59 protein-coding genes (2 of these 59 running past the window's edge) are annotated in these 57,117 nt (G+C 50.8%); 27 read left to right on the top strand and 32 right to left on the bottom strand.

Annotated elements, in window-relative coordinates:
* Both nth and gloA read left to right on the top strand, forming a co-directional pair.
* Positions 1-563, top strand: partial view of an endonuclease III gene (gene nth, locus AGRI_RS04145; RefSeq protein WP_008983749.1) — the 3' portion only. The gene continues 70 nt to the left of window position 1, outside the view; 563 of the gene's 633 nt are visible here — the last part of the coding sequence; the start codon falls outside the window, past its left edge; it ends in the stop codon at positions 561-563.
* 9 nt (positions 564-572) lie between these two features.
* A complete protein-coding gene (gene gloA, locus AGRI_RS04150) occupies positions 573-974 on the top strand; it encodes a lactoylglutathione lyase (RefSeq protein ID WP_008608213.1) in 402 nt (133 codons plus the stop codon).
* A gap of 15 nt (positions 975-989) precedes the next feature.
* On the opposite strand, the gene AGRI_RS04155 is transcribed toward gloA, so the two are convergent.
* The 6 genes from AGRI_RS04155 to AGRI_RS04180 form a co-directional block, all read right to left on the bottom strand.
* Positions 990-1,859, bottom strand: a complete 870-nt coding sequence (locus tag AGRI_RS04155) for a substrate-binding periplasmic protein (RefSeq protein WP_008983750.1) — start codon at positions 1,857-1,859, stop codon at positions 990-992.
* A 68-nt stretch (positions 1,860-1,927) separates the two neighbouring features.
* Entirely contained in the window at positions 1,928-2,815 is an 888-nt protein-coding gene (locus AGRI_RS04160; protein ID WP_008983751.1) for an aspartoacylase, read from the bottom strand.
* A gap of 141 nt (positions 2,816-2,956) precedes the next feature.
* Positions 2,957-3,163 (bottom strand): bacterioferritin-associated ferredoxin, encoded by a 207-nt coding sequence (locus AGRI_RS04165; RefSeq protein WP_008983752.1) that lies wholly within the window; start codon positions 3,161-3,163, stop codon positions 2,957-2,959.
* 94 nt (positions 3,164-3,257) lie between these two features.
* Complete coding sequence (locus tag AGRI_RS04170) at positions 3,258-4,460, bottom strand: ABC transporter permease (protein WP_008983753.1); 1,203 nt, start codon at positions 4,458-4,460, stop codon at positions 3,258-3,260.
* The gene (locus AGRI_RS04175) at positions 4,460-5,260 is read right to left on the bottom strand and encodes an ABC transporter ATP-binding protein (protein ID WP_008608206.1); all 801 of its coding nucleotides are present in this window, start codon (positions 5,258-5,260) and stop codon (positions 4,460-4,462) included. The genes AGRI_RS04170 and AGRI_RS04175 overlap by 1 nt, the downstream gene beginning before the upstream one ends.
* A gap of 12 nt (positions 5,261-5,272) precedes the next feature.
* Positions 5,273-6,091 (bottom strand): DUF3025 domain-containing protein, encoded by an 819-nt coding sequence (locus AGRI_RS04180; protein WP_008983754.1) that lies wholly within the window; start codon positions 6,089-6,091, stop codon positions 5,273-5,275.
* Positions 6,092-6,244: 153 nt separating this feature from the next.
* Here AGRI_RS04180 and asnB point away from each other — a divergent pair, with 153 nt between their 5' ends.
* Both asnB and AGRI_RS04190 read left to right on the top strand, forming a co-directional pair.
* Complete coding sequence (asnB, locus tag AGRI_RS04185; protein WP_008983755.1) at positions 6,245-7,909, top strand: asparagine synthase B; 1,665 nt, start codon at positions 6,245-6,247, stop codon at positions 7,907-7,909.
* A 408-nt stretch (positions 7,910-8,317) separates the two neighbouring features.
* On the top strand, positions 8,318-9,469 hold the full coding sequence (locus AGRI_RS04190) for a hypothetical protein (protein WP_008983756.1): 1,152 nt from the start codon (positions 8,318-8,320) through the stop codon (positions 9,467-9,469).
* On the opposite strand, the gene secF is transcribed toward AGRI_RS04190, so the two are convergent.
* Positions 9,466-10,407: a protein translocase subunit SecF gene (gene secF, locus AGRI_RS04195; RefSeq protein ID WP_008983757.1), complete on the bottom strand. Its 942-nt coding sequence runs from the start codon at positions 10,405-10,407 to the stop codon at positions 9,466-9,468. The genes AGRI_RS04190 and secF overlap by 4 nt on opposite strands.
* Positions 10,408-10,486: 79 nt before the next feature.
* Positions 10,487-10,789: a hypothetical protein gene (locus AGRI_RS04200; protein ID WP_008983758.1), complete on the bottom strand. Its 303-nt coding sequence runs from the start codon at positions 10,787-10,789 to the stop codon at positions 10,487-10,489.
* 216 nt (positions 10,790-11,005) lie between these two features.
* Here AGRI_RS04200 and atcJ point away from each other — a divergent pair, with 216 nt between their 5' ends.
* From atcJ to AGRI_RS04225, 5 genes are all read left to right on the top strand, one after another.
* Positions 11,006-11,290: a cold adaptation protein ActJcold adaptation protein ActJ gene (gene atcJ, locus AGRI_RS04205; RefSeq protein WP_008983759.1), complete on the top strand. Its 285-nt coding sequence runs from the start codon at positions 11,006-11,008 to the stop codon at positions 11,288-11,290.
* 6 nt (positions 11,291-11,296) lie between these two features.
* Entirely contained in the window at positions 11,297-11,881 is a 585-nt protein-coding gene (atcA, locus tag AGRI_RS04210; RefSeq protein ID WP_008983760.1) for a cold adaptation protein AtcA, read from the top strand.
* Between the two features lie 2 nt (positions 11,882-11,883).
* Positions 11,884-12,648, top strand: coding sequence for a cold adaptation protein AtcB (gene atcB / locus AGRI_RS04215; RefSeq protein WP_008983761.1), 765 nt, complete (start codon positions 11,884-11,886; stop codon positions 12,646-12,648).
* 11 nt (positions 12,649-12,659) lie between these two features.
* A complete protein-coding gene (gene atcC / locus AGRI_RS04220; protein WP_008983762.1) occupies positions 12,660-13,556 on the top strand; it encodes a cold adaptation protein AtcC in 897 nt (298 codons plus the stop codon).
* Positions 13,557-13,635: 79 nt separating this feature from the next.
* Positions 13,636-14,487 carry a PA4780 family RIO1-like protein kinase gene (locus AGRI_RS04225; protein ID WP_008983763.1) on the top strand — a complete coding sequence of 284 codons (852 nt, stop codon included), beginning with the start codon at positions 13,636-13,638 and terminating at the stop codon, positions 14,485-14,487.
* Positions 14,488-14,499: 12 nt separating this feature from the next.
* On the opposite strand, the gene AGRI_RS04230 is transcribed toward AGRI_RS04225, so the two are convergent.
* From AGRI_RS04230 to AGRI_RS04240, 3 genes are read right to left on the bottom strand one after another with little or no spacing between them, the layout of a single operon-like run.
* Positions 14,500-14,799: a hypothetical protein gene (locus AGRI_RS04230; RefSeq protein WP_008983764.1), complete on the bottom strand. Its 300-nt coding sequence runs from the start codon at positions 14,797-14,799 to the stop codon at positions 14,500-14,502.
* 20 nt (positions 14,800-14,819) lie between these two features.
* On the bottom strand, positions 14,820-15,989 hold the full coding sequence (locus AGRI_RS04235) for a vWA domain-containing protein (RefSeq protein WP_008983765.1): 1,170 nt from the start codon (positions 15,987-15,989) through the stop codon (positions 14,820-14,822).
* Entirely contained in the window at positions 15,990-16,835 is an 846-nt protein-coding gene (locus AGRI_RS04240) for an AAA family ATPase (RefSeq protein WP_008983766.1), read from the bottom strand.
* Between the two features lie 112 nt (positions 16,836-16,947).
* Between AGRI_RS04240 and cysK the strand changes: the two genes are divergently transcribed.
* Positions 16,948-17,919, top strand: coding sequence for a cysteine synthase A (gene cysK, locus AGRI_RS04245; RefSeq protein WP_008983767.1), 972 nt, complete (start codon positions 16,948-16,950; stop codon positions 17,917-17,919).
* A gap of 104 nt (positions 17,920-18,023) precedes the next feature.
* Positions 18,024-18,470, top strand: a complete 447-nt coding sequence (locus AGRI_RS04250) for a hypothetical protein (RefSeq protein WP_008983768.1) — start codon at positions 18,024-18,026, stop codon at positions 18,468-18,470.
* A 17-nt stretch (positions 18,471-18,487) separates the two neighbouring features.
* Here AGRI_RS04250 and AGRI_RS04255 read toward each other — a convergent pair whose 3' ends face one another.
* Positions 18,488-19,222 carry an enoyl-CoA hydratase gene (locus tag AGRI_RS04255; protein ID WP_008983769.1) on the bottom strand — a complete coding sequence of 245 codons (735 nt, stop codon included), beginning with the start codon at positions 19,220-19,222 and terminating at the stop codon, positions 18,488-18,490.
* A 4-nt stretch (positions 19,223-19,226) separates the two neighbouring features.
* Positions 19,227-20,966 (bottom strand): gamma-glutamyltransferase, encoded by a 1,740-nt coding sequence (gene ggt / locus AGRI_RS04260; protein ID WP_008983770.1) that lies wholly within the window; start codon positions 20,964-20,966, stop codon positions 19,227-19,229.
* Positions 20,967-21,035: 69 nt separating this feature from the next.
* Here ggt and rrtA point away from each other — a divergent pair, with 69 nt between their 5' ends.
* Positions 21,036-21,614: a rhombosortase gene (rrtA, locus tag AGRI_RS04265; RefSeq protein WP_008983771.1), complete on the top strand. Its 579-nt coding sequence runs from the start codon at positions 21,036-21,038 to the stop codon at positions 21,612-21,614.
* Here the strand turns inward: rrtA and AGRI_RS04270 are convergent.
* The 5 genes from AGRI_RS04270 to AGRI_RS04290 are packed head-to-tail and all read right to left on the bottom strand — an operon-like array spanning position 21,601 to position 26,281.
* Positions 21,601-22,290 carry a YdcF family protein gene (locus AGRI_RS04270; protein ID WP_008983772.1) on the bottom strand — a complete coding sequence of 230 codons (690 nt, stop codon included), beginning with the start codon at positions 22,288-22,290 and terminating at the stop codon, positions 21,601-21,603. The genes rrtA and AGRI_RS04270 overlap by 14 nt on opposite strands.
* A complete protein-coding gene (locus tag AGRI_RS04275) occupies positions 22,290-23,525 on the bottom strand; it encodes an O-antigen ligase family protein (RefSeq protein WP_237713021.1) in 1,236 nt (411 codons plus the stop codon). Before AGRI_RS04275 ends, AGRI_RS04270 begins: the two co-directional genes overlap by 1 nt.
* Positions 23,526-23,584: 59 nt before the next feature.
* On the bottom strand, positions 23,585-24,478 hold the full coding sequence (locus AGRI_RS04280; protein ID WP_008983774.1) for a glycosyltransferase: 894 nt from the start codon (positions 24,476-24,478) through the stop codon (positions 23,585-23,587).
* A gap of 10 nt (positions 24,479-24,488) precedes the next feature.
* Positions 24,489-25,226 (bottom strand): WecB/TagA/CpsF family glycosyltransferase, encoded by a 738-nt coding sequence (locus tag AGRI_RS04285; RefSeq protein WP_008983775.1) that lies wholly within the window; start codon positions 25,224-25,226, stop codon positions 24,489-24,491.
* Positions 25,223-26,281 (bottom strand): glycosyltransferase family 4 protein, encoded by a 1,059-nt coding sequence (locus AGRI_RS04290; protein ID WP_237713023.1) that lies wholly within the window; start codon positions 26,279-26,281, stop codon positions 25,223-25,225. Before AGRI_RS04290 ends, AGRI_RS04285 begins: the two co-directional genes overlap by 4 nt.
* Positions 26,282-26,442: 161 nt before the next feature.
* Here AGRI_RS04290 and wecA point away from each other — a divergent pair, with 161 nt between their 5' ends.
* From wecA to AGRI_RS04305, 3 genes are read left to right on the top strand one after another with little or no spacing between them, the layout of a single operon-like run.
* Positions 26,443-27,504, top strand: a complete 1,062-nt coding sequence (gene wecA / locus AGRI_RS04295) for a UDP-N-acetylglucosamine--undecaprenyl-phosphate N-acetylglucosaminephosphotransferase (RefSeq protein ID WP_008983777.1) — start codon at positions 26,443-26,445, stop codon at positions 27,502-27,504.
* Positions 27,501-28,808, top strand: coding sequence for a flippase (locus AGRI_RS04300; RefSeq protein ID WP_008983778.1), 1,308 nt, complete (start codon positions 27,501-27,503; stop codon positions 28,806-28,808). The genes wecA and AGRI_RS04300 overlap by 4 nt, the downstream gene beginning before the upstream one ends.
* Positions 28,809-28,821: 13 nt before the next feature.
* Entirely contained in the window at positions 28,822-29,979 is a 1,158-nt protein-coding gene (locus tag AGRI_RS04305) for a polysaccharide pyruvyl transferase family protein (protein WP_008983779.1), read from the top strand.
* 97 nt (positions 29,980-30,076) lie between these two features.
* Here the strand turns inward: AGRI_RS04305 and AGRI_RS04310 are convergent, their stop codons facing one another.
* From AGRI_RS04310 to AGRI_RS04355, 10 genes are all read right to left on the bottom strand, one after another.
* Positions 30,077-30,373 (bottom strand): DUF6482 family protein, encoded by a 297-nt coding sequence (locus AGRI_RS04310; RefSeq protein ID WP_008951806.1) that lies wholly within the window; start codon positions 30,371-30,373, stop codon positions 30,077-30,079.
* 98 nt (positions 30,374-30,471) lie between these two features.
* Positions 30,472-30,897: a nuclear transport factor 2 family protein gene (locus AGRI_RS04315; protein ID WP_008983780.1), complete on the bottom strand. Its 426-nt coding sequence runs from the start codon at positions 30,895-30,897 to the stop codon at positions 30,472-30,474.
* An 18-nt stretch (positions 30,898-30,915) separates the two neighbouring features.
* Complete coding sequence (locus AGRI_RS04320; protein WP_008983781.1) at positions 30,916-31,215, bottom strand: type II toxin-antitoxin system RelE/ParE family toxin; 300 nt, start codon at positions 31,213-31,215, stop codon at positions 30,916-30,918.
* Entirely contained in the window at positions 31,208-31,444 is a 237-nt protein-coding gene (locus AGRI_RS04325) for a ribbon-helix-helix domain-containing protein (protein ID WP_008983782.1), read from the bottom strand. Before AGRI_RS04325 ends, AGRI_RS04320 begins: the two co-directional genes overlap by 8 nt.
* 134 nt (positions 31,445-31,578) lie before the next feature.
* Entirely contained in the window at positions 31,579-32,337 is a 759-nt protein-coding gene (locus AGRI_RS04330; protein WP_008983783.1) for an SDR family oxidoreductase, read from the bottom strand.
* A gap of 311 nt (positions 32,338-32,648) precedes the next feature.
* A complete protein-coding gene (gene mmsB, locus AGRI_RS04335) occupies positions 32,649-33,542 on the bottom strand; it encodes a 3-hydroxyisobutyrate dehydrogenase (RefSeq protein WP_008983784.1) in 894 nt (297 codons plus the stop codon).
* Between the two features lie 50 nt (positions 33,543-33,592).
* Entirely contained in the window at positions 33,593-34,738 is a 1,146-nt protein-coding gene (locus tag AGRI_RS04340) for an enoyl-CoA hydratase/isomerase family protein (protein ID WP_008983785.1), read from the bottom strand.
* A 126-nt stretch (positions 34,739-34,864) separates the two neighbouring features.
* Positions 34,865-36,022: an acyl-CoA dehydrogenase family protein gene (locus AGRI_RS04345; RefSeq protein WP_008983786.1), complete on the bottom strand. Its 1,158-nt coding sequence runs from the start codon at positions 36,020-36,022 to the stop codon at positions 34,865-34,867.
* A gap of 134 nt (positions 36,023-36,156) precedes the next feature.
* Positions 36,157-37,653, bottom strand: coding sequence for a CoA-acylating methylmalonate-semialdehyde dehydrogenase (locus AGRI_RS04350; protein ID WP_008983787.1), 1,497 nt, complete (start codon positions 37,651-37,653; stop codon positions 36,157-36,159).
* A 185-nt stretch (positions 37,654-37,838) separates the two neighbouring features.
* Positions 37,839-39,023, bottom strand: a complete 1,185-nt coding sequence (locus AGRI_RS04355; RefSeq protein WP_008983788.1) for a thiolase family protein — start codon at positions 39,021-39,023, stop codon at positions 37,839-37,841.
* A gap of 262 nt (positions 39,024-39,285) precedes the next feature.
* On the opposite strand from AGRI_RS04355, the gene AGRI_RS04360 reads away from it, so the two are divergent.
* From AGRI_RS04360 to AGRI_RS04410, 9 genes are all read left to right on the top strand, one after another.
* The gene (locus AGRI_RS04360; RefSeq protein ID WP_008983789.1) at positions 39,286-39,699 is read left to right on the top strand and encodes a MerR family transcriptional regulator; all 414 of its coding nucleotides are present in this window, start codon (positions 39,286-39,288) and stop codon (positions 39,697-39,699) included.
* A gap of 1 nt (position 39,700) precedes the next feature.
* On the top strand, positions 39,701-40,870 hold the full coding sequence (locus tag AGRI_RS04365; RefSeq protein ID WP_008608134.1) for an isovaleryl-CoA dehydrogenase: 1,170 nt from the start codon (positions 39,701-39,703) through the stop codon (positions 40,868-40,870).
* A 1-nt stretch (position 40,871) separates the two neighbouring features.
* A complete protein-coding gene (locus AGRI_RS04370; protein WP_008983790.1) occupies positions 40,872-42,479 on the top strand; it encodes a carboxyl transferase domain-containing protein in 1,608 nt (535 codons plus the stop codon).
* 581 nt (positions 42,480-43,060) lie between these two features.
* Positions 43,061-43,852, top strand: coding sequence for an enoyl-CoA hydratase/isomerase family protein (locus AGRI_RS04385; protein WP_008983791.1), 792 nt, complete (start codon positions 43,061-43,063; stop codon positions 43,850-43,852).
* A gap of 83 nt (positions 43,853-43,935) precedes the next feature.
* On the top strand, positions 43,936-45,918 hold the full coding sequence (locus tag AGRI_RS04390) for an acetyl/propionyl/methylcrotonyl-CoA carboxylase subunit alpha (RefSeq protein WP_008983792.1): 1,983 nt from the start codon (positions 43,936-43,938) through the stop codon (positions 45,916-45,918).
* Entirely contained in the window at positions 45,915-46,826 is a 912-nt protein-coding gene (locus AGRI_RS04395) for a hydroxymethylglutaryl-CoA lyase (RefSeq protein ID WP_008983793.1), read from the top strand. Before AGRI_RS04390 ends, AGRI_RS04395 begins: the two co-directional genes overlap by 4 nt.
* An 855-nt stretch (positions 46,827-47,681) precedes the next feature.
* The gene (locus AGRI_RS04400) at positions 47,682-48,383 is read left to right on the top strand and encodes a CoA transferase subunit A (protein WP_008983794.1); all 702 of its coding nucleotides are present in this window, start codon (positions 47,682-47,684) and stop codon (positions 48,381-48,383) included.
* 10 nt (positions 48,384-48,393) lie between these two features.
* The gene (locus AGRI_RS04405; protein ID WP_008983795.1) at positions 48,394-49,053 is read left to right on the top strand and encodes a CoA transferase subunit B; all 660 of its coding nucleotides are present in this window, start codon (positions 48,394-48,396) and stop codon (positions 49,051-49,053) included.
* A gap of 146 nt (positions 49,054-49,199) precedes the next feature.
* Positions 49,200-50,711, top strand: a complete 1,512-nt coding sequence (locus AGRI_RS04410) for a leucyl aminopeptidase (RefSeq protein ID WP_008983796.1) — start codon at positions 49,200-49,202, stop codon at positions 50,709-50,711.
* A gap of 131 nt (positions 50,712-50,842) precedes the next feature.
* Here the strand turns inward: AGRI_RS04410 and AGRI_RS04415 are convergent, their stop codons facing one another.
* The gene (locus AGRI_RS04415) at positions 50,843-51,724 is read right to left on the bottom strand and encodes an NAD(P)-dependent oxidoreductase (RefSeq protein WP_008983797.1); all 882 of its coding nucleotides are present in this window, start codon (positions 51,722-51,724) and stop codon (positions 50,843-50,845) included.
* A gap of 80 nt (positions 51,725-51,804) precedes the next feature.
* Between AGRI_RS04415 and AGRI_RS04420 the strand changes: the two genes are divergently transcribed.
* Both AGRI_RS04420 and AGRI_RS04425 read left to right on the top strand, forming a co-directional pair.
* Positions 51,805-52,284 (top strand): glutathione peroxidase, encoded by a 480-nt coding sequence (locus AGRI_RS04420; RefSeq protein ID WP_008983798.1) that lies wholly within the window; start codon positions 51,805-51,807, stop codon positions 52,282-52,284.
* A 70-nt stretch (positions 52,285-52,354) separates the two neighbouring features.
* On the top strand, positions 52,355-53,335 hold the full coding sequence (locus AGRI_RS04425) for a 2-hydroxyacid dehydrogenase (protein WP_008983799.1): 981 nt from the start codon (positions 52,355-52,357) through the stop codon (positions 53,333-53,335).
* Between the two features lie 65 nt (positions 53,336-53,400).
* Here the strand turns inward: AGRI_RS04425 and AGRI_RS04430 are convergent, their stop codons facing one another.
* Both AGRI_RS04430 and AGRI_RS04435 read right to left on the bottom strand, forming a co-directional pair.
* Entirely contained in the window at positions 53,401-53,793 is a 393-nt protein-coding gene (locus AGRI_RS04430) for a DUF2750 domain-containing protein (protein ID WP_008983800.1), read from the bottom strand.
* Between the two features lie 111 nt (positions 53,794-53,904).
* Positions 53,905-54,327 (bottom strand): YqaA family protein, encoded by a 423-nt coding sequence (locus AGRI_RS04435; RefSeq protein WP_008983801.1) that lies wholly within the window; start codon positions 54,325-54,327, stop codon positions 53,905-53,907.
* A gap of 166 nt (positions 54,328-54,493) precedes the next feature.
* On the opposite strand from AGRI_RS04435, the gene AGRI_RS04440 reads away from it, so the two are divergent.
* Positions 54,494-56,038, top strand: a complete 1,545-nt coding sequence (locus AGRI_RS04440) for a methyl-accepting chemotaxis protein (protein ID WP_008983802.1) — start codon at positions 54,494-54,496, stop codon at positions 56,036-56,038.
* A gap of 29 nt (positions 56,039-56,067) precedes the next feature.
* On the opposite strand, the gene AGRI_RS04445 is transcribed toward AGRI_RS04440, so the two are convergent.
* On the bottom strand, positions 56,068-57,117 hold the 3' end of the coding sequence (locus AGRI_RS04445) for an error-prone DNA polymerase (RefSeq protein WP_008983803.1). The gene runs 2,064 nt beyond the window's last position; only the last 1,050 of its 3,114 coding nucleotides appear in the window; its start codon lies off the right edge, out of view — the gene reads right to left on this strand; its stop codon occupies positions 56,068-56,070.

The following is a 57,117-nucleotide window of genomic DNA, read 5'->3' on the forward strand; positions in this document are numbered from 1 at the left end:
TGGAATACAGCTCACCTTTTGAGTTATTGATCGCCGTCTTGCTGTCGGCGCAAGCGACGGACGTGGGTGTGAATAAAGCTACCCGTAAGCTATTTCCGGTGGCGCGTACGCCTGCAGCCATGCTGGCACTGGGGGTTGACGGCGTTAAAGATTATATTAAAACCATTGGCTTGTTTAATACCAAAGCTGAAAATGTCATCAAAACCTGTCGCATTCTGGTAGAACAGCATAACGGTGAGGTGCCGGAAAATCGCGAAGCGCTGGAAGCCCTGCCCGGTGTCGGCCGCAAAACGGCTAATGTGGTACTGAATACCGCCTTTCGCTGGCCGACGATAGCGGTCGATACCCATATCTTTCGGGTATCTAACCGTACCAAACTGGCGCCGGGTAAGAATGTCGATGAGGTGGAACAAAAACTGCTAAAAGTGGTACCGGCCGAGTTTAAACTGGATGTCCACCATTGGTTAATTCTGCATGGCCGTTACACCTGTGTCGCCCGTAAACCTAAGTGCGGCTCATGCCTGATTGAAGACCTTTGCGAGTTCAAAACGAAAACCGAATAGGAGTAGATAATGCGCATTCTGCATACGATGTTACGGGTTGGTAACCTGGAAAAATCCATCGCCTTTTATACCGAAGTATTGGGAATGAAATTGCTGCGGCAATCGGAAAACCCGGAATATAAATATACGCTGGCCTTCGTCGGTTATGGTGATGAGAGCAGTAACGCTGTACTGGAACTGACTTATAACTGGGGTGTAGACAGTTATGATTTAGGCTCAGCCTTTGGCCATATTGCGCTGGAGGTGGAAAACGTGTACGACGCCTGCGACAAAATCCGCGCCAAGGGCGGCGTCATCAGCCGGGAACCCGGGCCAGTTAAAGGTGGTACGACCGAGATTGCTTTTGTCCGGGATCCGGATAATTATGCGATTGAGTTAATTCAGAAAAAAGCCAGTTACCAGCAACTGTAAACTTAGCAGCCGCGCTTATGGCTCCTGGCCAGGCGCGGCCTCTATTGACGGAGCACGCTCTGCCCCGGTTTGCTGTATTGCAATTCTGCGTTGCGCCGCGCGCTCTAAACGCTGAATCAATTCATCTGAAAAAGTGTCCTGATACAACTTGCGCACCGTACCATCATTGAACATTAGATCGAGTTGTTGCTGCCATAGCGCAATTTCAGCGTCCGAAAAATCCAAAGAAAATGCCAGATAAAGCGATACTTCGCTAATCGGCTGTAATGGCACCAGATTCAGCCCGGCCTGCGTAAAACGTGGTCCATGGCGCAGCACGTTAAGTGGGGTCAGCTCAGCCCGCCCCAGGCGTAACATTTGCACACAATCGCCGGCTCGTGACATTAGAACCAGATTTTGGCCTTCGTTAAAGCCCATGCTTTCTAAAGCTTGTTGATAAGAAGCACCGCGATAACCACAAGCAACATAGCGTTGGCTGAGTTCAGCGGCGCTGATACTTAAACCAGCGAGCTCAGCCGGGCCATAAAGCTGCATATCGAAAAATTTAACCGGCCCCACCCATTTGAACAAGGCTTCGCGCTCCGGATTACGCACCGTTTCAAACAACACCGATCTTGGGGTTTGTTGCGCTCGCTGTATCGCTCGCGCCCAGGGCATTAAAAAATACGCTCCCTGTTGCTGCATCCTGCGACTGAGCTCCTGTACCAGCTCAACCATGACACCGGCCGGTACGCCCTGCTCGTTCAGGTAAGTGCCGGGCATACTGTGCTCTGTGATAAAGACCACCGTATTGTGACACTGCTCTTGCTTGCACTTTTCAGCAGCCGACACAGCAAAACCTGACAACAACAACGCCAGTAACAACACCCGGTAACGCAATGACATCTGAGTTAACTTCCTGTTATGGTTATTTCAGCTTTTGACTGCCAAGCATGGCTTACAGCCAAACATCCTTACAATTCAATCAGGACTTTCTCATTTAATGACATAGCCAGATTATTATCATAATAAGCGGCTTCATTGATAAAAGTCGGATACACCACCGTCTCTCCCTGATAGGGAACGACGGTACCGTCAAATAAGGTAAACAATGGGTCTCCCGGATGGATCGGCTGATAATCCCGATCCTGCACATTTTTATGTACCATGCCAATACGCTCACCACGTTCGTTCATCGGCAACTTGATACTATGCAAATAACGGAAAGCTTCGGTTTGTTTTGGTAAGGCCGGCAACGCATCCTTATTATAGAGCTCGACAAAATCCAAAATATGCTGCGTCATTCGGTGCATTAGCTCCAGCACATCTTGTCGTAATACCGACTGTGGCTGTGGTCCAACTTCTACCAGCACACCATAGCGACCCAAGGTACACATCAGCGCATGATCTTCAGCAGCAAAATGATCTTCATCACGCGAGATAATGGCTTCCGGCATTTTCATTTTGACGTAGGCAGCCAGCTTATTATAAAAGGGGCCGGCTTGCGTCAGGATTAGGCAGGCGCCCATATTGCTGGTGGTATTATGCAGGTCAATCAGCAGATCAATGCGGGCATTGCCTTTTGGCCCCAGTTGCGCATTCAGCACCTTGGCACGGCTTTGTTCGTAATTACTCAGGTCAGGATTCGCCAGATCGACGGTTTTAAATTGACGATTTAAATCACTGTGCAGGTAGCGTTTGTTGGCGTAGTGCGCTTCCGGGTTAGCCCAAACGGTTTCGGTAGTAAAGCTACTGCGAGTAATTTGCTCAGGTTGTTGCTGATACTGCTTTACCAGGTAAATGCCAGAGAATTCGTTCCCATGCACGCCGCCAACAATGGCAACCTGTTTGATCTGATCCATTTCCCAACTCCTAACTGTCAAAGTGCCGCCGGCCAGCAAAATGCCAAAACGATAAACCCTGATAAAAATCAGGGCTTATTATGGCGTTGTTTGGTTGTAATGAAAATAAGCAAAAGGTGGGGATTGCAGATTAATTCATACTTACGCAGCTGGCTTGGCCAGACTGTCGATTAATTGTTGCTGTTTTATCAGCTCATTATGCAGGATCTGCTGCGCCTGACAGACGCATTTGCCACATTGACTACCGACACCTAACTCTGCTTTTAACTCACGCATCGTTTCGGCACCGCCGGCAATAGCTTGCTTAATGGCTTTATCCGTTACCGCTTTGCAAATACAAACAAACATGGCGCAGCCTCTTCTCAGAAAACTGCGCCATCATAATATTATTGCGAATCGTTATCAATAGCTTTTTGATGCTGATTGACAAAAAGAGCCCTGCTTAACGAAACAGCACTTTTTCTTGCTGGAACCAGTGCACACAGAAGGCAATCAGTGCTGCCGCTAGAGCGACAGTCGCCCCGAAAATCAGCGCAATCATGGTGCCGTCTGCTGTACCTTTAATCAATTCCTTAATTGCCAGTGCGACATTCATTACCGGAATTAACGCCGTTTTCCCGGTCAACTCAACTCCCGGCATCATCGCTGCCGCCAGTGGCACAAACATCAGAATCGACAACGGGCTCATATAGTTTTGTGCTTCTTTAAAGGTTTTGGCGTAAATCGAAATCGCCAGCAGCAAGGAGGCAAAAATGGCTGAAGTTGGCACAATCATCAGGAAAATTAATAACAACTCAACCGTAGCAATGGCGCCCATCGCTTCCTGCACTACGGCAAAACCGGCAAAAGATCCGATAATGGCTCCCCAGATCCCAAAGCTGGCCACGGTGATCAGTGCCCCCGCTAAACCTGTGGTAAGCACGGTTAAAAACTTACCCAATACAATCGCTGAACGGCTTACCGGGCAAATCAACAAGGTTTCCAGCGTACCGCGCTCTTTTTCACCGGCGCCCATATCAATGGCCGGATAAGATGCACCCAGCAAACACAATGGAATCAGGATGTAAGCAATCAAGGCGCCAAACTTTTCACCAATATTTTCGCGTTTATCGGCCGTATCAACTTTTTGTACTGACACCGGTTTTAAAATAGCGGTCAGTTTTACCGGATCGACCCCCAGTGCTGATAAAGACTGGCGTTGTAACTGGCCGGTATAATTTTCCAGTAACTCATTAAAGTAACGTGACATAAAATCCAGCTGACTGGACTGATTATAAATCAGCTGCCACTGGCTTTGCTCAACACTCTGCTGCTTAGCCTGAAAATCGTCCGGGATCACTATCGCCACCGCGAACTCACCGGCACGAATTGCGGCCGTCAGCTCCTCCGGCGTCGTTAACGTCGACTCAACGCGGGTAAAGTTCTTGTGATAGAACAGGGCTTCAGCGAATTCAGGTGCCTGCTCTGCATTAACAATCACATACTTATGTTGCTCCTGCGCAGCTTTGGCTGTGGTAGAGGATAAGACCAGCCCCATAATGCCGAAAATCACCGGAAAGATAAAAATCGGTAGCAAAATAACAAAGATCAGCGTTTTACGATCGCGCATCAGCTCAGTGAGTTCTTTTAAATAAACCTGCCACATCAGGCTGCTCCTTGCTCATTGGATTGTTGTTTTAACACAGCTAAAAAGGCGTCACGCAAATCACCGGTCGGTGCCAGGGCTTTAAACTCCGCCAGATCACCGGAAAACGCACTGATCCCTTTATCAATCACTACCACCCGGTCACATAAGCTGGCCACTTCATCCAGATGGTGCGTAGAGAAAATCACCGGGGTACCGACCTGTTTTAAGCCTTTAATAAAATCCAGTACCGTCTGTACCGTCATAATATCCAGGCCGGTGGTGGGTTCGTCCAGGATCACCACCTTCGGCGAGTGCACCACCGCGCGGGCAATAGCAGTTTTTTGTTTCATACCGGTCGACATATTGTCGGCACGACGGCTGGCGAAGTCATGCATATTCAGCATGGTGAACAGCTCATCAATCCGTTGCTTTAAAGCGGCCTCCTTCATGCCGTGCAGTCGGCCGAAATAGGCAATATTTTCATAGGCACTCAGCTTACCGTACAGGCCGGTATCAGCCGATAAAAAACCAATTTGTTTGCGCGCTTTAACCGGCTCGCGCAGCACATCGACACCGTTAATCAGTACCGAGCCGGCATCCGGCTTCAATGCCGTAGAGAGCATGCGCAAGGTGGTGGTTTTACCGGCACCATTGGGGCCTAATAAACCCAATACTTCGCCCTGCCCGCAATGAAAACTAACATCACGCACCGAGCGAAATTCTTTATCGGCATAGCGCACATCCTGTTTTTCGGTATCAGAAAGTTTGCTGCCTTTACCAAGAGCAAATGCCTTGGCCAGATTTTTTATTTCAATCATCTGCCTGTCCTGTTATGGCCTTCTACGTGGACGAAAATAATCCGTATTTGCATAAAACTCCGCCTGTTGATTTGCGGCGTACCAACCCGGTACCCCCAGCAAGGGTAGCGGTGTTAGCTGCAGATTATCAAGCAGTAAGTGATTGTTAGCAATTTGCAGCAGCAGCTTTTCATCGAGAAAAGTGTAAGCATCTGTTAAAGACCACTGGCTAAAGCCCGTTGGCACCTCGATAAATAGTGCTTTGGCAGTTAAACCGATAAAAGGCACTGTTGCCATTTCATAAATGGCATGGCCAAAAATCAGCGGCCGCACCCCCTGCCACCAGTCAGCCCGCTGCAGCCAAAAGCTTTGTTGCCACTGGTGATCGCGCAGTAAGCCGGCATGTGCCACCGCTGAGGGTTCCAGACAAAGCACCACACCACACTCATCAAATAACGTCAGCTTATTGCGCAGCGGCGTGCGTTGTTTCTGGCCATACTGGGCGATCTCCGCGATATGCATTTGGTTTAACAGCGCCTTACTGCGGGGCAACAAACACCAAATCAGCGCCCCAAAAAAGTCATGCCAGTTTGCTGCCCGGGTCGGGATTTGCCGGGTGGCGAAAATAAAATCTTCATAGTAACGGCCATCCTGCTCCAATAGCGCATTTTCAACAAAGCTAAAGTCGGTGTTACTCCGCCAGTGGTTAAGCTGAGCCGGTTCGGGCCACTGACTCTGGTTTTGCAGAGGAAAACGCGCCACCAAATCAGTAAAAATGGGATTGGCCGTTAGTAAGGCGGCAGACCAGTCGGCAGGTGGGGTAAAACGGCTTTTTGATGAATTTTTCAGCATTGTTGACTTTCAGTAATCGGAGCAGTGATAAATTTCGCCCAGCAGCCCAAAAAGCACTTGCAATTTTAAGCGGGCATGGCACAGTCAGAGGGTACGTATAGACGTACATACTGCCAAACTATGTGTTATTTAATTTGATTATCAGAGGTTATCATGTGTTCGATATTTGGGGTGCTTGACATCAGAACCGATGTTAAAGCATTGCGCCAGCAGGCGCTGCAGTTATCTAAGTTATTACGTCATCGTGGCCCGGATTGGTCCGGGATCTGGAATAACGACAATGCCATTCTGGTGCACGAGCGCCTGGCCATCGTAGATACTGAAAATGGTGCCCAACCCCTCATTAATGATAATCGAAATCACATTCTGGCAGTGAATGGTGAGATCTACAATCACAAACAACTGGAAAAAAATCTGGCCACGCCCTATCCGTTTAAAACCAAGTCGGATTGTGAGGTCATTCTACCGCTGTACTTAGAGCACGGCGCTGAGTTTATCGACAGCCTGCATGGTATGTTTGCCTTTGTGCTGTATGACGCTGAACAAGACCGCTACCTGATTGCCCGTGATCATATCGGTATTATTCCGCTGTACTATGGCTATGACGAGCATGGTCAGTTGTTTGTGGCGTCAGAATTAAAGGCGCTGGTACCGGTCTGCAAGCAAATTAAAGAATTCCCACCAGGTCATTACTTTGACAGTAAAATTGGCGAGCTGCGTAAATACTATCAGCGCGACTGGATGCAGTTTGACGCGGTAAAAGATAACCCGGCCAGCGAGGCGGAGTTAAAAGCCGCGCTGGAACACAGTGTTAAAACCCACCTGATGTCAGACGTGCCCTATGGCGTGCTGTTATCCGGTGGTCTGGATTCGTCACTGATCTCGGCCATTGCCCAGCAATTTGCCAAGCGCCGGGTGGAAGATGATGATCAAAGCGAAGCCTGGTGGCCACGGCTGCACTCTTTTGCTGTTGGCTTGCCCGGCTCACCGGATCTGGCGGCTGCACAAAAGGTCGCGGACGCCATCGGTACTGTGCATCACACCATCCATTTTAGTGTACAGGAAGCCTTAGATGCGCTGCGTGATGTGATTTATCATTTAGAAACCTATGACGTTACCACCATCCGCGCTTCTACCCCGATGTATCTGATGGCACGCAAAATCAAAGCCATGGGCATTAAGATGGTGTTATCGGGCGAAGGCTCGGACGAAATCTTCGGCGGCTATCTGTATTTCCATAAGGCGCCCAACGCCAAAGAGTTCCACGAAGAGACGCTGCGTAAGCTCGAGCGCTTACATATGTTCGACTGTAACCGCGCCAACAAAGCGATGTCAGCCTGGGGTATTGAAGCCCGGGTGCCCTTCCTGGATAAGGAATTTATGGACGTGGCGATGCGTTTAAACCCGCAAGCGAAGATGTGCGGTGGCGGTAAGATGGAAAAGCATATCCTGCGTCAGGCCTTTGATGGTTTACTACCGAATGAGATCCTGTGGCGTCAGAAAGAGCAATTCTCGGATGGCGTTGGCTATAACTGGATCGACAGCCTGAAAGCCCATGCTGCGAAAGAGATCAGTGATCAGCAAATGGCGACCGCCAGCTTCCGCTTCCCGGTCAATACGCCGGATAGCAAAGAAGCCTATTACTATCGGGTGATCTTTGAAGAGCACTTCCCGCATGCTGGCGCCATTGCCTGTGTACCGGGCGGTAAATCCGTCGCCTGCTCGACGCCGGAAGCGCTGGCCTGGGATGCCAAAATGGCCGAGCTGACGGATCCGTCTGGTCGTGCCGTGCGCGATGTGCACGCTCAGGGTTATTAACCGCACAGCCAAGCGTAGATCAAGCCAAGCACCAACAATCTAAACCCGGTCCGCCGGGTTTTTTGTTGTCAATAGAGCACCATATAGTTTAAAAAATGCGTACCAGAATGCCTGAAAAAACCTCAATCAAGGCGTGATTGCGAAGGAATAGTGGCGCTCTTTCGAGCAATCAGAACGCAGAGTGAGGTTTTTTCAGGCATTCCCGAAGGGCGAGGCCATAAAACGCGCATGCTGCGTTAAGTTTTCTCGATTTAGGCCCACTAAACCTTCAAAAACTTGCCTTGCCCGCGCGCTTTTTGGCTCTCGCTGGTGTCGATTTTTTAAACTATATGGTGCTCTGGCACAGCAAAACTTGAATTGTCATCCGACACTGGCAGAATACGCCTTTTATTTCCGGACTATTCGCTAATGAAACCTGCTGTTACGTCTTTACTTTTCGCCGCTGGCTGCACTCTCAACCTTGCTGGCAACCTTGCTGGCAGCCATGCTGTCGCGGCAGATACGCCTGCGCTATGGTTAACCGAACAGCATCTCGCTGGCCAATGGCTCACCGATGGCAATGGGCAGACGATCCCAGACCCACAAAGCTCAGGGTTAACCTACCGCCATGGTGAACTGGTACATATTGGCGATAATAGCGCGACCCCAGCACTAAGAAACAAGCTGCTGCGGATCAACCCGGCAACCGGGCAGCTGGTCGCGCCCCCGCTCGCCATTAGCGTCAACCCGGCGCTAAAACAGAGCTGCTTTGCCGAGCTGTTAGCCGGCGATCCAGACTGGGAATCCCTGACCTGGGATCGTCTGGACGACAGCACGCTAATCAGCGTCACCGAAGACTCAAGCAAATTTCACTTAACCGCAGATTGCGCCCGGCGCTTCGGCGTTACCCATTCCACCGCCTATCCGACCTTACTGGTAAAAATCCGAACCGATAAAGCCTTAAGCTTTGCCGAAATCGTGGCAGTGCGGCCAGTACAGTTCCCGGCAGCAGCTCAGGTTGGTAACTTCCCAAATGATGGCATTGAAGGCCTGGCGTTTGACAATCAGCGTAACCTGTATCTGGCGCTGGAGCAGAATCAGGCCAATGCGCCGATGCTCTTTGTCACGCCCTATAGCGACGATTTCTGGCTCAGCGATGATTTTGTTAAGATTACTGACCTCAAGTTGCCGCTGCCGGTACCGGATGCCAAAGATCACCCGATCAATGGTCTGGACTTTCTGCCGGCCAGAAAAGAGGGGCATCCCGGCTATCTGCTGGCTGCGGCACGCAATGATGATCAGCTCTGGGTGCTGGATTTAAGCCGGCAGCAACCGGCAAAGGTGGTTCCACTGCGCTTTTACGCGCCTACCCGTCCAGACACCAGTTGCCCGCCCTATGAGCCGCTGGCTAATACCTCGATCGAGGGTGTTGCCGTGGTAGGTGATCAGGTGGCGCTCGTCAATGATCCATGGCAGCGGCATTATCCGGAGAATATTCAATGTCCGGATAATGCTGCGGCGTTTCGGCAATTCTCACCGCTAATCTTCAAGCTGGCTATTGACCCACGCTGGTTTAATTAGACTAAAGGCTCACCTTCTTCCGTTTCAACCGGCTTCGGTGGCATCAAGTCTTCACGACTCAGCCCCAGTAACACTGCCACCGAGCTGGCAACATAAACGGAAGAGTAGGTTCCCACAGCAATACCAAACAGCAGTGCAGTGGCAAAGCCATGGATTAAAGCACCGCCTTTAAAATACAGTACAAATAGCACTAGCATAGTGGTCGCCGAGGTGATCACGGTGCGGTTTAGGGTGGAGGTAATGGCCTGATTGACCGTTTCTAATACGCTTTCATCCCGCAGCTTACGGAACATTTCCCGTACCCGGTCAAACACCACAATCGTATCGTTAATCGAGTAACCAATTAACGCCAGAATGGCTGCCAGTACCGTTAAATCAAATTCAATTTGCAGCAGTGAAAACAAGCCCAGCGTTAAAATCACATCATGTGCCAGCGCCAGTACCGCACCCAAGGATAAACGCCATTCAAAACGAAAACCAACGTAAACCAGGATCCCCAGTAAGGCAACCAGTACTGCCAGCCCACCATCCTGTTTTAGTTCTTCACCGACGCTCGGGCCGACAAACTCAACCCGACTCAGCGTCATCGCGACATCACTTTGTGCCTGCAATAGCTGAAACACTTGCTCGCCAAGCTGCTGCTGCACAGCGCTGGCGCCTGAAGGTAAGCGCACCAGCACATCGTTACTGCTGCCAAAAAACTGCACCACCGCTTCGGCATAGCCGGCCTGTGTCAGATGTTGACGCAATAAGTCCAGATTAGCCGCCTGGGCAAAACTTAATTCCAGCACGGTGCCGCCGGTAAAATCCAGACCCCAGTTAATCCCCCGGGTAAGTAACAGCACAATAGACAACAGTACCAATAACGAGGAAAGCCCGACGGCAAACCAGCGAAAACGCATAAAATTTAAAGAGGTATCAAACTTAAATAGCTGCATAACAGCTCCATAACAATAAACCATAGCTAACGCGGATCAGTGACTGACCCAGCAACAAAAACAGCAAGCGATAACAGGTTTATTGTTGTGGTGGTGCGCGGGCACTAAAGCTGGGATGGAATGGGGTCTGATAAAAGTAAAAAACCGTAGCATTAAGCAGCTGGGAACCAGTTACAGCGATAGCTAACGGGCTGATACTGGCAGTATCATCATTGTCGTCAGCGGCGGTAGCACGCTCATTTAAGCTGTAAACTTTTGCGGTGACGGCCGTTATCTGATGATCAGCAAGTGGCGCCAGCCGTAAATCTTGCACGGCAAAGCCTTGTGGCGTGCACAACAAGCTTAAATACAACAGGATGGCAAAACCGCTAAACCAGCGCATACATCTCCGCAACAGACAGGGTTCCCGGCAGGGAATCCACTTGTTAATGATGACGGTGCCCGGCAAAATTAACAAGAGGCAGTGATAAAAAAACTGTCGCTATGCCCCGCCCCTGGCAATCTGCTATGATCTGCGCTTTAGCTTTGCAGCTAAGTTTGCTGCAAAAAAGTTGCGATACGGCGCTAACCGTCTTTGGCGGTCTGAGGATTAACAGCTATGCAAAATCACTTTCGGGTACTGGGAATAAAATCCAATGCCAGTGAGGATGAAATTAAAAAGGCCTACCGACGCTTAGCCAATAAGTATCACCCGGACAAGCTACATGGCCAGACCGAAGAGGAACAGGCACAAGCCGCGATGCAATTGCAGCGCGTCAAAACAGCTTATGAGGTGCTGTCTGATCCCAAGCAGCGCAGTGCTTTTTTAAAAGATTTCAATAACGTTATCGTTTCTGATCCTACTGCCGCGATGCGTGAGCTGTGGGATGAATATTATGGGTGAAGCCAGATGGCAAAAAAGTTAAATCTGTCACATATCCGCCAGTTACAAACTGATGCTAAAGAAAATATCGAATCTTACAGCGATCCGGAAAACCCGAAAGCGCTGGAACAGTTCACCAGTAAAATGAAAGCGGTACTGTTAGCTGATCCGGCAATGCTGGAATCCGTGCCTGAATACCTGCCACTGGCCCTGGCCGGCCGGGTACAATTTCCGGCTGCAGCCAAAACGCAATGGCGACAATGGCTGGCCAGCGGCAAAATGCCGTCATGGGATGAGTTTAAAGTTTCAATTGCGTTTAATAATGCCGATCTGCCTTTAGTCAAAGCGGTCAGAGCCCACTCTGAAAGCTTATTGATTGAAGCCTGTGCTGCATTATTTTTACTGGCTGAAGATAAGCCGCTGCCCGCCGCCAAACGTAAAGCCAAACAAGATGCTGACGACGATAGCTACGAAGCAGATGAGCAGGCAGCGGACGAAGATGAAGACTATACCGCCGACGATTATGATGGCTACGCTGCCGAGGATGACGACAGCGACGAAGAAGGCTATGACGATCAATATGATGAAATCCGCTTTAAGCACGAGGGCTAATAATGAGTACTGAGCTGATTAAAATCGCGGCTGACGAAATCCGGCAACTGGCGTTGGTCGAGCCAAAACAAGCGAGCGAGCGCTTTGAGATCATTGCCAACACCATGAGTGATGCGCAGCTGTCCGAAGTCATCGAACAAATTGACATCGTCACTCTGACCCAGATCAACAGTCAGCACGATCTGTCTTTTCCATCGATTATTTCTGAGCTGATGACGCCGGAGAAGATCCGTGACATCGTTTGTCAGCAACCGCTGTACTGGGAAGAAAAGATCAAAAACAATGCCGAAGAGCTGAAACAACATACCTTCGATTTTTTGACTTATCTGATCCGTACGCAGGAAACCGAAGAGAAACAGGCTGAAATACTGGAGTGTATCGCCGAAGATCCGGCTGGTTTATTCTATCTGTCGATCCCTTTTATCGAAATTTACCGTGGTGAAATTCTCGAATACGAGAACTATTGGGAAGACAAACTGTACGAAGATGAAGAACATCTGGAAGAAGCAGAAGCCTACACCGAACGGCAATTGGCAGAAGACGCCCATAACATTGGATATGACGACCCTAAAAGTCTGCTGGCACTGATCCGGCAATTAACCCCGAAAGTTGAAACCTCGATTAAAGCCCTGATCCGCGATGAAAAATCAGGCTGGGAAAGCATTATCAGCAAGTTTGCCACTGAGCTGGTGATGCAGGCAAAAGAGAAAAACAAAGTCGAAGATGAATTTGCCGAAGTGGACGATATGTTCAGCTTTCTGGATTAAGGGATAGCGCCATGCAGTTAGTGGTTCGTGAAGCGTCAGCCGGTCCATTTTTAAGTCAGGTACTGCAACAAGCACTGTCGGAGCAACAACTCAGCGCCTTGCAATTGCAACAAATAAAAAGCAAAGCGGTGCTGATGAGCCTGAAATTTGCCGATAAATTTTACAATAAATATAAGATGCATTTATTGGAGCAAGCGGCTTATGACGTGATTGGTATTACCAGTCTCGGCTTACGGGCTCTGTCAGACGGTGATCAGCAGCAAGCATTGCAGGCACTGCTGAGTCAGGAAGGTATCGTTAAACCTTTTCAGAAAGGCTGGTCCATGCTGTCGGCGGTAAGCCGTAAAACGCCAGGCAAAAACTCCTTGTATGGCGAGGTCGATGAGCAGCTGTTGCAGCAAGTCTCCTCCCCTCCGGATGCCGAAGACTGGCCGGGCTGGCATGCTTATCAGCAAGCACTGACCGAACACCACCGGCATCAGGCGATGCAACTGCTGCGGCAACAGTTTTACCAAAAACAAGTGTTTGATGAATTTGAACACTTTAGTCTGGAAGAAGTGCTGGCCGAAGTGGTGTTATACCGGGCGATCTGCAGTGGCGATAAAGTCCGCCAGGATCTGAAAAAGCGCTTGCGGCAGATCAACCTGGCCGAGCATTGGTTTAGCGAAACCTATCTGCTATTGCAGACCGAGGCGGTTTTAAGCGAGCTGCCAGCGGAAAACGCTGCAGCGATCCGTGCCGATCTGGGACAGCACTTTATTCCTGCCTTGTTGCGCACCTTGCAGTTTTGCCGTGATTATCAAAGTCTGCAGCAGACTGACGCTACTCCGGAAAAGCTGGATGCCTTCGAGCACAAACATGGCCTGCAGAGCCCGTTGCTCGGCTGGCCACATTATCTCGAACTCTGAACAACTGGTCAGACCGCACTCCGGTACCGGTCTGACCAGTGTTATTAACTACTATTAGTGACGACGCTAAGGCCACACTATGAAAACCCCACCACGCTTACAACCACTACTTGATGAGGGACTAATCGATGACGTGCTGTATGCGTTAATGAGTGGCAAAGAAGCCTCGGTGTATGTGGTGCGCTGTGGTGAGCGTATCTGTTGTGCCAAAGTTTATAAAGACGCGGCACAGCGTAGTTTTAAAAAAGCGGCGCAATATCAGGAAGGTCGCAAAGAGCGCAGCTCGCGCCGCGCCAGAGCAATGGAAAAAGGCTCAGGCTATGGCCGTCAACAAGCCGAAGCCAGTTGGCAATCGGCTGAAGTTGATGCCCTGTTTAAATTAGCCGCTGCCGGTGTAAGAGTGCCAACACCTTATGGTTGCTATGATGGCGTGCTGTTAATGGAGCTGGTGCGGGATGCAGATGGCGATGTGGCGCCACGCTTAAATGATATCAGCTTAAGCGCGGAACAAGCACGGCGCGATCACCAGACAATGATGCAGGCTATCTTGCGGATGCTGGCAGCCGGTCTGGTGCATGGCGACTTGTCAGAATTTAACGTGTTGCAGGACCCGACTGGCCCGGTAATTATCGACTTACCGCAGGCGGTGGATGCCGCAGCCAATAATAATGCGCGCTGGATGTTAACACGCGATGTCGATAATATTACCGCCTACTACGCCCGCTTCGCGCCTGAGCTTGCCGCCACCCGTTATGCTGATGAGCTGTGGGACTTATTTGAATCCGGGAATCTGGATCCGAACCAGACGTTGACCGGCGTCTTTAGCAAAACTGCCGCTGCCGTTGACCTGGATGCGGTGTTACAAGAGATCCAGGCTGCCAGTGACGAAGCCGCAGCAAGGCGTGAGCGCCAGCAACATCCATCGGACTGAGCGATAAAAAGCTTAGCTTTTATGAATACCATAGCGTTTGAGATACCACAGCGCCAACGGCGTTTCCAGAATTAGATAGGTTACCAGCGTAAACCAGAACCAATTGCTGTTGCCAAACACCAAATCAAACTGCTGGCCACTGCCCCAAAATTTACTGCCAACAATCAGTAACGCCAAAGCCGTGGTTAACACGTCAAACAGCGCCACTTTACGCAGATCAGCTCCTGCCACCCGCGGATAAAACCAAAAGTAGGCGCTGCAGACCAGCACCAGATTTAAAAGAATTACCGCAAGTTCAGCAGTCACCATCATGTCCTGTTCTGTTTGCTACCTTAGCCAAGCACCTTAATCGCCGCACTTAATCCATCCAGCGTTAACGAAAACATCCGCTGCTGCATAATCTCGCGGATAATACTGATCGAATGATAATGCCGCCACCACTCAGCCGGCTGCGGATTAAGCCAGACGGCTTTTGGGTATTGCGCCAGCAAGCGCTCAAGCCACACCCGACCCGGCTCCTGATTCCAGTGTTCAACACTGCCACCGGGATAATCAATTTCGTAAGGTCCCATGGTCGCATCGCCGACAAAAATCAGCTTGTAGTCACTGCCATAGGTATGAATAAGATCTAACACGCTGATTTGCTCAGTATGCCGGCGCTGGTTATTGCGCCAGACGCCTTCATAAACACAGTTATGAAAGTAAAAAAACTCCAGATGTTTAAACTCGCTGCGCACCGCGGCAAACAGTTGTTGGCACAACGCGATATAGTCATCCATCGAGCCACCAACATCAAACAGCATCAGCACTTTCACCGCATTATGCCGCTCTGGCACAAAGCGCAGATCCAGATACCCCGCCTGCTCTGATGTCGCCTGAATCGTACCCTTTAAATCCAGCTCGGTTGCTGCACCGCTGCGGGCAAACCGCCGTAACTGCCTGAGCGCCAGTTTGATACTGCGGTTATTCAGCTCACTACTGCTGTCTAAATCTTTAAACTCACGTTTATCCCAAACCTTGACGGCGCGGCGGGCACCACTACCTTGCTGACCTATCCGCACCCCTTCCGGGTTAAAACCATAGGCACCAAAAGGCGAGGTACCGCCGGTACCAATCCATTTATTGCCACCAGCATGGCGTTTTTGCTGCTCTGCCAGCCGCTCACGTAACTGCTTTAGCAGCGCTTCCAAACTCCCCATACCTTGCAAGGCGGCTTTATCCTCTGCCGACAGTTGCCGGATAAGATCCGGAATTAACCAGTCATCCGGGATCTGACTGGCCAAATCGACGGCGGCAACGCCCTCAAAATACTCGGCAAAAGCCCGGTCAAACTTATCGTATTGGCTTTCATCTTTTACCAGCGTAAGTCTGGCCAGCTGATAAAAGGCGTCGGTATCGGCAAACACCAGTTGCTGCTGCAGCGCATTAAGCAAGTCCAGCAGTTCCGTGATACTGGTTTTCACCCCCTGCCGACGTAGTGTAAAAAAGAAATCGACCAGCATCTAGCGCCCTTGTCGCTTAGCTAAGAACGCCAGTTTTTCAACCAGCTGCACATCCTGCTCGTTTTTGAGTAAGGCTCCGAACATCGGCATCAAGCCACCTTGTTGCTGTTTTTGCTGTAATACTTCGGCGGGGATTTGCTCTGCCAGCAACAGCTTTAACCAATCCAGTAATTCTGAGGTCGAAGGCTTTTTCTTCAGCCCCGGCAGCTCGCGCAGCTCAAAAAATACCTCCAGGGCGGTACTGAGTAGCTGTTGGCGGATTTGCGGGAAATGCACCGCGACAATCTGGCGTAACGTGTCGGCATCCGGAAAGCGGATATAGTGAAAAAAACAGCGGCGTAAAAACGCATCCGGCAGCTCTTTTTCGTTGTTCGAGGTAATCAGTACAATCGGCCGCTGCGCCGCGCTAACCTGCTGCCCGGTTTCATGCACATAAAAGCTCATCCGGTCCAGCTCGTGTAACAAGTCATTCGGAAATTCGATATCAGCTTTGTCAATTTCATCAATTAACAACACTGGCCGCCGCTCGGCACTAAATGCCTGCCACAGCTTGCCGGGTTTAATATAGTTGGCAATATCATGCACCTTGTCGCTACCCAACTGACTATCCCGTAACCGCGACACCGCATCATACTCGTACAAGCCATGTTGTGCCTTGGTAGTTGACTTGATATGCCATTGAATCAAATCGGTACCGAGGCTCTGCGCCAGCTCTTCTGCCAACCGGGTTTTACCGGTACCGGGCTCGCCTTTTAACAGTAGCGGTTTTTCCAGTGTGATAGCGGCATTCACCGCCAGCGCCAGCTCAGCGGAAACGATATAGTTTTCAGTACTGTGAAATGACATAACTTCCTCGGGTTAAAGTGCAATCTGCTATAACTTATAGCCAAATGCTTCTTCAGTTTTTTATTAAGATGCGTATGCTTATAACCAATATCTTCTGATTCTGGAGTTTTTTATGGCTAATGTATACGCTGATAACACATTGTCGATCGGGCGCACCCCGCTGGTCAAATTAAACCGGGTGGTTAAAGGCGCTAATGTTTACGCCAAAATTGAAGCCCGTAACCCGAGTTTCAGCGTTAAGTGCCGCCTCGGTGCAGCGCTGATTTGGGACGCCGAAAAGCGCGGGATCTTAACGCCGGAGAAAGAGTTGGTGGAGCCAACGTCCGGCAACACCGGTATTGCACTGGCCTTCGTTGCTGCCAGCCGCGGTTATAAACTCACCCTGACTATGCCTGCGACCATGAGCCTGGAGCGCCGCAAGCTGTTAAAAGCACTGGGGGCTAATCTGGTGCTGACCGAAGGCCCGAAAGGCATGAAAGGCGCTATTGAGAAAGCCAAAGAAATTCAGGCTTCTAACCCAGATAAATACCTGATCCTCGGCCAGTTTGATAACCCGGCGAACCCACAGATCCACTTTGAAACCACCGGCCCGGAAATCTGGAATGATTTGGATGGTCAGGTTGATGTGTTTGTGGCTGGTGTGGGCACGGGTGGCACTATCACTGGGGTTAGCCGTTTCTTTAAACAGGAAAAACAGCATCCGTTGCTTAGTGTTGCTGTTGAACCGGTGGAGTCACCGGTGATTACCCAGGCCAAAGCGGGCCAAGAATTGAAACCTGGCCCGCACAAAATTCAGGGCATCGGTGCCGGCTTTATTCCGTCAGTACTGGAGCTGGATTTGATTGATCGGGTTGAGCAAGTCAGTAGCGATGATGCTATTGCTATGGCGCACCGCTTGATGAAAGAAGAAGGGATTTTAGCCGGTATTTCCTCAGGTGCTGCGGTGGTTGCTGCCGCCCGTCTGGCGGAATTACCCGAATATGCCGGTAAAAATATCGTGGTGATCCTGGCCAGCGCTGCCGAACGTTATTTAACGAGTCCGCTGTTTGCTAATGTTTTTAGCGAGCAAGAGCTATCGGCTTAACGCTGATTTCAGGTTAGGGGCCGCTTTTTGCGGCCCTTTTTCTTTACAGAACTGACAAAAGCACGCATTATTCCAGACAGCATCATCAATAAGACGGTAGTGTTATGCGTAATTATCTGGTTTTTATCGGCGTGCTGGCTTTATTGCTGGTTGGCTGCGAACGTAACCCGCAAGTTAATGCTCAGCTCGGGACGCCAGAGTACATCGCCGGTGAGTTTTTTCATGCGATATACAATGAAAAAGATCTGACTAAAGCAAAAGGCATGGCCACGGCGGATTATGCCAGTTTACTCAGCAGCTATGGCTCAGCGCGTCAGGCCGGCCGCACTTTGTTTAATATGAATTTTGATAACGTACAGATCAACGTCAATCGTAGTGGCCGTAATTTGCGCGAGCAATATCAAGATGACGCCACTATTCAGCTGATTTTGGACGGCGAGTTTGATGGTAAACGGATCCAGGAAGTGCGTACCGTGGTGCTGGTGCGCCAACGCGGCAAATGGCTGGTAAATGAGGTGCAGGCCGATAAATTTAGCACCTCAATCCGTTAGTCTATCGTCAACACGCCCTACTTACGACTAAAAAACGCCTGCAGTCGTTGCTGACAGGCGTCGCTGTGCAGTAGCTTACCAAAATCATTCAACTCTGCAGCTATTACCTGCTCAATCTGCGGTTGCTGCGCTTTCAGCAAAGCCTTACTGCGCAGCACCGCCTCCACTGGCAAAGCCGCCAGCGTTTTCGCTTTACTGGCAGCATACGCCAGTAAGTCCGATGCCGGCACCACTTCATTTACCAAACCAAAGGCGGCAGCTTGTTCACTACTAAAGGCTTCACCGAGCAATAAATATTGCGCGGCACGCTGATAACCGGCAATTTGTGGCAGCAACAAACTGGACGCCGCTTCCGGACAAAGACCAAGCTGAGTAAAAGGCAGCTGCAGCCGACAACCCGGCGCGGCATAAACCAAATCACAATGTAGCAGCACCGTGGTACCAATGCCGATGGCCAAGCCCGCTACCGCGGCTAACAGTGGTTTTGGAAAAGCCGCAACAGTGTACAAAAACTCCACCACCGGATGTTCGCGGTTAAGCTCGCCGGCACTAAGAAAATCCTGCAAATCATTACCACTGCTAAAGCACTGTTCATTGCCCTGTAACAACACTACCCGTACCGTAGGATCCGCCACCGCCTGCTGTAAAGCTGCCGATAGTTGGCGATACATGGCAAGGTTAAGCGCATTTTTCTTGTCTAAACGTTGCATACTCAGGGTCAAAACCCCTTCGGCTAACTGCTGCTGAATCATTCTGCTAGAACCCCGCTACCTTACCTTCGCGCCGCGGATCGGCGGCACCTGCTAACTGATCTGCCATCACTTCAATCGCATGCAAACCACTGTTTAAATCCTGTAACCGTACGTCATAGCCCAACTGCTGCAGTGCCGGCGCTAACTCAACCAGATCAGTGCCGGCCTCAAGCGCCAGATAGTCATTACGATGGGTAAAACGTGGCAGACTTATCGCCTGTTGCACATCCAGTTGCCAATCTAAAACCGCCACCAAACTTTGCGCCACATAGTTAATAATGCGGCTACCACCGGGTGAACCTATCACCAGTTTTAACTGATTATCAGCATCAAACACCATCACCGGCGCCATTGAACTGCGCGGACGCTTGCCCCCTTCAACCCGGTTCGCCACCAACAAAGCATCCACTACAGGCTCCAAGCTAAAATCGGTCAGTTGGTTATTTAACAAATAGCCATTTACCATCAAACCGGAGCCAAAGACGTTTTCAATACTGGTGGTCATACTCACGGCATTACCGGCAGCATCGACAATGGATAAATGGCTGGTATTAGGAAACTCTGGTACCGTGCCTGTGGCCAGCGCAATCGCGCCTTGCGGCTGACCAGCCACAAACTGCTGATCTCTGGCACCGATTAAGGTGGCTCGCTGCTTAAGATAGTCCGGCGCCAGTAAGCCCGCTATCGGTACCGTAACAAAATCCGGATCTGCCAGATAACGATCGCGATCGGCAAAGGCTAGGCGTGATGCCTGACTGATTAAATGTACGGCATCAAGGCTATTGGGCTTCAGCGCTTTTAAATCATACTGCTCCAATAAACCCATAATTTGCAACACGGCGATACCGCCGGAGCTTGGAGCCGTCATCGAGCAAATCTGATAAACCCGATAAGCAATACAGACGGCGTCCTTCTGCTGCGCCTGATAATTTGCCAAATCATCCAGACTTAACTGGCCGGGATTAATCGTCGCGTTATTGACTGCCTGCACCAGGGCGGCAGCATTCTCGCCCTGATAGAAAGCGCTGACACCTTCCGTCGCAATTTTACGCAACAAGGTTGCATATTGCGGATTTTTCAACACTGTACCTGCAGCCAGTGCCTGGCCATTTGGATAGTAAAAATCTTTCGCTGGTGACAGTTGCTTTAAGCCCTGATTCCAGCCGAGCGCGAGTTGCTTCGCCATCCGCTCATTAACAACAAAACCCCGCTCTGCAACGGTGATCGTTTCCGCAAATAACTGCGCCCACGGCAGTTTACCAAACTGTTGGTGCGCGTCAGCCAGGGCTTTTAATACGCCGGGGACCCCCACAGATTTACCACCAACATAGGCCTCGCGCCAACCCATCATCTTACCGTTGTCGCTGAACAGCCAGGGGCCGGCGGCGGCTGGCGCGGTTTCACGACCATCGAAACTGGTTAACTGACCAGTATCCGCCTGAAAATGTAAAATAAAAGCCCCACCACCAATACCAGAGCTTTGGGGTTCAACCAAGCCAAGCATCAGCTGTGTCGCAATAGCGGCATCTATAGCGCTGCCACCGGCAGCCAGAATCTTTTTACCCGCATCGGCTGCCAGCGGATGTGCGGCAGCCACCATCGCCCGCGGATAATGAGTAAGCTGCTGTTTGACCAGTCCGGTCGCGGCTTCCGGTTCACGGGTTTCCTGGGGCGAAGCCGCGATTGTCTGTAGCGGCAATAAGACACAAAACAGTAAGCTAAAAGAGAGCGAGGTTTTTTTCATAATAAGCACTTTACTAATGAATGGCGCCCTGACACCCTAACCAGTTATGACAGCAAATTCAACCGCCCAATGTTATCAACTACGCTAAAGTCTTATCTACCCTATCTGCTGCTGTTGACCTTAAGTACAGCACTGTATGTTTTACCGACAACATGGCAACAACTGCTGGAATATCAAGCCGACGCTATCCAGCACGGTGAGCTCTGGCGGCTGTTAAGCGGCCATCTGCTGCACAGTAATCTGTTGCATTTACTCATGAACTTGCTGGGTTTAGTCGTATTGATGTTATTGCATGGCAAACTGCCTGGCCGGCTGGCTGTGGGTTGGCAGGTTTTGCTGCTGTCGCTCAGTACTGGCCTGGCGCTGCTCTGGCTGGCTCCAGACATAGAAATTTATGTCGGCTTGTCCGGAATTTTACACGGCTTACTTTGCTACGGCGCTACAGCAGATCTGCGCCAGGGCTACCGTTCAGGTGCGCTAATCTTAATTGGCGTTGCCATCAAAGTCGGCGCTGAACAATGGCAAGGTCCGGATCCCGAACTCAGTGCCCAAATTGCGGCCGAGGTGGCGATTGATGCTCATCTTTACGGTGCTGTCAGTGGCGTACTGCTGGCCCTGCTAAGTTGGCGCTATATCAGGCGCCAGTGAGCTTGCGTCCGCCCAGCTTATAGACCGCGTAACTGCTGAATTCGGCAATCAATTTGCTGTAAAAGTCCAGATTAGACAGATTCACCGTGAAAAAACAATTCAGACTGCAATTCACCGGCCGCAGTGTTTGGGTACTAGCAGCACCAATACTGGCATCCAACTGATATTCGTTGATCAAACGGCTGACCCGCCAGCTATGAAAATCACTGGTAATAAAGCGGATTTGCCGTTGTTGCGCCAATCTGGGCACTAAATTGGCAAACTCCTGATAGGTGTTATCGCCAGCATCAAAGCAATCAGCGACGACCTGCGGCAGTTGCTGCTGCAAATAATCCAGATAAGGCTGACAATAGCGGGTAGTCAGGATCACCGCGGGGAGCTGGCCAGGTGTAAACTCTTGCTTTAATTGCTGAATCCGGGCAGCAGCACAGGCGGGTAAGTGCTTGGCAGAGCCACCACAGCCCAGCACCACATACAGGCTTGCCGCTTGCTTAGGCGCCGCTATACCTTGCTGATACCAGAGCCGTGCCTGATTAGCGAGATAGGTATTGCCAACAAGGTAATAACAGACAAAAATCAACCACAACCCTTTTTTGCGATAGCAAATACAAGCCAGCAATAATGCATACAGCAGAAGATTATGCGGATAAAGAAAAGGCTCAAGTAAATCTTTCATCAGGCATGCTCCAGCGGCACCGCTTGCTCAGACTGACGCTGTGGCCAATCGACAAAGATAGCTGCATTAACCAAGGCCCAGGGTAACCACAACATCCCCGAAGTCAGCACATGACCGGCCAACATTGCTACCGTAAATAAAATCACATTTAGCAACAGCAATGGCTTAACCAGCGGGCTTTGCGTTAAGCGGCTAAACAAGGCTTTAAACAGTCTGATAAAACTTAAGGCCACAAGCATAGCGCCAGCCAAACCATAGAACAGCAACAAATCAAAAAAATCTAATTCAATAAAGTACTTTTTCAGCCACAATTTAACGCCCCCCTGACCGACACCAAAGAGTTGCAGCCAATGTGGATATTGTTCTGCTACCAGGGTAAAATTGCGCTGCAGATAAAAATCCCGCGACGATAACAGGATCCCAAAAAAACCGCGCTGTTCATATGCAAACATCAGCTTATTGTACAAACCAATCGCCTGCAGCAGCTGACGCCAATTAAGTAGTATTAGTACTATTAGTATCAGTAAGATAGCCAGCGTAAATAGCAGGTAAATTTTTGCGGCTTGCCACTGCTCGCGGCGCATGAGTAATACTGGTATCCCAATAAATAACAGTAGCACGCCAAATAACCCGGTTTTAGTCAGCAATAACGCCGCGATAAAGATTGACGCTACCCCAAGCAAAGGATAAGTCCAGCGGCACAGCTGCCAACTACGGCAAAATAACCAGCCGCTTAATACCAACAGCAACGCCGATAACTCATTAGTCGAGATAAAAAAACCTTTTACACCAAGAAACTTCTGGCTGACCTCATCCATCGGTTGGTAGGCGGTGCCACCATAGCCGGTCAGGCCAAGTGCGGCATTGACCAGCAACAGCGCAAAAGCTGCTAACATCAGAAAATCGACCCATCGCAGAAAGTCCGCGCCACGCTGCTGCGCCTGCACACTAAAGTAGGCAAAGGCCAACAGCATAGCGCCGGCTTTAGCAATCAGTTGCAAATCGGCAACTAAATAAGGATGCCCGGTCAGCCATTTGATATATAGCGGGCCAGGCAGCATGAGCAGCATAAGTAACAGTGGCAGTTGCAACTCACGCCGGCATAGCTGCCAGCCACGCCAGATAATTAAGGCTAATAATACAGCCTTTAGCACTGCCGACAGCGGTACCGAGTGTGGCGACAGGTAACGTAATAGTCCATTAAGCCAGTCAATGGCCACAAAGATTGTGGCCAACAGCAGAACAGTCCGGTCAAGCAGACAGGCAGTTGGCCGGGGGAAACGGGTAGACCACGTCATTTTTTTAGCAGGCCCCGCAGCCCCTTGTTCATTAAGCGTAATCGCAGCGCACTAAACCAGGACAGTTTATGTTTTAAATAATAACGCCACTTCAGGTTTAATAAACCATACCGGCAAAGACTCAATAACTCAGAAAATGCCAGCGGTTTCTTTTGCATCGTTAAGCGGTAAAACATCTGATTCTGCAGATTACGCTCGCTCATCAGTGGCCGGTGTTTGGCAACAAATTGCTGATGTGCATCCAGTCGTTTTGGCGAATCGGTGATCCGGCCGAGCTCATGCCCGACATTCACCTTATAGCTGGCATTGGCAATCCGCTTCGCCGGGCCATAGGCCGCGACCACCCGCACCCACATATCATAATCCTGAAACGCCGCCAGACCGGTATCAAAACCACCCAGCGCTAACATCCGCTCTCGGCGCACCAGCGCCTGATTTGACAGCGTGTGTAAATCCAGTAATTCACTCAAACTTACCGTAGCTTCATCGGCAAACAAGGTTTTGCTAAAGGTACCGTAATCCCAGATATAGGCGCTACAGACCATGCTGAACTGATCATCATAGGCCGCATAAAGGCTGCTGAGGCGCTGCGGTAAGAACTCATCATCATCATCCAGGCCGGTGACAAAGTCGCCACGGGCCTCATTAATGGCTCTGTTACGGGCGGCGCAGGCGCCCTGCCCCTGTTCCTGCCGCAGGATCCGTACCCGCGGTTCGTTAGCATAACGCTCGCTCAGCTGCTCATAGGTCTGATCTTTTGACGCATCATCCACCACGATCAGCTCAAAGTTCGGATAATCCTGCGCCAGTACCGAGTCGATAGCCCGGCACGCCATCTCAGCCCGGTTATAGGTAGGCATATAGACACTGATTAACGGTAATGCACTCACCCTTTGCTCCTTAAATTTTTCCAATCAGCACCCACCACAGGTACCTGAATAAGCGTAATTGGCGACCAATGCGGCTTGGTTGCGCCAATAAACGGTAAGCCCATTCCAGATTAAGCTTACACCAGAGTGCCGGAGCGCGTTTTACGTTGCCGGTAAAGACGTCATAGGTGCCACCGACGCCCATATAAAAACAATCCGGATGGACTGCCCGGATGCGCTGGATCAGCAACTCTTGCTTGGGCGAACCCATCGCCACGCTGACAAAGCGGGCGCCACTGGCTTTGATCGCCTGCAGCAATTGCGCTTCATCTTTAAAATAACCATCGGTCGCGCCCACTACCGGCACCCCAAGCTGCTGCAACTTATCGCGGGTTTGCGTCAGCACTTCGGGCTTGGCACCGACCAGATACACCGGTACCCGATACTCTGCCGCCCGCACCATCAACGCCTGCCATAGTTCACAACCCGGGATCCGCTCCACCGGTCGCTGCAGACGTTTTTGCATCACTTTAACCACCCCAATTCCATCGGCATAGCGCAGATCGGCTTGTTGGATCACGGCTAACACCTGCGGGTTCTCCAGTGCGGTCAGAATTTTCTCCGGATTAATGGCAATGGCCGAACCGGCATAGACGGAGCCATCATCACGGATAATATAGGACAGCAATTGCGCCATATTGGCAAAGGCCGACACCTGAACCGGACCAATACCAATTTCAGCGATAGCAGTCGAGGATGTGCTCGTCATAACATAAGTTCCTGATAATGTTTACACAGTTTATTCACGATCACGGGCAGTAAGATTTGCTCAGCCTGCATCCGGCCCTGCTGTTGCAACTGCCGGTAGGCGGTCTCATCCAGCGCCAGTAATTGCCTGATCGCAGCCAGCAACTGCCGCTGGCATAAGGCTTCATCCTGTTGTGACACAGCATAACCGGTGACGCCCTGCCGTATTTGCGCCCTGGCACCATCAGTATCGGTCGCCACAACAGGCGTATAACACGCCATCGCCTCAGCCATTACCAGACCAAAAGATTCTTTGCGCGATAAACTGATAAAGCAACGGGCGCGCTGATACAGCGCCAGCAAATCCGCACCGCTTTGTGGGCCAAGCAAGGTGATATTGGGATAGGCGGCAGTGGCTTGTGCCAGTGCTGCCTGCCAGGGCCCTGAACCGGCGATCACCACGCGCCAGGCTTGCAGCTGTGGCAACATAGCCAGTAAGCGATCCATCCCTTTATTCTGGTCCAGTGTACCAACATAGAGCAGATCAATATCTTTATCGGCTTTGCTGTGCCAGGTCGCGCTAGCATAGCGGTTATCAATACCAGCCGCCAACACCTGCGCCCGCTCTGGCTGCATAAAAAATTGTTGCGCCAGCGCCTCACTACTAAAGATCCAGCTATCCACCTGCCGCGCGCACCAGCGATACAGGCGCCCGGGTGGCTGATAATGATAGATATCTGAGCCGTGGCAGGTGACGACAATTTTCGCCTGCGGATTGCGTAACCAACGGTATACCAGCGCTAGCCAGATTGTCGGATAAAAGAAATGGACGTGCAATATCTGATAGCCTTGGCGGCTAAACAGAAAACGCCGGCAAAAATCGAGGAAAAAAACCGGATACTTCAATAACCTGTTCAGCCAAGAGTCACGGTGCCAGCGCATATAATGATAGGCAGGCTGCAGACCCTGAGCCTGTAATGCCGTGACCTGGGCGCGCACAAAGTTGCCCTGAAACGGTGATGAGGGTTTAGGACCCATATTAGTGATCACGAGGACCCGGGGTTGTGTTGCAGTCACCCTGTGCTTTACTCCTGAGAAGACGGATAATTGCCGGTTCCGTTAATTTATTTGTCAGGACCGCGGCCAGCTAGTCGTTTATTGTCGCACTAAGCAGTATCATTACACCAGAGTGCTGCTGACAGCCAGCTGAATAAAAAGATGATGAAAAAGAAACCACTATGACAACTCAGCTTCTATTGATGATAACGGCGTTTGCCGGTTGCCTGCTTGCCATTTTAAGTTTTTATCCGTTATCGCAACGTATTGGTCTGGTCGATATTCCGCGTGGCCGTAAGCAACATCAGGGCGCCATTCCGCTGATCGGCGGCTTATCGGTATTTACCGGCATGCTGCTTGGCTTTGTCTTGTTTCCGGTTGCGGACTTACATGCCGGCTACTACCTGACACTTGCCGGTGCGCTGGTGATCCTCGGCGCCTTTGATGATTATCTGGATCTAAGTGTGAAATTACGCCTGGCGGTGCAGTTACTGCTGAGTGCAGCCATGGTCTATGTACTCGATCTGCACCTGGCAAATCTGGGTAATTTATTTGGTTATGGCGATGTCAGGCTCGGTTTTCTCGGTATCCCTGTCACCCTGATTGCGGTGATAGCCGCCATTAACGCCTTTAATATGACTGACGGTATCGATGGCTTAGCCGGCATGCTCAGTCTGGTTAGTTTTGTTGCCATTGCCGGCTTTATGTTGTTGTGGGGTCAGGTTGAACAGGCGCTGCTACCGATGGTACTGATCTGCGCTATGCTGCCGTATCTGGCGTTTAATTTACAGCTGGTGCCCGGTAAAAAGATCTTTATGGGCGATGCCGGCAGCATGTTAATTGGTTTTTCTGTGATCTGGCTGCTGATCGTCGGCACCCAGAGTGAAAGTGCCAGTTTCCGGCCCGTTACTGCACTGTGGTTAATTGCCATACCGCTGATGGATATGGTCGCTATTATGGTGCGACGGATCCGCAAAGGCCAGTCCCCCTTTCAGGCCGATCGCGAACACTTACACCATATCTCGCTGCGTCTGGGCCTGAACTCCCGCGAATCGTTAACGCTGATTACCGCTCTGGCTTGTATCTTTGCCTGTATCGGCATTATTGGTGAGTATCTGCTGGTGCCAGAAGGGATTATGCTGCTGCTGTTTATCCTGGTTTTTGCCGGATATATTCAGTTACTACAAAATATCTGGCGGATATTATCGGCACTGCGCCGGCGCTTACAGGGAGTTCGGCGTTGAAGCTACTCAAGAAAATCTTAATGGCCCGCGCTACGGCGATGCTGGGTGACAAGCTGGTTAAACTCAGTGCCGGCGCAGTTTTAACCATTTTTGTCGCCCGGATGCTGGGTGCCAGTGAGCTGGGTATATACTCTATCGTGATGGCGTGGAGTGCCTTTTTAGTGCCGCTAACCAGCATGGGACTAAATAATCTGGTCGTGCGGCAAATGGTTAAGCTAGATAGCGGTCAGCAAGCCATGACGATGCTCTACACCGCCGTCAGTATCCGGCTGGGGCTGGGGCTAGTCGGCGGCGCCCTGATGCTGGCGCTATTCTACCTGCTTAACGCCGAACTCTTTAGCGGCCATTTAAGCTATACCATACCGCTGCTGTTTATGTTGCAGGCGTTTTTTGGCTTTCTGCTGTTTGAATTTTATCTGAATTATCAGGGAACTTTCCGCACCCCGGCCTATGTTAAATCGATAATTTCACTGGTAAGTTTTGGCTTAAAACTGGTTTTGCTCTATCAGGGCTTCGGTATTGCCAGTTTATTGCTGATTTACGCCGGCGAGTTTTTGATTGTCGCGCTGGCCCAGTATTGGATCTATCGCCAGAAACACCGGCCTTTTAAAGAAGAGCAACAGCGCTGGCCGGGCTATCACCCAAAATACTTTAGCCTGGCCTATGGCAAGCAGTTGTTACAACGCTCATCCTGGCTGTGGTTATCCGGCATTGTCTCTGTTATCTATCTGAAAATTGATATTGTGATGCTGGGTGCAATGGCCGGCACTGAGCAAGCCGGTATCTATGCCGCGGCCAGCCGTTTGTCGGAGCTGTGGTATGTGTTTCCGGCCACGCTGGCCGTGCGCTATTACCCGGATATGCTAAAAGCCTATGAAAAAAGCTGGGACGGTTATTTAATCAAGCTACGCCGTTTTGCGCTGCTGTTTTTTAGTGCTGCCCTGGCGATCGCGGTGGTGATGAGCCTGACAGCAGATTGGATAGTGGTGCTATTATTTGGTGAAGCCTTTAGCGCCGCAGTAACCGTATTACAAATTCATATCTGGTCCGGCTGTTTTATCTTTGTCCGTTATCTGATTGGCCAGCACCTGGTAATCACCGAACAAGAACCACTATCGCTATTTAGCCATGGTATGGGTGCGCTTTTAAATGTCGGGCTGAATTTATGGCTAATCCCTCAGTACGGCATTGTCGGTGCCGCCTGGGCGACGCTGATTTCTTATGCCTATGCCTCTTTCTTCTTTTTATTTTTCGCCAAGCGCACCCGCGAACAGTTCTGGCAACTGCTGCGGGTAAAAGCCTGATCAAGGAAACCTTATGACTAAACCCTATTTTGTCGAAATTAAAGGCGTGCAATTCCGTAACAAAGGCGCCTATCTGATGCTATTGGCCTGTTTGCAAGGCCTGAAAAAACTGAATAAATCCTTTGAGCTGGTGCTGTCTCCCGGCCCCAATCTGCCTTACCCGGAGCGTGCCCGCCATGGCGCCTGGCAAAAACTCTCATTCCGGCGCAAAGGCCTGGATCTCACCGGTGTTCTGGGCAAACTACCCGGGCCTTTACTACGTTTATTTAAACGTTACGGTATGGTTACCGAGCGCGATGTCGATCTGATTCTGGAGGCCAGTGGCTTTGCTTATGGTGACCAGTGGCCGCTGACTTTCTTGCAGAATACCGCCAAAGAAGTGGTGCGTTTTAGCAAAGCCGGTAAACCCTTTGTCTTTATGCCGCAAGCCTTTGGCCCCTTTAGCTCTAAGGAGAGTAAAGCGGCAATGCGCGATATTATTCAGCACGCACGGCTGATTTTTGTCCGTGATCCGGTCTCACTGCAACATTTACAAAGCTGTGTCGAGGTGCTGCCAGAGCATGTGGTGTTAACCCCGGACTTTACCGTCGGTTTAAGCGCCGAAGCCAATGCCGAGGTGCCGGAGCTGAAGGTGCCTTTCGCGGCGCTGATCCCAAATTCCAAGGTCGTCTCCAAGTTTAACCATGCCAATGCTGAAGCGATGCGCAGCGACTATGTTGCGGCTTTCGCTGCTGCGGCCGATTATCTGACGGCATTGGGCATTCAGCCGGTGCTGGTCAACCACGAAGGTAAGGAAGATGCTGAGCTATGCGCCGAAATCGCCGCCCGTTCGCCCTGCGGCCTGGTACAAATCGAAGATCCGCTGGCGGTAAAATATTTTATTGGTAAGGCGGAGCTGGCGGTCAGTTCACGTTTTCACGGTGCAGTAAATGCACTAAGCCAGGGTGTCCCCTGTATCGCTACCAGCTGGAGCCACAAATATCATGCGATGATGAGTGATTTTGGCATGGGTGATTTTTGTGTTGCTGAACTGTCAGAGCAAAGCTTATTAGATGCCTTAGCGCAGCTACTGCACGAAAAAGATGCCTTAGCTGCAGTGGTGGCAGAGCGGGCGGCTACGCTAAAACAGCGTAACCAGAAAATGTGGCAGCGTCTGGCGCAGGTCATTTAAGCAGTTAAATACGCAGCACAGGCATGGCGCCAGTAGCGCCCGGCCTGTGCTGAAATAAACAGATTCATCTAACCGGTATTAGTCCAGCTGGAGCCACTCAGACCCAAAGCGGCACTTTTAAAGTGTTGTCAGTCTTTTCCGGGCCACCACACATCTCGTCGTAGGCCGACTGATGCACCAACCAGGCCTGGCGCACGGTACAATCACTCAGCGATTGCTTCACCTGCTCCACACTGTGAAACCGCTGTGGATGATTGTCATCATTAACCAAAAAACCACGACGACCATCGTAGTCGGCCTCGACCAGATAGACCCCCATTTCGTAAGAATGCACCACCAGCTCGTCAATCCGTACATCCTGATGATTAAGATGCTCTGCGCGATGATAAGGCATAATTAGCTCCTGCTTAGCTAGATATATCGAGATACCCTGCTAAATTTACGCGGCGATTTTTCAACTAGATCGCTGCAAAAGAAAACTTTGTGCATAAATCAATCAAGCTTTCGCGTCGCCTGCCAATTTACTGCCTGCCACTTGCCATTTCGTTTGACGAAGGTGCCGCTATTTAAAAAACGTAAGGTTTCCTGCGCTGAGGTACCAACCAGGGTAAAAGCGACCACTGCAGTATCGCCATATTGCAGGATCTGCAGATCTTCACTGCTATAACGCATGTTAATCTCAGCCGCTGGCAGCTCACCACGACTATTAACCCCTTGCATTAACTCGGCTTTGCCAAAACGCCGCCCGGCCGAACTGGTATAAATGAGTTCTTCCGCCCAATACTTATCGTGTACTGCAGGGTCATTACGAGTCGCGCCATCCAAAAACTCGGCCAGTAAAGCAGTCAGCTCGGCCCTATCATCAGCATAAGCAGTAGAGGACAATAATAATAACAAGGTTATAAAGATAGCTCGCATATAAACTCCGTACGCCGGTTAAGGTAGCCATAACTCTAATGATTGAGAACCTATTATTGCCATAATTTCAATTATTTGCCCATTAATGCGAAAATAAATATGGTCACGACCACAAAGACAGCGTCTATATCCTGGTCTTATGTGATCAATCGTTTGAAATAAAAAAGGATTTTCTGCTATTTTCTGAAACATCTGAAAAAATTCATAATAATAAAGATCCGCTTGCGAAACATCATAGTTGCAAATCCCGTAAGCATAGATCCGCTCTAAATCAGCTACTGCTAATTCTGATAAGCGATATTGATAAGACTCAGTCATTAATCAACAGCTTTTTTTTAAACTCTGCAAGTATTTGCTCCGCACTTTTATCAGTAAAGCCGGCCGCTTCTGCTGCCGCGAGTTTTTGATTGATGGCATCAGCTCGCCTTGCGTTGCGGATTAACTCGTTGATCAGCTCACTTTTACTGCTATATTCATGAGCATTCTGCACCTTTTCTTGTAGCCACTGCTCGTTCGCTTGGCTAAGTGTTACACTCTGTCTCGTCATTGCGCGCCTCTGGTGCAAAAGTGATGCGTTATTGCACCACAAAATGTTAAATCTCAATATAAATACTGCAACTCAATAATGCAATTAAATAAGGCGCCGCAGCGCCTTTTCTTTAGCAAAGAGAAAACAACGCTTTAGAAACTGATACCACCATCAATTTCTACCACCCGGCCGGTAAAGAAATCGTTTTCAAAGATATACTTAGCTGTATGCGCAATCTCTGCAGCTTCACCTAAACGGCCAACCGGTTTCATTTTTTCCAGGCGCTCGCGCGCTTCTGGCTTCATGGCATCGGTCATGGCGGTGCGGATCACGCCAGGAGCAATAGCGCCCACGCGGATGCCGTAACGGCCTAATTCACGTGCCCAGGTGACAGTCATCGCCACTACCCCGGCTTTAGAGGCAGCATAGTTCGTTTGCCCCATATTACCGGCACGGGCCACGCTCGACATATTGATAATAACCCCCTTACGACCATGTTTAACCATCAGTGCCGCGGCTTCCCGACCACACAGGAATACACCGGTCAGGTTAACATCAATGACTGATTGGAACTGCTGCAATGGCATCTTGGCAACCAGTTCACCGTCTTTAACTTTCAGCAGCAAGCCATCGCGTAAAATACCGGCGTTGTTAATAAGGCCATCAATGCCGTTAAAATCGACATCGATTTGGGCAAAAGTGGCTTCGACCTGCGCCTCATCCGCCACGTTAGCAACATAAACTTCTACCTGGGTTTGCGCTGACAGCTCCGCCTTCGCCGCTGCCAGCTGCTCCGGGTTCATATCCAGTAGCGCCAGTTTGGCACCCTCTGCAGCACACATCCGCGCCATTTCCAGACCTAAGCCCTGAGCGCCACCGGTAATTACTATTGTTTTATCTTTTAAGTTCATAATAAATTCACCACTTCTATCGGGCTACGACAGATACTGCGTACATTTTTTGCCGGACACGCCGTGAATACATCCATGTAGGCTCCTCTTTCGCATCCATGCGAAAGACGTTCCGTCAAAAAAGTACATCCGCATCTGTCTCAGATGAAAATCTAAGGGTACATCCGTAGTAAGCGGGATGGCGGATGTACTTTTTTCTGAGACCGTTGGAGGCCATGGATGGCCGGAATCGAGCCCCAGGGACGGTTCACGGCGTGTCTCAGAAAAAATGTACGCAGTCATCCCGCGGTTCGGAGAAAGTTTTCTCAGTGTTAATTCTTAACTTTTTCGAAGGCGGTAAAAATACTGGAAAAATCCAGCTTACCATTACCGGCCCGCTGATGCGCCACATACAAGCTACGCGCCAAAGCCCCCAGCGGCGTACTGCTGCCACTTTGCAGCGAAGCTTCCAGCGCCAGACCTAAGTCTTTGACCATCAGGTCGACCATAAAGCCGCCCTGATAGCCATTAGATGACGGCACATTTGGCAGCACATCCGGGCAAGGGTTATATAATTCCAGGGTCCAGTTACGGCCCGAGCTTTTTAGCATAATCTCCGACAAAACCTTCGGATCCAGACCGTTATCAATCCCCATTTGTAGCGCTTCTGAGGTACCGACCATCAGGATACTGAGCAGCATATTGTTGCAAATTTTTGCGACCTGCCCGGCGCCAACCGCGCCGGCATGAAACAGGTTTTTCCCCATATTGCCAAGTACGGTTTTCGCCCGCTCAAAGTCCGCGTCACTGCCGCCAACGATAAAGGTTAAGGTGCCGGCTTTAGCGCCGCCGACACCACCGGAAACCGGCGCATCAATAAAGGCCAGATCTTGCTCTGCCAAAGCAGCACCAAGTTTACGGGCGCTATCCGCATCGATAGTCGAGCAATCAATTACCAGCGCTTTCTTATCAATGTGGGTGGCAATGCCCTGCTCACCCAGATACAAGCTCAGCACATGTTTCGCCGCAGGCAGCATCGAAATCACAAAGTCAGCGCCGGCAACGGCATCGGCTGCCGAGCTAGCTACCGCTGCCCCTTCGGCTTTTACCTGCGCCAACGCATTGGCTGATAAATCAAAAGCCGCTACCTGATGACCGGCTTTAACCAGATTGACCGCCATCGGGCCGCCCATATTACCTAAACCAATAAAAGCTACTTTTGCCATTGTCTTGTCCTTGTTATCAGGTTTGACCGCCTTGCGGCCAGCGCCATAAATTAGTGTTCTAGCTTGCCTAAATCCTGCAGCGGATGTTGCCCGGCGCTCCAGGGGGAGCGAAATAACTCATCGATCACCGCCTGCGGCACCGTGCTCACATCCGGATACTGCCACTTGGGTTGTAAATCTTTATCAATCAGCAGCGCCCGCACCCCTTCCTGAAACTCGCCCAGTTTGGCGCATTGCACACTTAAGCCAAGCTCCAAGCGGAAACTGTCGGCCAGAATTAAGCTTTGTCCCAGTTGCAATAAGCGATACACAATATGTGCCGTAATCGGGCTACCGTAGCGCAGTGAGTCCTTGGCTTTTAGCAGCCATTTATCCTCACCCTGCATAGCGTCTATTGCTGCCATTACGCCAGCCAGATCCGCTTGCCCGGGTAAGCGGCTGATCGCATCCTGATGCAGCCGGATTTGACTAAGTGGCATCTGGGTGCGACAACCTTCTTCCTGCGCACGCAGTACATCAGACAGTTTCTGATGATTAAGTGCCACCGTATTGCCCCAATTCACCGTCAACAGTTTATCCAGCAGCTCGGCTTTTTGCTCATGGCAGATAAAGACATCAGCCAAACCAATAAAGCGCGCATCAGCAGCATTAATTGAGGCGCCGGTTAAACCTAAAAACAGGCCGCAGCCCGCTGGCATACGATTTAAAAACCAGCTGGCACCAACATCCGGATACAGGCCTATGGCCATCTCCGGCATGGCAATCCGGCTGCTCGCCGTGACTACGCGATGCGAGGCTCCGGCCATTAAACCCAGCCCGCCGCCCATCACAATACCGTTGCCCCAAACCAGTACCGGTTTGTCAAAAGTATGAATTAAATAATCCAGCCGGTATTCTTTGGTAAAAAAATCTTCGACATAGGGCTGATAAGTACCAGGCTGATCTTTCATCGCCTGGTACAGATCGCGGATATCACCGCCGGCACAAAAGGCTTTATCGCCAGCGCCTTGTAATACTACCAGCGCCACTTGCGGATCGGCTTTCCATTGCAGCATTTGTGGCAGCAATGACTCCACCATTGGCAGGCTAAGCGCGTTTAAGGATTTTTCAGAATTAAGGGTAGCGACGGCAATTTTTTTGCCATTAACTGCGGTCAGCTCCTGATAGAGCACCGGAGCAACAGAGTGTTCAAGCATGATGAGTCCTTCTGTTTGGCTGCAGGTGTAAGGCGCAGCGCTTGCCGTCGCCGCATAGCGTCTGGCTAAGCGGTGACGGCCACGGCTAGGCTTTGCAACAACCTACCCGAGTTTAACCTGGCTGTATTACAGGATAGCGCCGGCAGCTTCATCCAGCAGGCGACGACCAATAATCAGCCGCATGATTTCGTTGGTGCCTTCCAGGATCTGGTGTACCCGTACATCACGGAAGTGCCGCTCCAGCGGATATTCTTTAATATAACCATAACCACCATGCAGCTGCAGTGCCTGATCACAGACACTAAAACCGACGTCAGTAGCAAACCGCTTGGCCATCGCACAATAGGCAGTTGCTTCCGGATCCTGAGTATCCAGTTTAAAGGCGGCTAAGCGTACTAACTGACGGGCGGCGACCAGCTCGGTCGCCATATCAGCCAGTTTAAACTGCAGTGCCTGGAACGCCGCCAGCGGCTTACCAAATTGCTGCCGCTCCAGCATATAATTACGGGCCGTATTCAGGGCTTGCTGCGCTGTACCAATAGAACAGGTAGCAATATTAATCCGGCCACCATCTAAGCCTTTCATCGCAAAACTAAAGCCTTGCCCTTCACTACCCAACAGCGCAGACTGATGAATACGCACGTCTTCAAAGGTTACCAGTCGGGTCGGCTGCGCATTCCAGCCCATTTTTTCTTCGGCTTTGCCGTAGATCACGCCCTTCGCATCAGCAGGTACCACAAAGGCAGAAATCCCTTTCGGGCCGGCTTCGCCGGTGCGTGCCATCACGACTAAGACTTCAGTTGAGCCGGCGCCAGAGATAAACATTTTTGAGCCGTTTAACACATAGTGTTCACCGTCTTTGCGGGCACTGGTGCGTAAACTGGCGGCATCTGAGCCTGAACCCGGTTCGGTTAAACAATAGGACGCTAATTGCTCACCGGTAACCAGCTTGGGTAACCAGCTTTCTTTAACCGCCTCAGTGCCGAAGCTGGCAATCATCCAGGTTGCCATATTATGAATCGTCAGCATCGCTGTGGTCGCAGTACAGCCCATTGCCAGCTGTTCAAAAATAATGGAGGAATCCAGTCGGGATAAGCCCATACCGCCAAACTCTTCCGGCGTATACAGCGAGCAAAAGCCCAGCTCACCGGCCTTTTGCAGCACGTCTTTCGGGAAATGATGTTCGCGATCCCAGGTCGCCGCATGCGGCGCTAACTCTTGCTCAGCGAACTGGCGGGCGACCTCAACAAAGGCATGTTGATCTTCAGTCAGATTGAAATTCATCGTTACTGTCCTGTACTACCAGATTAATTACAGTAAAAGTGCTCAGTAAAAGGCAAAACGGGCGACGCTAAAGCTGCAAAATTTTTTTAGTTTGTCTTTACTTTAGACGTCGCCACGCCTGCTCCTGTCACCGGTTAACGCAGGTTAATTGACATATTCGGGCCACTGACCTGAATATCGTCATCGAACCAACGCGCTGTAATGGTTTTGGTTTCGGTGTAGAACCGCACGGCTTGCTTACCGTAGGCATGCTGATCACCGTAGAAAGAGCCTTTCCAACCGGTGAACGAGAAGAACGGCAGCGGCACCGGGATCGGCACATTGATACCGACCTGACCCACTTCGATATTATGTTGATACTTACGGGCTGCGGCACCACTGGCGGTGAAGATCGAGGTACCGTTGCCGTACGGGCTACTATTTACCAGCTCAATAGCCTGATCCAGGTTAGCTACTGTCATAGTGGTTAATACCGGACCGAAGATCTCTTGTTTGTAGATTTCCATCTCGGTGGTGACATCGCTAAACACCGTTGGGCCAACCCAGTTACCGTTCGGGTAACCATCAACCTGACAGTCAGAGCCATCCAACAGGCAGGTTGCACCTTCTTTTTTACCCTGGGCAATTAACGACAGAATACGGGCTTTTGCTTGCGGGCTGATTTGCGGGCCATAGGCTGCTTTGTCATTGCTGTAATGACCCGGACCTACCTTGCCAATGGCAGCAGCTACTTCCGGGATCCACTCAGCTGCACTACCCACAAACACCGCCACAGAGATCGCCATACAACGCTGACCGGCCGCGCCGACAGAGGCACCCACCAGCGCATTAATCACCTGCTGCTTATTCGCATCCGGCATAATCACCATATGGTTTTTCGCACCGGCAAAGGCTTGTACGCGCTTTAAATTGTCAGTGCCGGTTTTGTAAATATACTGGCCGACATTGACCGAACCGACAAATGAAATTGCTTTAATATCAGGGTGATGCAAAATGGTATCGACCTGCTCTTTGGCACCGTGCACCACCTGTAATACGCCCTTAGGTGCACCGGCTTTGACAAACAGTTCCGCCAGCTTGTTTACTGTCATCGGATCCTGTTCAGACGGTTTTAAAATAAAGGTATTACCGCAAGCAATCGCCATCGGGAACATCCACAATGGGATCATCGCCGGGAAGTTAAAGGGCGTAATACCGGCACAGACACCTAATGGCTGAATATAGCTGTAGGTATCGATGCTGCGGGCGACGTTCTCCACCGTTTCACCCATCATCAGCGACGGAATATTCGCTGCCTGCTCCACCACTTCAATACCGCGCCAGACATCGCCCTTGGCATCCTCCACGGTTTTACCCAGCTCTTCACAGATAATGGCAGCGATTTCGCCCTGGTGATCTTTTAACAACTGGGCGTAGCGCATCATTAAACGGGCGCGCTCAGACACTGGCACTTCTTTCCAGGTTTTAAAGGCGGCTTTGGCAGAGTCAATCGCCTGCTGCATCTCGGTGGCAGTTGCACAAGGTACCTGTGCAATCACTTCCTGGGTGGCCGGATTGGTTACCGGGATCAATTTGTCACTGTTCGAGTGCACAAATTCACCATCAATAAAAAGCTTAACCTGTTGTGTCATTTTAGTATCTCTTTGATTTTTAACTGCTATTAGTAAACGGGCGGCCGGCGCTTTATTGTTTGTGTTGTTGGCCGGTTCCTACCCTGTTAAGCGTGCCTGGCTGATCTTTTGACCTATTATTATTCAGGCAATTTGCGGCGCTTCTCCCCGACCGCTTTTTGTTATAGTGGTACAGCTAATTTGACTTACAGCGCTTCCACAGCCAGAGCAACGGCCTCACCACCACCAATACACAGTGAAGCAACACCGGTTTTTAAACCGCGCTGTTTCAGGGCGTGGATTAAGGTCACTAATACCCGGGCACCAGAGGCACCAATCGGATGGCCAAGGGCACAGGCGCCACCATTGACATTAACCTTGCTGTGCTCTAAGCCCAGCTCATTAATCGCCAGCATGGTCACCATGGCAAAGGCTTCATTAATTTCCCACAGATCAACCTGCTGTTTTTGCCAGCCGGCTTTGGCCAATACTTTTTGCATGGCACCGACCGGTGCTACCGTAAACAGCGCCGGCTCCATCGAGTGCGTAGCATGAGCAACGACCCGCGCCAGTGGCTTTAAGCCTTGCGCTTTGGCATCGGCTTCACGCATTAACACCAGCGCCGCTGCACCATCTGAAATCGAGCTGGAGTTGGCGGCAGTGATGGTACCGTCTTTGGCAAAAGCCGGTTTTAACGAAGGGATCTTTTCTGGTTTGGCATTACCCGGCTGTTCGTCGACACTAAAGCTAACTTCACCTTTGCGGGTTTGGAACACCACCGGGGTAATTTCAGCGGCGAAAGCACCGCTGCTAATCGCGTGCTGCGCACGGCGTAATGATTCCACCGCATAGGCATCCATCTGCTCACGGCTAATGCCTTTCTCGTTCGCCGTGTCCTGGGCAAAACAGCCCATGGCTTTGCCGTCATAGGCATTTTCCAGCCCATCCAGCATCATATGATCTTTAATCTGGCCGTGGCCCATGCGGTAGCCGCTGCGTGCTTTATCCAGTAAATACGGGGCATTGCTCATTGACTCCATACCACCGGCAACCACAACATCAGCACTGCCGGCATTGAGTAAGTCAGCAGCCAACATCACCGCTTTTAAGCCGGAGCCGCATACCTTATTAATAGTAGTGGCGCCGGCACTCAGTGGCAGCCCGGCTTTTAAGGTTGCCTGACGGGCTGGCGCCTGGCCTAAACCGGCTGGCAGCACGTTACCCATAATGACTTCGCTGACTTGCTCAGCCGCGATGCCGGCATCTGCTAAAGCACCTTTAATTGCCGTGGCACCTAATACGGTTGCATCCACCTCGGCCAGACCGCCCATAAAGCCACCCATGGCGGTGCGCTTAGCGGCAACAATCACAATACTATTCTGCTGAGTCATGCGGTTCTCTCCCGTTACGGCATTTTTTCTGGCACAGAGCCTACACCAAATTTACGTTTACGCCAACGTCAACATCATAACACTATGGTTGTAGCCGGAAAACGCAGCGGCGATTTTCGTCCCGAAAAGTGCCGGCTATTTGGCATCTTATCTTTACATTTTTACCGTTTCGCCCGTCTGCAGGCCTTAATTCGCGCGCCCACAGCTTTACCTTTACGTAAACTTCACTTATAGTTGCCTGCACTTTTCGGGAAGGCCTGCAATGAAAGAAAAAGACGAAAAAACCTACAGTATCAGTGAACTGGCAAAAGAGTTTGATATCACCACCCGCAGTATCCGCTTTTATGAGGATCAGGGGCTGTTATCGCCAACCCGCGCCGGCCAAACCCGCATTTACAGCAAACGCGATCGGGTGCGGCTGAAACTGATCCTGCGCGGTAAACGTCTGGGCTTTAGTCTGTCCGAAACCGGCCAGTTGTTTGAGCTGTACGATGCCGATAAAAGCAGCGTGACCCAGCTCAACACTATGCTGAAGTTAATTGAACATAAAAAGTCCGAGCTGCAGCAGCAGCTGGACGATATCAAGGTGGTGCTGATGGAGCTGGTGACGGTAGAAAAACGTTGCCGCGAAACACTGGCCGAAGCCAAACAGCAAAAGAACGCAAACGGGGAATAAGATGATTAGTACATATAAAGGCCTGAATTTCGACCTGGGCGAAACTGTAGATATGATCCGCGAGCAGGTAAACAGCTTTGCCCGCGAAGAAATTGCCCCGCGTGCAGCACAAATTGACCATGATAATGCGTTCCCCAATGACTTATGGCGTAAATTCGGCGATTTAGGCTTACTGGGCATTACCGTCGATGAACAATACGGCGGTTCAGGCCTGGGCTATTTAGAGCACGTGATAGCGATGGAAGAAATCAGCCGCGCTTCGGCCTCAGTAGCACTGTCCTACGGCGCGCACTCCAACCTGTGCGTAAATCAGATCTTCCGTAACGGCACTGAAGCACAAAAACAAAAATATCTACCGAAACTCTGCTCTGGTGAGCATATTGGTGCCTTAGCGATGAGTGAGCCGAATGCGGGCTCTGATGTCGTCAGCATGAAACTGCGCGCCGACAAAAAAGGCGATAAATATATTCTGAATGGCAACAAAATGTGGATCACCAATGGTCCGGATGCCCACACCTATGTTATTTACGCCAAAACCGATGTTAACGCCGGTAGCAAAGGCATCACCGCCTTTATCGTTGAGCGGGGCTTTAAAGGTTTCTCGCAGGCGCAAAAGCTCGACAAACTGGGAATGCGTGGCTCCAACACCTGTGAACTGGTATTTGAAGATTGCGAAGTACCGGAAGAAAACGTACTGGGTCAGGTTGGTCGCGGCGTGCAGGTACTGATGAGCGGTCTGGACTACGAGCGCGTGGTACTGTCAGCAGGCCCACTGGGCATAATGCAAGCCTGTATGGATGTGGTCGTGCCTTATATCCATGATCGGAAACAGTTCGGCCAGGCGATTGGTGAATTCCAGCTGGTACAGGGCAAGGTTGCCGATATGTACACCAAAATGAATGCCGCCCGCTCTTACGTTTATATGGTTGCTAAAGCCTGTGACCGTGGCGAAACCACCCGTAAAGATGCCGCTGGTGTGATTCTGTATGCGGCTGAATTGGCAACGCAGATGGCGCTGGATGCCATCCAGTTATTAGGCGGTAATGGCTATATTAATGAATATCCGACAGGCCGCTTGCTACGGGATGCCAAGTTATACGAGATCGGTGCCGGCACCTCGGAAATACGCCGCATGCTGATCGGCCGTGAGCTGTTTACTGAGTCGAACTAAGATGGCAAAAATCACCAGTAAAATTAATCCGCGCAGCGACGAGTTTCAGAAAAACGCGGCAGCGATGCAGGCGGTGGTCGATGATCTGCAAAGCAAAGTCCGGCAAATTAAACTGGGCGGTGGCGAAAGCCTGATCGCCCGCCATGTGGCGCGCGGCAAACTCTTTGCCCGCGACCGCGTGCAAAAGTTGCTGGATCCGGGCTCACCTTTTCTGGAAATCGGCCAGTTTGCCGGCTGGGAATGCTACGACGACTATGTCCCTGCCGCCGGTGTCGTCGCTGGTATCGGCCGTGTCAGCGGCGTCGAATGCATGATTGTCGCCAATGACGCCACCGTCAAAGGCGGTACCTATTATCCGCTGACGGTAAAAAAACACCTGCGGGCCCAGGAAATTGCTGAGCGTTGTCACCTGCCCTGTATCTATCTGGTTGACTCCGGCGGTGCCAACCTGCCACGACAGGATGAAGTCTTCCCGGATAAGCTGCACTTTGGCCGCATCTTCTTTAATCAGGCGAATATGTCTGCCAAAGGTATCCCACAAATTGCTGTGGTAATGGGCCTTTGTACCGCCGGCGGCGCCTACGTGCCGGCAATGGCTGATGAAAGCATTATCGTCAAAGAACAAGGCACCATCTTTCTGGCCGGTCCACCGCTGGTTAAAGCCGCGACGGGCGAAGAAGTCTCCGCCGAAGAGCTGGGCGGTGCCGATGTGCACTGTAAAATTTCCGGCGTCGCCGATCATTACGCACTAAACGACGAACACGCGCTGCAACTGGCACGCAATGCGGTATCACGCTTAAACCGCCCTGCGCCAGCGCAGCTGGACGTGAAGCCGGTAGCAGAACCACTGTACGATGCCAAAGAGCTGTACGGCATTGTCGGTACCGACTTGCGTAAGCCGTTTGATGTTAAAGAAGTGATAGCGCGAATTGTCGATGGCTCAGACTTTGATGAGTTTAAGCAGTACTATGGCGCGACCCTGGTCTGTGGCTTTGCGCGCATCTTCGGCTATCCGGTAGGCATTGTCGCCAATAATGGGATTTTATTCTCAGAATCAGCGCAAAAAGGCGCGCACTTTATCGAGCTCTGTGCCCAGCGCAAGATCCCGCTGTTGTTCCTGCAAAATATCACCGGTTTTATGGTCGGCAAAAAGTATGAAGCCGAAGGTATTGCCAAGCACGGCGCCAAGATGGTGATGGCAGTAAGCTGTGCCAAAGTACCGAAATTTACCGTACTGATTGGCGGCAGCTACGGCGCCGGTAACTACGGCATGTGCGGCCGCGCTTATGATCCAACCATGATGTGGATGTGGCCCAACGCGCGCATTTCAGTAATGGGCGGCGAGCAAGCTGCCGGTGTAATGGCGCAGGTAACGAAAGACGGTTTGGCACGTAAGGGTGAAACCTTATCAACGGAAGCCGAAGCTGCGCTGAAAAAGCCGATTATTGAGCAGTATGAGCAGCAGGGGCACCCTTATTATGCCAGTGCGCGGCTGTGGGATGATGGCATTATCGATCCGGCGCAAACCCGGATGACGGTAGGCCTGGCGCTCGCTGCTGCGTTAAATGCACCGATTGAAGATAGCCGCTTTGGCGTGTTCCGGATGTAATTGTCCGTTTGATGCTCCGGATAGGAACTGGCTTAGCCGTTAGTTTCAGCAGAGTTTAGAACGGTGCAACGCCCTTAGCAGGGTAGTAATTTTCTCCACCGGCTTCAAGGATCACATCCCTGTGCCCTTTCAGCCTCCGCAGCATCCATGCTGCTGTTACGAAAATTCTACCGCAGCCAAGGGCTTAACGAATATCAGTAAGTCATAACGACTCACAGAAGGTAAACGAGGCGGTAAACGCAGAGTACACTTTGCTCGGGGACCTGTTTGGCATGGATGCCAAACAAGAGCGTACAGGGAGGTATTCACAGCGTGCCCCGACAAAGTTGTACGGCGTGTTTAGCCGCCGGATGCACCGGATTTTAATTTACAGATTTTAGATCGGTGCAACGCCCTTAACTGGGTAGTAATTTTCTTCACCGGCTTCAAGGATCACGTCCCTGTGCCCTTTCAGCCTCCGCAGCATCCATGCTGCTGTTACGAAAATTCTACCGCAGCCAAGGGCTTAAAAACTCTTGTGTGTCATCATGTTTAATTGAGGCACGAGCGGTATAAAACGATTAGAACGGAGCGACATCATTATGAGCCAACATTATACCGAAATCAGCATTGACTCCCGCGGTGTCGCTAACCTGATCCTAAATCGCCCGGAAGTCCACAACGCCTTCGACGACCAGATGATCGCAGAATTGATCAGGGTACTGGACCAGTTGGCTGCCGACGATAAGGTCAAAGTATTAACGCTAAGCGCCCGCGGTAAAAACTTCTCTGCCGGTGCTGATCTAAACTGGATGCGCTCGATGGCGCAAAAAAACTACCAGCAAAATCTGGACGACGCCAACGAACTGGCTGCACTGATGCATAAGCTGGATAAATTTCCTAAACCGACCATCGCGCTGGTACAGGGCGCCGCCTTTGGTGGCGCTGTGGGTTTAGTCGCTTGCTGTGATATGGCATTGGCCGAACAAGGCGCCAGTTTTTGTCTGAGCGAGGTAAAAATCGGCCTGATCCCGGCGGTAATAAGCCCTTACGTGATGCGGGCGCTGGGTGAACGCCAATGCCGGCGTTACTTTTTAACTGCCGAGCGCTTTAGTGCAGACAGCGCCTTAACTATGGGCTTATTGCATCAGGTTGTTGCTGCCGGTGAACTGGCATCTCAAGCTGAAAGCTTGATCGCTAGTCTGCTGCAAAATAGCCCGGCTGCGGTTAGCGCTGCCAAGGCACTGCTGCACAACATTTATAACCGTAAAATCAGTAACAATGTGATTGCGCATACCACCCAGGCGATTGCCGAGATCCGCGTTTCGGCAGAGGGTCAGGAAGGCTTGACGGCCTTTTTAGAGAAACGCAAACCGGCTTGGCTGGCGGATTAAAAATGCGTCAGCTGCAGGTTGCGCAATGCAAAAAATAACAATAACTGGTCAGTGAACCCGTTAATTCAGCAGGATAAGGAAGTATGTTCCGTAAAATACTGATAGCAAACCGCGGCGAAATCGCTTGCCGGGTGATCGACACCGCACACAAGCTGGGTATTCGCTGTGTGGCAGTTTACTCAGAAGCCGATGCCAACGCCCGCCATGTGCGTCTGGCCGATGAAGCATTTTTACTTGGCCCTGCCGCCAGTAAAGACTCTTACCTGCGGGCGGACAAAATCCTCGCTATTGCCAAACAAAGCGGCGCCGAGGCGATTCACCCGGGCTACGGCTTTTTATCTGAGAACGAAGACTTTGCCCGCGCCTGTGCTGAAGCAGGCGTGGTCTTTATTGGCCCACCGGTACCAGCTATCGAAGCCATGGGTTCAAAAAGCGCGGCCAAGAAAATTATGCAGCACGCCGGTGTGCCGTTAGTACCGGGCTATCATGGCGATGATCAAAGTGATGCCACCCTGGCTGCTGAGTCTGCCAAAATTGGCTATCCGCAACTGTTAAAAGCCGCCTATGGTGGCGGCGGTAAAGGTATGCGCGTGGTCTGGAACGCCGATGAATTTGTACCGGCACTGGCCAGCGCCCGCCGCGAAGCCAAGGCCAGTTTTGGCAACGACAAAATGTTGCTGGAGCGCTACCTGACCAAACCACGCCATGTCGAAATTCAGGTGTTTGCCGACAACCACGGCAATGCGGTCTATCTGGCCGAACGTGACTGCTCGATTCAGCGCCGGCATCAAAAAGTGATTGAAGAAGCACCGGCACCGAATTTTACCCCGGCACAGCGTCAGGCGATGGGTGAAGCGGCGGTAAAAGCAGCTCAGGCGATTGATTATCGTGGTGCCGGTACCGTCGAATTCCTGTTTGACGAAGACGGCGCCTTCTATTTTATGGAAATGAACACCCGGTTACAGGTTGAACACCCGGTCACCGAGATGATTACCGGTCAGGATTTAGTGCAATGGCAATTACTGGTCGCAGCCGGGGAAAAACTGCCGCTATCGCAACAGCAAATTCAGCTGGATGGCCATGCTATTGAAGTGCGGGTCTATGCCGAAGATCCGGATAACGACTTCCTGCCTGCTACCGGTAAGCTGACCTATCTGCGCCAGCCAGAGCACAGCCGGCATGTACGGGTGGACACCGGTGTGGTCGAGCACGACGAAGTCACGCCCTACTACGATCCGATGATCGCCAAGCTAATTGTTTGGGATGAAAGCCGCGACCGCGCCATCAGCCGTATGCTGCGCGCACTGGATGATTACCGCATTGCCGGTGTTACTACTAACCTCGGTTTTTTAACCAGTTTGGTAGAACATCCGGCCTTTAAAGCGGCGGAGCTGGATACCAACTTTATCAATAAGCATCAGGCCAGTCTGTTTGCGCCGGCGCATAACCAGCAAAGCCAGGCGTTATTGCTGGCCGCACTTTATATTGTCAGTAAGCAGCAGGCACCCAGCTGTCAAACGGCCAGCAGCCCCTGGCAGTTCAGCCATGGCTGGCGGCTAAACGAAACCCCAAGCTTAAACCTGGAATTAAAGCTGGGTGATGACAAGCAGCTGATTAACGTAGCGGCGCAGCAACAACACTATAGCCTGACGTTAAACGGTCAGACGCTGGATTGTCAGGCCAGTTTAAATGGCGATGAGCTCAGCGCTATCCTCGCCGGGCACCGGATGAAAGTGCGGGTTAGCCAGTATCAGGACACCATCAGTGTCTTTATCAAACATCAGCGCTACGACATTGTCTATCAGACCGAAGTCGCTACGGTTACCGATGCCGCCGATAACGCCGGCAGCTTAACCGCGCCGATGAACGGCACCATCGTTGCCGTGCTCTGTCAGCCAGAGCAGCAGGTGCAAGCCGGTGAAACACTGGTGATTATGGAAGCGATGAAGATGGAATATGCGATTAAAGCCCCTAAAGCCGGTACCGTCAATGCCGTATTCTATGCTGCCGGCGATCTGGTAAAAGATGGTGCTCAACTGGTGGACTTTAGCCCGGAGGAAGCATGAGTTTTCCCAAACAGGTCCGGCTGGTCGAAGTCGGGCCGCGTGACGGCCTGCAAAACGAAAGCAGCGTTAGTAGCGGCGCAAAAATTCAGCTGATTGATCTGCTCAGTGCAGCCGGCCATCAGTATATCGAAGCCGGCGCCTTTGTCTCACCCAAGTGGGTGCCGCAAATGGCCGATTCAGCGCAAGTTTTTGCAGGGATAAAGCGGCATCACGGTGTGACTTACGCCGCGCTCACGCCAAATCTGCAAGGCTATGCAGCGGCCAAAGCCGCCGGCGCCACAGAGGTGGCGATCTTTGGTGCGGCTTCGGAAGCCTTTAGTCAGAAAAATATCAATTGCTCGGTAGCTGAAAGCCTGCAGCGCTTTGCGCCGGTACTCGAAGCGGCTAAAGCTGACGGCATCAAAGTGCGCGGTTATGTCTCTTGTGTGGTCGGCTGCCCTTATCAGGGTGAGGTTACACCATCTGACGTGGCTTTCGTCGCCAAAGCCCTGCTGGACATGGGCTGCTACGAAATTTCACTGGGTGATACCATAGGTGTCGGCACCCCGGCTAAAGTCAATGCTATGCTGGATGCGGTGCTGGCAGTAGTACCGAAGGAACAACTGGCGGTGCATTTTCACGATACCTATGGCCAGGCACTGACTAATATTTATGTGGCGCTCAGTCGCGGTATAGCCGTGATTGACAGCGCAGTCGCCGGTTTAGGCGGTTGCCCTTATGCTGCCGGTGCTTCGGGGAATGTCGCTACCGAAGATGTGGTGTATTTACTCAATGGTCTTGGCATTGCACATGGCGTAGATTTAACCCTGCTGGCGCAGGCCGGCTGGTTTATCACCCGCGAGCTGGGGAAGCAGCCTAGTTCTAAAGTAGGATTGGCGTTACAAGCCAAGTGCAGTCAAACTAGTTGATAACGCGCCCATGCGGCTGTTAAGAAGATTCTAACGCAGTCATGGAATTAACGAAAATCAGTGATGTCATGACAGAAAAGGTCTTAGAGCAAAACAGAGACAAGACGAGGCAGTAAGCATTCCGTACACTTTGTAAGGGACTGTATTTTTCAGGGATGAAAAATGCAAGCGTACAGGGAGGTATTCACAGCGTGTCCCGGCAAAGTTGTACGGTGTGCTTGCTGCCGGATGCAACGGACTCGCCATTTGTTTAGCGATAAGTAACCGCAGATTTGAGATTGGTGCAACGCCCTTAGCTGGGTAGTAATTTTCTCCACCGGCTTCAAGGAGCACATCCCTGTGCCCTTTCAGCCTCCGCAGCATCCATGCTGCTGTTACGAAAATTCTACCGCAGCCAAGGGCTAAACGAATATCGGTGAGTAATGACGACTCGCAAAAGAGTGAACGAGGTGGCAAGTACGAAGTGCACTTTTTTGGGGACGTCTTTTTCATGGATAGAAAACAGGACCGCAAAAAGACACAGAGAAGAGCTTACTGATAAAAGAATAGCGAACGAGATGATGAGCATTCCGTGCACTTTGCAAGGGAATGTATTTTTCAGGGACGAAAAATGCACAAATTTGTCAGGAACAAATTTGAACAGCGGCACGCTGGCCCGAAGGGCAAACTTCAGGATGAAGTTTGTAACCGTAAGGGAGGTATTCACAGCGTGTCCCGGCAAAGTTGTACGGTGTGCTCGTCATCGGATGCTCAGGACTCTAGCTGACCTATTGTCGATGAGTGCAACACCCTCAGTGGGACAGAAATAGCAAAGTATTCGTAAACGAAAATTGCGATAAAAACAGAGGACAACAAATGGCAGGGTTTAATAAAGTCGTACATAGCTACGAAGACGCCATGGCCGGCCTGACAGACGGCATGACCGTTATTGCCGGTGGCTTTGGTTTATGTGGTATTCCGGAAGGCCTGATTGCCCAGATTAAAAAAATGGGCACCAAAGATCTGACAGTAGTCTCAAACAACTGCGGCGTCGACGGCTTTGGCTTAGGCATTCTGCTGGAAGATCGGCAAATTAAAAAAATGATTGCCTCCTACGTTGGCGAAAACGCCCTGTTTGAAAAACAACTGCTTAGCGGCGAGCTGGAAGTGGAATTAACCCCACAAGGCACGCTGGCAGAAAAGATGCGCGCCGGCGGCGCCGGAATACCGGCATTCTTTACTGCCACCGGCTACGGCACGCCAGTGGCTGAAGGCAAAGAAACCCGCGAAATCAATGGCCGCCACTATGTACTGGAAGAAGCCATTACCGGTGATTTTGCCATAGTACGCGCCTGGAAAGCCGACCGTTACGGCAACCTGGTATTCCGTCATACCTCGATGAACTTTAACCCGATGGCGGCGACTGCCGGTAAAATTACCGTGGCCGAAGTCGAAGAAATTGTTGAGCCGGGTGAATTAGAACCCTCACAAATTCATACGCCGGGTATCTATGTGCAGCGCGTGATCAAAGGCAACTTTGAAAAACGCATCGAACGCCGTATGGTTCGTCAGGGTTAAGGAGACAACAATGGCTTTATCACGTGAACAAGTCGCCATGCGGGTGGCACAGGAATTAAAAGACGGTTACTACGTTAACCTCGGCATCGGCATCCCGACCCTGGTCGCAAACTATGTACCAGCCGGTATTGAAGTGATGCTGCAATCGGAAAACGGTTTACTCGGTATGGGCCCCTACCCAACCGAAGCCGAAATTGATGCCGATATGATTAACGCCGGTAAAGAAACCGTCACCGCGATTAAAGGCGCGGCGATTTTCAGTTCAGCCGAAAGCTTTGCCATGATCCGCGGCGGTCATGTTGATCTGACGGTACTGGGGGCTTTTGAAGTAGACCAAAACGGCAATATCGCCAGCTGGATGATCCCGGGGAAACTGGTTAAGGGCATGGGAGGCGCCATGGACTTAGTGGCCGGCGCCCAGAATATTATCGTCACTATGACCCACGCCGATAAGTACGGCAGCAGTAAACTGCTGGAAAATTGTACTTTACCGCTAACCGGCGTTGGTTGTGTTAAGAAGATCGTGACCGATTTGGCCGTACTGGAAGTCAAAGACGGCGCCTTCCACCTGCTGGAACGCGCACCGGGCATTTCGGTTGAGGAAATTCAGCAGAAAACCGCCGGTAAGCTGGTGATTAACGGCGATATTCCGGAAATGCAGTTTAACTAAGCCGTAATGCCTATCAGACAAGGCGCCGCTATGGCGCCTTTTTGTTGTATCCGCAGAAATTCACGACAGATTACCCGCCGTTTTGTTGTATAAATGCAGCCTTTTCGTCACTATAGCGACAAACTGAATTAACAGGAGTCTTGTCTATGTTTCGTTTAAGCGCTATCGCCGCCATCCTTGCCGCCAGCTGCAGTTTTACTGCCGTGGCAGACCAATTTAATATCAAAGCCAGTAACACCATTGCTACCGCCGCTGATACGCTGGTATTGCTGGTGAGCCCAGACCAGTTAACAGCCAATCCACAGCTTGAAGCCATCAGCAAACAAGAAAATTTTACCGCTGCGCATGGCAAAACTCTGAGCTGGCTGGCTCCGTCAGCACCTTACTCCCAATACCAGCGCGTATTGCTGTTGGGTACTGGCGATACCGCGAAATTAACCTCATATCAGGCCAGCTTATTGGGCGCAACCGCAGCGCGCACCTTAAAAGGCAGCAGTGCCAGCTCCATTCAACTTGACGCCTCCCTTATTCAGGCTCCGATTGGTCAGGCTGAATTACTGGCACAAATCAGCCACGGCGTCGATTTAGCCAGCTATACCTTTAGCCGCTATCACAGCGATAAAAAGCCACAAAAAGTACTTAATCTGCATTTATTGACCGCCGAGCAACAAGCAACAGAGCAGCGTCTGGCTCAAATTAGCGCGCTAAGCGAGGGTGTTGCTCTGGCCCGGGACCTGACGAATGAACCCGGTAATGGTATTTATCCGGAGACCTTTGCCAAACAGGCACTGGAGCTGCGTAAACTTGGTGCCAAAGTCACAGTACTGGATGAAAAAGCACTGGAAAAAGCCGGTCTTGGTGCCATCCTTGCCGTAGGCCGCGGTAGCGCCCGTCCGCCACGTCTGGTGATTGTGCAATGGGAAGGCAGCAAAGAAGCGCCGGTTGCACTGGTTGGTAAGGGCATTACCTTTGATACCGGTGGTTATAACCTGAAAACTCAGGGTGACTCTATTCTAAGAATGACCAGTGATATGGCGGGCGCGGCGGCAGTACTCGGTACCATGCACACCCTGGCGAAACAAAAAGCCCCGGTCAATGTTGTTGGCTTAATGGCAATGGCTGAAAATATGATTTCTGACCGCGCTTACCTGCCCGGTGATGTGATCACCGCAGGTAATGGTAAAACGATTGAGATTATCAATACCGATGCCGAGGGCCGTTTGGTGCTGGCCGATGCCTTGTTCTATGCTGAGACAAACTTTAAACCGCGCGCTATCGTTGATATCGCTACCTTAACCGGTTCCAAAGTGGGCGCTGTCGGCAGTTACTACGCCGGGTTATTCAGTACTGATGACAAGCTAGTTACACAACTAACACAAGCGGGTGATAAGGTGCAGGAAAAAGTCTGGCGCTTACCGCTTAGCGACGAAATGCTGCCAGAGCTAAAGAGCCGCATCGCCGATTTACGTAACACCGGCAGCAGCACCGGCGCATCAACTGCCGCCTTATTCCTGCAGCAGTTTGTTAAAGACACGCCTTTTGCGCACCTAGACATCGCGGGTAACGCTCTAAGCAGTGGCAACCGTGGCTTACAAACTGAGGGTGCAACCGGCTATGGTGTGCGCTTGTTAACCGAGTGGGTTTTAACCGCTGAGTAATCCATAAATAGAACCGGCTAGCGGACTAAGCTGCTAGCCGTTTTTTCATTCTTTGCACCAAAATCTGTGTGCGATAACCAAGATGCAGCGTTGAGATATTAGCAACACCCTTAGCTGGGTAGCAATTTTCTCTACCGGCTCAACCGCTTAATTAAACTCGACGTATCCCAGCGCCCGCCGCCCATTTGCTGCACCTCAGCATAAAACTGATCCACCAGCGCCGTCAGCGGTAAAGCACTGCCATTTTTGCGGGCTTCATTTAACGCAATCGCCAGATCTTTCCGCATCCAATCGACCGCAAAACCGAAATCAAACTTATCATCCAGCATCGTCAGTGAGCGGTTCTGCATCTGCCACGAGGATGCGGCACCTTGCGAGATCACCTCGACCACAGCGGCACCGTCTAAACCGGCATTTTTAGCAAAGTTTAGGGCCTCAGCCAGCCCCTGCACCACACCCGCGATACAGATTTGATTAACCATCTTCGCCAACTGGCCAGAGCCGGCCGGCCCGAGCAACTTAACGCAACGGGCATAGCTCTGCATCGCCGCCTCAGCCAGACTGTAGTCGGCTGCACTGCCACCAACCATTACCGTCAAAATACCCTTCTCAGCACCTGCTTGGCCACCAGATACCGGTGCATCCAGAAAGCCCAACTGCTGTTTAGCACAAGCTGCAGCTAATTCACGCGCCAGTTCTGCTGACGCCGTCGTATGATCGACCAACACTGTGCCTACTGCCATGGTAGCCAGTACTCCGTGTTCTCCATAAACCACAGAGCGCACATCATCATCATTACCCACACACATAAACACCAGGCTAGCGTCTTGTGCTGCTAAAGCAGGAGTGGCAGCATAATTGCCGCCATATTGGCTGACCCAAGCCTCTGCTTTGGCCGTAGTACGGTTATATACACAAACTTCATAGCCTTTTTGTTGCAGGTAACCGGCCATTGGATACCCCATAACTCCCAAGCCAATAAAGGCGACTTTTTTATTACTGGTATTTGACATAAAAATGACTTATAGCTGTGACATAGTGGACGTCGAGCTTACAAAGTTATCAGCAGAATTGAAAGTCTTAAGGAATACCCATGACCACACTTTATGATTTTACCGTACAGGACAACGCCGGTAAGTCGGTTGAGCTGAGCCAGTTTCGCGGTAAGGTTGTATTAATTGTTAATACTGCCAGCAAATGTGGCTTTACCCCACAATATAAAGAGCTGGAAGCATTGCATAAGCAATATCAGCAACGTGGCCTGGTGATTCTGGCCTTTCCTTGTAATCAATTCGGTGGCCAGGAACCGGGTTCGAATGCCGACATTATGCAGTTTTGCGAAGTAAACTATGGCGTGACCTTTCCGCTGATGGGTAAAGTTAACGTAAATGGTCCTGAAGCCGCGCCGGTATTTGAATACCTGAAAGATCATGCCCGTGGTTTGTTAAAAAGCCGGGCAATTAAGTGGAATTTTACCAAGTTTCTGGTAAACAAAGAGGGAGTGGTGGTAAAACGCTATGCCCCGCGCACTAAACCTGCCAGCATAGCGCAAGCCATCGAAGAATTACTGTAACTTTGATCTGGCGCTAAATATGCAAAATCAGGATCCGGTATCCTCGCATCATCACGATGGGAGAGATGCCATGAAAATCGCGGTATTCAGTGCGAAAAAATATGATCAGGACGGCTTTAACCAATGGGCTGATGCCAGCCTGCAGTTTCGCTACTTTGACAGTCGTCTGAATGTTGAGACGGTAAAGATGGCCGCAGGCTGTCATGCTGTTTGTGTTTTTGTTAATGACGATTTATCGGCAGCGGTGTTGCAGCAGCTATCGGAAATGGGCATCGAAATGGTCGCTCTGCGCTGTGCCGGCTTTAATAATGTCGATCTGGATACCGCCAAGGCGTTAGGGATCAGAGTAGCCCGGGTGCCGGCCTATTCACCAGAAGCGGTCGCCGAACACACTATCGCCATGATGCTGACCTTAAATCGCAAACTACATAAAGCCTATAACAGAGTACGGGATGATAACTTTGCCCTGGATGGTTTGCTCGGCTTTAATATGCATGGCAAAACCGTTGGCCTGATCGGCACCGGCCGTATCGGCCTGGCAACGGCCCGTATTCTGAAAGGCTTTGGTTGTAAGTTGCTCTGTTACGATATTCAGCCAGACGCTGAACTGACAGCGCACTACACCTCGCTGGAAAATCTGTATCAGCAAAGCGATATTATCAGCTTACATTGCCCGCTTACCCCGCAAACTAAGCATTTGATTAATCAATATAGTCTGGCACAGATGAAAGACGGTGTAATGCTGATTAATACCAGTCGCGGCGGCCTGATTGACACCAAAGCCGTGATCCACAGCCTGAAGAACCGGAAAATCGGCTATCTGGGTTTAGATGTCTATGAACAGGAAGCGGATATCTTTTTTGAGAATCTGTCTGAGCAGATGATTGATGATGAAGTCTTTAAACGCTTACTTACCTTCCCCAATGTACTGATTACCGGCCATCAGGCGTTTTTTACCCGGGAAGCACTGCAGCAAATCAGCCAAATTACCAGTGACAATCTATTGGCTTATGCCTCGGGCTTAAGTAATGGTAACGAGCTGGTCAATTGACTACCTGATAGCTAAATAAAAACGGCAGGGGGAAATCCTGCCGTTTTTATTTATGGGCTTGAAACTTAGGCTTCGTCGCTTAACTCATTCACCAGCGTTTCAGCCAATTCATCCGGTGTTACCACTACGCCAGGACCTTCGGCATCCGGCAGTACAGCAACACTTAATTCATCACCATTTAAGCCTTCTGTCCACTTTTCCAGCCAGGTATCAAGGTCAACCGCCTGGGCGGAACAATTTGACCATTCACCTTCAATCCACTGCTCGGCAAGCTCAGCATGTGGCCATACCGGAATACAGCGCTCATCTTCGGCGCTAACCAGTACAAAGCCTTCGTCGTCAGTCAGAATCCAGACTTGCTCCAAATCCGCAACGGCTTTAATAAAATATTCATAACGCTGCTCGGCATCCAGCGCGGTAATCCGTGCTAATTCTGCAGCAGTAAGTTGGTATTCCATGGTGAGATCTCTTTGCTTGTTAATGCTGCTAATGATGACGGATCCGGCGCTTAAAAGCTATCAGAAAGTAGGGCTTGTTGACGTTTGCTGGTTTGATTTTGTTCGTCATGCTTACCAGAACTGTCCGCCCAGCCAGAGCAAAATTGCATAGCGCAGCCCTTTGCCCAAAGCTACCAGTATGATAAACAGCCGAAACGGCACCCGTAACACCCCAGCCACCATCGTCAGTGGATCACCAACTACCGGTAACCAGGCCAACAATAAGCTCCAGCGGCCATAACGCTGAAACTGTGTTGTAGCCCGTTGCAGCGCGGCGGCAGAAATTGGGAACCAAGCTTTATGCTGAAAACGCAGCAATTCGCGCCCCAGATACCAGTTCACACAGGAGCCCAGAGTATTACCCAAGGTCGCAGCAGTCCACAACCACAGTGGCGTTAAACCTTGAGCTAATAGCGCCAGCAGCAACACTTCGGAAGAGGCGGGAAACAGCGTTGCCGCGATAAATCCGGTTACAAAAAGTGAAAAATACGCCACAAAATTACTCAAGCCGCTAACAGGTCGCAGAGCATAGCATCTCTCGTAGGTGACTGGAAAAATTTAGGTTTTCCGATAGACTTTAGTCTAAAAGCGGCCGCTGGCTATTTACAATATTCGCGGCTTTCTCCACCCTGCCAAAAGTATTAGTATAATCGGAGTCTTTATGCCTGCCCTGCTGATCCGTCATGCCGTGTTTTTGCTGTTACTGGTGTTGCTGCAAAGCCTCTTGTTTTGGCTGGTTAATCCTTTAATTGCCGCTGTGCTTACGCTGCTGCTAACTGCAGGTTATTTATTCTTTATTCCAGCCCCCAGCTCAGAAATAGCCAAACCTCCTCTGGCTCCGCCATCACAAGAAACAATGTACCGTAATATTACTGCAGCCACCTCCAAAATGGCGATTGGGGCAGCAGAAGTGTCTTTTTATATTGATGCCTTGATTAAAGATATTAAACATAGCAGCGATGATAGCCAGCAACTGGCCAATGCCAGCCAGAGTGTAGCAGCCGGCAGCAGTGATTTAAATCATAACCTGCAAACCATTAATCAAACGATAAATCAAACCGCCAGCGCTTCAGAGCAGGCAGATAAAAACCTGCAAAATGGTGTGGTGCGGATTGAAGCATTGGCGCAAGCGGTCGCCAATGCGGCAGCCGAATTACAAAGCCTGCGCAGCAGCGCTGATAAAATTCAGCATATCACCGAAGTAATTAATAACGTCGCCGCGCAAACCAATCTATTGGCGTTAAATGCCGCCATTGAAGCCGCTCGCGCCGGTGAACAAGGCCGCGGCTTTGCGGTGGTGGCCGACGAAGTGCGAGCGCTGGCAGGTAAAACAGCCGGCGCAACCAAGGATATTGCGAATATGCTGCAGGAGATCCGCAACCAAAGTAGCCATACTGCCGAGTTAATGCAGCAATTAGAACATTCCAGCCATCAAGCACAAGACGAATTACAACAGGTGGCAATAGGCGTCAATCATATTAGCCAGGAAGTCAAACAAGCATCAGGTGCTCTGCGGGAAATTGAACAATTAAGTGACACCCTGCAAAGTAATAGCAGCCAAATCAGTGGTGCTATCGACAATATCAGTAGTGCGCTGGTACAAATTGAGCAAAAAGGCACCCGGATTGCCGGTCAGGCAGTAGAGGTATCAATTGAAACTGAAACCATCTACCGGGAACTGAGCACTCAGGCCAGTAACAGCTTTTACCAACCGATTTTTGAAGAGGCCAAACAAGCGGCGTCGGCGGTCGCTGCGACGCTAAGCCAGCTGATTAAAGAAGGTAAGGTCTCAGAAGCAGAGTTATTTGCCGAAAAATATCAACCTATCGCCAATACTAACCCACAAAAATTCAGTACCGCCTATGACAAGCTGACTGATCAATTATTCCCCGCTATTCAGGAGCCGATTTTAAGCCGGCATCAGAATGTACTCTATGCCGGCGCAGTCGATCGCAAGGGTTACTTCCCAACCCATAATAAAAAATTCAGTCAGCCGCTGACCGGTAATTACGATAAAGATTTGCTGCAAAATCGCACCAAACGGATATTTAGTGACCGTACCGGTAGCCGCTGTGGCAGCAACACTGAGCCGATGCTACTGCAAACCTATAAAAGAGATACCGGCGAAATTGTGCATGACTTATCGGTACCTATCTATGTTAATGGCAAGCATTGGGGCGGCTTTCGGATTGGCTTTAAACGCTAACTTCAGCGGTTAACCGCCAGCCTTGTTGGCTAGTGAAAATCCCGTGACCCGGCCGGCAGAGCTTCCAGTAAGGGCGTCAGATCGGTCAGACGTCCGGCAATCACATGAATAACCTCGCCTTCGCGCTCTAAAATACCATTTACCTGCAGGATCTTCGCCGTCAGATAGGGCTGTTGCTGTGCCAGAGCCGTCCCCTGCCATACCACCACATTGATATTACCGCTTTCATCCTCCAGCGTTAAAAAAGTAACGCCAGCGGCAGTACCCGGGCACTGCCGGCAAGTCACTAAGCCGGCGACCTTAACCACTGCCTGTTGTCGCACTGTCGCCAAGTCGCTAGCCAACGTACAACCAGCCAACTTCCCACGCTGGCGCAAATAGTGCAGTGGATGATAATCAAGACTAAACCCCAGCGCCTGATAATCTTCCAGCATCGCTTCGCGCTCGCTGGGTGGCTGCAGCAGCGGCGTCGCCGGTTCAGCTACAGCGGCAAATAACGGTAGCTGCGTTTGCTGATCCAGCAAATGCCAGCGACTGTTATAACGATCACCAGTTAAGCTCTGCAAGGCATTGCTACTGGCCAGCGCCGCCAGTTCGCGGGCATTTAATCCCAGTTGCTTTAACTGCACCGGATGACAAAAGCCCGCCGCTGGCCGCTGCTGTAATAGCTGTTGCAGCGTCTGTGGGCTTAAGCCCTTAACCTGTTGTAAACCAAGCCGGATAGCCCAATCGCCCTGATGCAGGACCAATTGGTGAGCAGCAGCGGAGGCATTAATACAGACCGGCAGCACCCTAAGCTGATGACGTATGGCATCCTGAATAAGCTGCGACGGGCTATAAAACCCCATGGGATAGCTGTTTAACAGGGCGGTATAAAATGCCGCCGGAAAATAATGTTTTAACCAGGCAGAAACATAGGCCAGTACTGCAAAGCTGGCGGAATGCGACTCCGGAAAACCGTACTCGCCAAAGCCACAAATTTGCTGATAGATCCGCTCGGCAAAGTCTTGCTGATAGCCGCGGCTTAGCATGCCATTGATCAGCTTTTCTTTAAACTGCAACAGCTCACCGGTTTTCTT

This window comes from Alishewanella agri BL06 (genome assembly GCF_000272005.1).
Taxonomy (GTDB): Bacteria; Pseudomonadota; Gammaproteobacteria; order Enterobacterales; family Alteromonadaceae; genus Alishewanella; species Alishewanella agri.

Bases quoted from the DNA above. Each gene is read 5' to 3' on its own strand.
- gloA (WP_008608213.1), top strand. From the start codon at position 573: ATGCGCATTCTGCATACGATGTTACGGGTTGGTAACCTGGAAAAATCC.
- AGRI_RS04155 (WP_008983750.1), bottom strand. From the start codon at position 1,859: ATGTCATTGCGTTACCGGGTGTTGTTACTGGCGTTGTTGTTGTCAGGT.
- AGRI_RS04160 (WP_008983751.1), bottom strand. From the start codon at position 2,815: ATGGATCAGATCAAACAGGTTGCCATTGTTGGCGGCGTGCATGGGAAC.
- AGRI_RS04165 (WP_008983752.1), bottom strand. From the start codon at position 3,163: ATGTTTGTTTGTATTTGCAAAGCGGTAACGGATAAAGCCATTAAGCAA.
- AGRI_RS04170 (WP_008983753.1), bottom strand. From the start codon at position 4,460: ATGTGGCAGGTTTATTTAAAAGAACTCACTGAGCTGATGCGCGATCGT.
- AGRI_RS04175 (WP_008608206.1), bottom strand. From the start codon at position 5,260: ATGATTGAAATAAAAAATCTGGCCAAGGCATTTGCTCTTGGTAAAGGC.
- AGRI_RS04180 (WP_008983754.1), bottom strand. From the start codon at position 6,091: ATGCTGAAAAATTCATCAAAAAGCCGTTTTACCCCACCTGCCGACTGG.
- asnB (WP_008983755.1), top strand. From the start codon at position 6,245: ATGTGTTCGATATTTGGGGTGCTTGACATCAGAACCGATGTTAAAGCA.
- AGRI_RS04190 (WP_008983756.1), top strand. From the start codon at position 8,318: ATGAAACCTGCTGTTACGTCTTTACTTTTCGCCGCTGGCTGCACTCTC.
- secF (WP_008983757.1), bottom strand. From the start codon at position 10,407: ATGCAGCTATTTAAGTTTGATACCTCTTTAAATTTTATGCGTTTTCGC.
- AGRI_RS04200 (WP_008983758.1), bottom strand. From the start codon at position 10,789: ATGCGCTGGTTTAGCGGTTTTGCCATCCTGTTGTATTTAAGCTTGTTG.
- atcJ (WP_008983759.1), top strand. From the start codon at position 11,006: ATGCAAAATCACTTTCGGGTACTGGGAATAAAATCCAATGCCAGTGAG.
- atcA (WP_008983760.1), top strand. From the start codon at position 11,297: ATGGCAAAAAAGTTAAATCTGTCACATATCCGCCAGTTACAAACTGAT.
- atcB (WP_008983761.1), top strand. From the start codon at position 11,884: ATGAGTACTGAGCTGATTAAAATCGCGGCTGACGAAATCCGGCAACTG.
- atcC (WP_008983762.1), top strand. From the start codon at position 12,660: ATGCAGTTAGTGGTTCGTGAAGCGTCAGCCGGTCCATTTTTAAGTCAG.
- AGRI_RS04225 (WP_008983763.1), top strand. From the start codon at position 13,636: ATGAAAACCCCACCACGCTTACAACCACTACTTGATGAGGGACTAATC.
- AGRI_RS04230 (WP_008983764.1), bottom strand. From the start codon at position 14,799: ATGATGGTGACTGCTGAACTTGCGGTAATTCTTTTAAATCTGGTGCTG.
- AGRI_RS04235 (WP_008983765.1), bottom strand. From the start codon at position 15,989: ATGCTGGTCGATTTCTTTTTTACACTACGTCGGCAGGGGGTGAAAACC.
- AGRI_RS04240 (WP_008983766.1), bottom strand. From the start codon at position 16,835: ATGTCATTTCACAGTACTGAAAACTATATCGTTTCCGCTGAGCTGGCG.
- cysK (WP_008983767.1), top strand. From the start codon at position 16,948: ATGGCTAATGTATACGCTGATAACACATTGTCGATCGGGCGCACCCCG.
- AGRI_RS04250 (WP_008983768.1), top strand. From the start codon at position 18,024: ATGCGTAATTATCTGGTTTTTATCGGCGTGCTGGCTTTATTGCTGGTT.
- AGRI_RS04255 (WP_008983769.1), bottom strand. From the start codon at position 19,222: ATGATTCAGCAGCAGTTAGCCGAAGGGGTTTTGACCCTGAGTATGCAA.
- ggt (WP_008983770.1), bottom strand. From the start codon at position 20,966: ATGAAAAAAACCTCGCTCTCTTTTAGCTTACTGTTTTGTGTCTTATTG.
- rrtA (WP_008983771.1), top strand. From the start codon at position 21,036: ATGTTATCAACTACGCTAAAGTCTTATCTACCCTATCTGCTGCTGTTG.
- AGRI_RS04270 (WP_008983772.1), bottom strand. From the start codon at position 22,290: ATGAAAGATTTACTTGAGCCTTTTCTTTATCCGCATAATCTTCTGCTG.
- AGRI_RS04285 (WP_008983775.1), bottom strand. From the start codon at position 25,226: ATGACGAGCACATCCTCGACTGCTATCGCTGAAATTGGTATTGGTCCG.
- wecA (WP_008983777.1), top strand. From the start codon at position 26,443: ATGACAACTCAGCTTCTATTGATGATAACGGCGTTTGCCGGTTGCCTG.
- AGRI_RS04305 (WP_008983779.1), top strand. From the start codon at position 28,822: ATGACTAAACCCTATTTTGTCGAAATTAAAGGCGTGCAATTCCGTAAC.
- AGRI_RS04310 (WP_008951806.1), bottom strand. From the start codon at position 30,373: ATGCCTTATCATCGCGCAGAGCATCTTAATCATCAGGATGTACGGATT.
- AGRI_RS04315 (WP_008983780.1), bottom strand. From the start codon at position 30,897: ATGCGAGCTATCTTTATAACCTTGTTATTATTATTGTCCTCTACTGCT.
- AGRI_RS04320 (WP_008983781.1), bottom strand. From the start codon at position 31,215: ATGACTGAGTCTTATCAATATCGCTTATCAGAATTAGCAGTAGCTGAT.
- AGRI_RS04325 (WP_008983782.1), bottom strand. From the start codon at position 31,444: ATGACGAGACAGAGTGTAACACTTAGCCAAGCGAACGAGCAGTGGCTA.
- AGRI_RS04330 (WP_008983783.1), bottom strand. From the start codon at position 32,337: ATGAACTTAAAAGATAAAACAATAGTAATTACCGGTGGCGCTCAGGGC.
- mmsB (WP_008983784.1), bottom strand. From the start codon at position 33,542: ATGGCAAAAGTAGCTTTTATTGGTTTAGGTAATATGGGCGGCCCGATG.
- AGRI_RS04340 (WP_008983785.1), bottom strand. From the start codon at position 34,738: ATGCTTGAACACTCTGTTGCTCCGGTGCTCTATCAGGAGCTGACCGCA.
- AGRI_RS04345 (WP_008983786.1), bottom strand. From the start codon at position 36,022: ATGAATTTCAATCTGACTGAAGATCAACATGCCTTTGTTGAGGTCGCC.
- AGRI_RS04350 (WP_008983787.1), bottom strand. From the start codon at position 37,653: ATGACACAACAGGTTAAGCTTTTTATTGATGGTGAATTTGTGCACTCG.
- AGRI_RS04355 (WP_008983788.1), bottom strand. From the start codon at position 39,023: ATGACTCAGCAGAATAGTATTGTGATTGTTGCCGCTAAGCGCACCGCC.
- AGRI_RS04360 (WP_008983789.1), top strand. From the start codon at position 39,286: ATGAAAGAAAAAGACGAAAAAACCTACAGTATCAGTGAACTGGCAAAA.
- AGRI_RS04365 (WP_008608134.1), top strand. From the start codon at position 39,701: ATGATTAGTACATATAAAGGCCTGAATTTCGACCTGGGCGAAACTGTA.
- AGRI_RS04370 (WP_008983790.1), top strand. From the start codon at position 40,872: ATGGCAAAAATCACCAGTAAAATTAATCCGCGCAGCGACGAGTTTCAG.
- AGRI_RS04385 (WP_008983791.1), top strand. From the start codon at position 43,061: ATGAGCCAACATTATACCGAAATCAGCATTGACTCCCGCGGTGTCGCT.
- AGRI_RS04390 (WP_008983792.1), top strand. From the start codon at position 43,936: ATGTTCCGTAAAATACTGATAGCAAACCGCGGCGAAATCGCTTGCCGG.
- AGRI_RS04395 (WP_008983793.1), top strand. From the start codon at position 45,915: ATGAGTTTTCCCAAACAGGTCCGGCTGGTCGAAGTCGGGCCGCGTGAC.
- AGRI_RS04400 (WP_008983794.1), top strand. From the start codon at position 47,682: ATGGCAGGGTTTAATAAAGTCGTACATAGCTACGAAGACGCCATGGCC.
- AGRI_RS04405 (WP_008983795.1), top strand. From the start codon at position 48,394: ATGGCTTTATCACGTGAACAAGTCGCCATGCGGGTGGCACAGGAATTA.
- AGRI_RS04410 (WP_008983796.1), top strand. From the start codon at position 49,200: ATGTTTCGTTTAAGCGCTATCGCCGCCATCCTTGCCGCCAGCTGCAGT.
- AGRI_RS04415 (WP_008983797.1), bottom strand. From the start codon at position 51,724: ATGTCAAATACCAGTAATAAAAAAGTCGCCTTTATTGGCTTGGGAGTT.
- AGRI_RS04420 (WP_008983798.1), top strand. From the start codon at position 51,805: ATGACCACACTTTATGATTTTACCGTACAGGACAACGCCGGTAAGTCG.
- AGRI_RS04425 (WP_008983799.1), top strand. From the start codon at position 52,355: ATGAAAATCGCGGTATTCAGTGCGAAAAAATATGATCAGGACGGCTTT.
- AGRI_RS04430 (WP_008983800.1), bottom strand. From the start codon at position 53,793: ATGGAATACCAACTTACTGCTGCAGAATTAGCACGGATTACCGCGCTG.
- AGRI_RS04440 (WP_008983802.1), top strand. From the start codon at position 54,494: ATGCCTGCCCTGCTGATCCGTCATGCCGTGTTTTTGCTGTTACTGGTG.